Genomic DNA, 46035 nt, shown 5'->3' with positions numbered 1-46035 from the left:
ACCTGTCGAACGCGCGTAAGGCCATCACCCCGTACACCGCGGGCCGGGTGCCCTACATCTACACCACCTTCTACGAGGGCGGCGAGGACTCCGACAGCGGTGCCCGTGCCGAGCCGCCGGACGCGAACTCCCGGGGTCTGGCCTGCGACGGGTGGCTTTTCGGCGCGGCCGCGTCGCCGGTGCGCCGAGGTCGCCAGATGTCCGCGCCCGCCAATGTCCGATACGTCGTGGTCCGCGCCGTGCTCATGGCCCGCAGCGCCACATCGTGGGTGGCCAGCCGCTCCAGATACCGACACAATCCGCGCGAGATGCCCAGCGCGCGAACCGTTACCACCGCCAGGCTCAAATCCAGTACCGGCGGCATCTGCCACGCCCGCGCAATCAGCCACGCCGCCAGCGCCGCCAGCCCGAGCCCGCTGCCCAGGGCCAGCACACCCCACCCGATCGACACCGCCATCCGGGCCCGCGACAGCTCGAGCAGCTCCCGAATCCGCCGAAAATCAGCCAGTACCGCCCTCACAGCGCCGACACCTCCTCCGCCCCGGCCGCAGCCGCACCGGGATCGGTCCGACCGGTCTCGCCGCGCCCCCGACCACCGGGCGCCTCGCCGTCCGACCGAACCCCGGAACCGGCGCTCGGCACGGCCCCACCGCCGACCGTCTCGTGCCCGAGTTGAGAGGCGGCCCGCACCGCACCGGTCGAATTCGACGCGGCGACATCCGCGACCGACCGCGCATCCGACCTCGAAGCGCCGCCCGAATCCTGGGACGCGGGTCGCGGCCCGGGCCAACGGTCCGCGGCGCGGGCGGACCGGTCGAGTTGGCCGCAATCGCCTCCGCCTCCGCCCGCAACGGCGGATGCCGGCTCGGCCGAGGTGAAACTGGCGCGCACCTCGACGACGTGGTCGGCGATCGCCAGGACCGAGGGGCGGTGCGCGACTACGACGATGGTGGCTCCGGCGCGGGCGCGGGCAGCCAGGGCCGTGAGCACTGTTGCCTCGCTCTCGTCGTCGAGGTGGGCGGTGGGTTCGTCCAGGAGCAGGATCGAGCGCGGGGCCGCGAGGGCGCGGGTGAGCGCGAGGCGTTGGCGCTGTCCCAGGGACAGGCCGATGCCGCCCGCGCCGACGACGGTGTCCCAGCGGTCCGGGAGAGTGTCGAGGACGATGTCGAAACCGGTGGCGGCACAGGCGGTGTCGATCTGGTCGGGACCGGACGGCGGGCCGAGGAGTTCGAGGTTGGCGCGCAGGGTGCCGGGGATCAGGACGGGGCGCTGGGGCAGCCAGGCGATATGGGACCACCAGTGGTCGGCGTCGAGGTCGGGGACCGGGGTGTCGTCGACCAGGACTGTTCCGGCGGTGGGGGTCAGCAGGCCCAGGATTGCCTGGAGGGCAGTGGATTTGCCGCAGCCGTTCGGTCCGGTGAGGACGGTGACCGCGCCGGGGCGGAGGACTGCCGACAGGTCGTGGGGCGCCTGTCCGTCGCGGGCGGCGACGGTGAGACCGCGGATCTCGATTCGCCCGTGCAGATTTCGATGCGGTGCTGGGACGACGAGGTGCCGGTCCGCGGCCGCACCCTCGGGGGCCGCCGCTCGGGGCTCGCCGGCGGCGCTCAGGTCCGCGGGGCCGGGTTGCGGTTCGAGGATGGCGAAAGCTCGTTCGGCGGCGGCCATTCCGTCCTGGGCGGCGTGGAAACGCTCGCCGACGGCGCGCAGCGGCAGGTAGACCTCGGGGGCGAGGATCAGAGCCAGCAGGCCCGCGTACAGACCCATGTGGCCGAAGACCAGGCGCATGCCGATGGAGACGGCGACCAGGGCCACACACAGGGTGGCCAGCATCTCCAGCACCATCGAGGACAGGAAGGCCAGTCGCAACGCCGACATGGTCCGGTGGTGCAAGGCGTCGCCGAGCTCGCGCACCCGGCCCGCCATGCTGTGCGGTGGATCCCCGGGTCCGGCAGCATGATCCGCGCCCGCGCTGACAGCCTGGTCCGCTGCCGCGTCGGCGGCCGGGTCCGCACCCGCGCCGGCGGCGACAGCCCTCCCCGATGGGACCGGGCGACCGGTCTCGCGGCCGAGGGCGCGCAGGGTCGGCATGCCCGCGAAGAGGTCGAGCAGTTGGTCCGACAGTCGCGTGGTGGCGGCCAGGGTGTCGGCCGATTTCCCCTGGGTGAGCAGGCCGATGAGGATCATGAAGATCGGGATCAGGGGCAGGGTGACCGCGATGATCGCGCCGGACACCCAGTCGTGGACGGCGATGACGGTCAGCACCACCGGGGGCACGAGCGCGGCCAGGATCAGGGCGGGCAGATACCCCGCGAGATAGGCGCGCAGCCCGCTGAGCCCGGAGCCGACCACGACCGCGAGTTCGGTTCGGCGGCTCTCCAATTCACGCGGCGGGAGCTGGGCCCCGGCTTCCAGCGCGGCGGTCTCGAGTTCGGCCACGACCTGCGCCCCGGCCCGGTGCGCGAGCCGGGACTGCCACCAGGTGGCGGCCACCCGGCACAGCACGGCGACCGCGAACACCGCCAATTCGACCGTCCACGACCCGATCCGGCGCTGCCCCGGCTCGGTGATCACCCCCGCCAGTACCCGGGCCAGGGCGAGCGCCCCGATCACGATGCAGCCGGTGGTGATCAGTGACAGGCCCACGCTGAGTCCGAGATACCGGCGCGCGGAGCGGGCGTGCCGCCACAGTCGCGGGTCCACCGGTCGTGCCATGGTCGATCTCCTCTGCGAAACGGGCGCGCCGCCCGGCCGGCCGGGACCGGTCCGGGCGGCGCGCCCCGTCGTTCGGCTCTGCGCGGATTCCGGCGTCAGCTCTTCGTGGTTTGCACCATGGGCAGCCCGATCGGGGCCGGGATCTGCTCCATGGTGAGCCGTTTGCGGAACACCCAGTACGTCCAGGCCTGGTAGACCAGCACGACCGGGACCAGCGCCACCGCGACCCAGCTCATCACCACCAGCGTGTAGTGGGTGGAGGAGGCGGCCACGGTGCCGTCGCGGCCGTCGACGGTGAGGCTGAACGCGTCGTTGATGGTGGACGGCAGCACATTCGGGAACAGCGACCCGAACAGCAGCACGGTGGCGGCCGCGATGGTGATCGCGGTGCCGGTGAACGCCCACCCGTCGCGCCCCTGGCTCGCGGCGAAGCCCGCGATCAGCAGCCCGATCACGGCCAGCGCCAGTGGGATCCAGGTCCAGCCGTGCCCGTGGGCGAGCTGGGTCCAGACGCCGAAGGCGGCCACCACGACGGCGGTCGGCACGAACAGCACCCGGATGACGCGCTGCGCGTCGTCGCGGACCTCGTTGCCGGTCTTGAGGGCGATGAACATCGCGCCGTGCAGCATGAACAGCAGCAGGGTGGTGAGCCCGCCGAGCAGCGCGTACGGGTTGAGCAGGTCGAAGAAGTTGCCCTCGATCTGCTTGTGCTCGTTGAGTTTCACCCCGCGCACGATGTTCGCGAACGCCAGCCCCCAGGCCAGGGCGGGGATCCAGGAGCCGAGGCCGATGCCGATATCGCACCAGGTGCGCCAGCGCGGGTCGTGGATCTTGCCGCGCCATTCGATGGCGCAGGCCCGCGCGATCAGCCCGACCAGGATGAGCAGCAACGCCAGATAGAACCCGGAGAACAGGCTGGCGTACCACTCCGGGAAGGCGGCGAACATGGCGCCGCCGCCGGTGAGCAGCCACACCTCGTTGCCGTCCCACACCGGTCCGATGGTGTTGAGCACGGTGCGCTTCTTCTTCTCGTCACCGCGCCCGATGATCGGCATCAGCATGCCGACGCCGAAGTCGAAGCCCTCCAGCACGAAATAGCCGGTGAACAGGACCGCGATCAGCAGAAACCAGAATTCAGGGAGACTCATCCTCGGCTCCTAGTAGGCGAAGGAAAGCTTCTCGACGGGCTCCCCGGTCATCTTCGGGGTGTCCGGGGTGGATGCCTGTTCGGGTCCGGCGATCACGTACCGGCGCATCAGATAGAACCATCCGATGGCCAGCAGCCCGTAGAGCGCGGTGAACACGATCAGCGAGGTGAGGATGGTGCCGGCCGAGACCCCGGAGACGCCCTGCTGCACGGTCATCCGGATGTGCTGGTCGCCGGTCGGGTTGGGGGCGACCACCCAGGGCTGGCGGCCCATCTCGGTGAAGATCCAGCCGGAGATATTGCCCAGGAACGGCGTGGCGATCGCGATCAGCGACAGCCAGCTGAACCAGGTCTGGTCCGGGACGCGGCCGCGGCGGGTGACCCAGAATCCGGCCAGCGCCAACAGGATCGAGCCGGCCATCCAGGTGATCATGGCGCGGAAGGACCAGTAGGTGACGAACAGGTTGGGGCGGTAGTCGCCGATCCCGTACTTCTGGTTGTACTCGACCTGGAGGTCCTTGACGCCTTGCAGGGTGACGCCGGTGAATTCGCCGGTGGCCAGCCACGGCAGCACATACGGCACCTCGATGAGGTGGTCCACGCTGTCGCAGTTGTTGTGGGTGCCGACGGTGAGCACGGAGAAGTCCGGATCGGTCTCGGTGTGGCAGAGCGATTCGGCGGACGCCATTTTCATGGGCTGCTGCTTGAACATCAGCTTGCCCTGGATGTCACCGGTGAAGATGAGCGCCACCGCCGCGATGAGCACCACGTACAGGCCCATGCGCGCGCTCGGCCGCCACATGGTGCGGGCCTCCTCGAGCGGGGCCTCGGTGCCCTCGGCCTTGGCCTTGCGGGCGTTGCGCACCATCCACCAGCCCGCGATGCCGGCCACGAAAGTGCCTGCGGTGAGGAAGGATCCGGCCACCACGTGCGGGAAGGCGGCGAGGGTGGTGTTGTTGGTGAGCACCGCCCAGATGCTGTGCAGTTCGGCGCGGCCGGTGTCCGGGTTGAACTGCGCGCCGACCGGATGCTGCATGAACGAGTTGGCGGCGATGATGAAGTAGGCCGAGGCGTTGACGCCGATGGCGACCAGCCAGATGCACGCCAGGTGCACCTTTCGGGGCAGCCGGGTCCAGCCGAAGATCCACAGTCCCAGGAAGGTCGATTCCATGAAGAACGCGACCAGGGCCTCCATGGCCAGCGGGGCGCCGAACACGTCGCCGACGAAGCGGGAGTATTCGCTCCAGCCCATGCCGAACTGGAATTCCTGCACGATGCCGGTGGCGACGCCGAGGGCGAAGTTGATCAGGAACAGTTTGCCGAAAAACTTTGTGAGCCTGAGCCAGTGCTCCTTACCGGTGATCACCCACGCGGTCTGCATGCCCGCGACGAGCGGTGCGAGGCCGATGGTGAGTGGCACCAGGATGAAGTGATAGACGGTGGTAATTCCGAACTGCCAGCGCGCCAGATCTACGACGCTCATCCGACCTCCCTGCCGATCTACGACATGACGTAGTAACAGAGACTACGCGTCAGGAGGCTCGGATCAACGTATGCCTCGCCACAGCCAGCCCGAAATTTGCTGGAACGTGATCGGGACTACCAGTCGGCGAGACTCCCCGGCAGCGCGATGCCGCGGTTCACCATCTCCGCGATCTCGCCCGCGTTGTCCGGCGGCGACATGCGCAGTCCGTCCAGCGAATTGACCCGCGCGGCCACCGTGATCGAGGACAGCATCCACACGGCGTCGGCGGTGATCAGGTCGGCGGTGAACAGCGGCTCGTAGCGGCACTCCCAGCCCGCCTTCTCCGCCTGCGCGTACAGCGCTCGCTGAGTGGTGCCGGGCAGGACGCCGTTGCGGGCGGGCGGGGTGATGAGCTGGTTGTCGCGCTGCACCACCACCGTGGAACGCGGCCCCTCGAGCACGCGGTGCTCGGTGCTGGTGAAGATGACGTCGTCGGCGCCCATCCGCTGGGCGAAGCGCAGCGCGGACATATTCGTCGCGTAGGACAGGGTTTTCGCGCCCATCAGCAGCCAGGGCGCGTTCTGGGCCAGGTCGATCGAGATGCCCTTGGACAGGGTGATCACCGAAACGCCTTCGGTGCGCGCCTTTTCCACCCGCGCGGGCACCCCGACCACGAAAACGTAACCGGTGGTGGCGGGTTCGGCCCCGGCCAGCTCCCCACCTTTGTTTGCCGGACGTTCGCCAGCTCCGCCGTGATTGCTGTCACGTCCACGGGTCAGGACCATCCGCAGCGTGCCCTCGCGGTCCTTGCCCCACTCCTCGGCGGCCAGCTCGACCGCGAACCGCCACGCCTCCAGGTCCGGCGCGGGCAGTTCGAGCGCCTCCGCCGAGCGCCGTAGTCGCGCCAGATGCATTTCCAGCGCGCACGGCACGCCATCGCGCACCAGCACCGTCTCGAAGATGCCGTCGCCCCGCAACGCACCGATATCGTCCGCATACAACAACGGCGCGTCCGGATCCCGGATCGCGCCGTCGAGTGTCACCAGAACCCGTTCCACCATGCGATGAGCCTAGGGGAGCCGACGGGTCCCGGGTGCCATACTGTGCCACCCCGCTCGTCAAGCCGCCTGCCATGACCTGCTAGAAGCATGGCTCGCGTTTCAAACCTGCCCAAATGCGCCATCGGCGCGTCCCGGCGACGACATCGATCCGGGGTCCCGCTCCCGGGCCGTGCGCTCGGGGCCCGCCGCCGCGAGCCGCTAGGGTGGGAGTGTGTCCTCCTCGGTTGCCAGTCCGATCTTGCAGGTTCCAGGGGCTGTCGCGGGGCTGCCGGAGTCACCGGATGCCGCGGTCGCGTGGCATTACGGCGATCCCTTCGGGGAGCAGCGCGCGGCGGTGGAGCGGGTCGCGGTGGTGGATCGCTCCCACCGGTTCGTGCTCTCGATCACCGGCAAGGAACGGCTGAGCTGGCTGCACACCATCTCCAGTCAGGCCGTCGCCGATCTGGGTGACGGGGCGTCGGCGGAGGATCTGGATCTGGATCTCAACGGCCGGGTGCTGAATCACTTCGTGCTCACCGAACTCGACGGCACGGTCTGGATCGACACCGAGGGCCCGCGCGGACCCGAACTGCTGAGCTTCCTGCAGAAGATGGTGTTCTGGGCCGACGCCAAACCCGTCGACGCCAACGACCACGCGGTCCTGAGCCTGCTGGGCCCGGCCGCGGCCGAACTCGTCGAGGCCCTGGGCGTGCCCGCCCTGCCCGGCACCTACCGTGCTGTCCCGCTGCCCGGCGGCGGCTTCCTGCGCCGCATGCCCTGGCCCACCGCCGACTCCTTCGACCTGCTGGTCCCCCGCGACCAGCTCACCGCCTGGTGGACGAGACTGCGCGACGCGGGCGCGGCGGCCGCGGGCCTGTGGGCGTTCGAGGCGCTGCGGGTGGCCGCGCTGCGCCCCCGACTGGGCCTCGACACCGACGACCGCACCATCCCGCACGAGGTGAACTGGATCGGCGGCCCGGCCGAACATGGTGCGGTGCACCTGAACAAGGGCTGCTACCGCGGCCAGGAGACGGTCGCGCGGGTGCACAATCTGGGCAAGCCGCCCCGGCATCTGGTGCTGCTGCATCTGGACGGTTCCGCGGATTCCCGTCCGGCGCCCGGTGATCCGGTGACCGCGGGCGGCCGCGCGGTCGGCACGCTCGGCACGGTGATCGACCACTACGAGCTCGGCCCGATCGCGCTGGCCCTGATCAAACGCACCATCCCGGTGGACACCGAGCTGGTGGCGGGCCCGTGCGCGGCGGCCATCGACGCGGATTCGGTTCCGGCGCACGATGAACCGCAGGCCGGGCGGCTGGCCGTCGAGAAGCTGCGCGGCCGGTGACCGCCGTCTCCGCCGGCCGGGTGCTGGCCGTCTGCGTCGTGCACGCCGAACTCGAGGTGCCCGCCAAGTCCTCGAAGGTGGGCCGCACCGCCATCGACAAACGTCCGGTGCCGCACCGGGTTCCGGTGCGCGCGCTGGGCCTCGACGGCGACCATGTGTGCGACACCAAGCATCACGGCGGCACCCATCAGGCCGTCTACGCCTACGCCGAGGAGGACGCGCGGCGCTGGTCGGCCGAACTGGGCCGCGAACTCCCGGCGGGCTGGTTCGGGGAGAACCTGCGCATCGCCGGGCTCGCCGTCAGCGACGCGGTGATCGGTGCGCGCTGGGCCATCGGGGACACGCTGCTGGAGGTGTCCGCGCCGCGCGTCCCGTGTGCCACCTTCCAGTGGCACGCCGGTGAGCCGCAGTGGGTGAAACGCTTCACGGCACAGGCGAATACGGGCGCTTACCTGCGAGTTCTCGTCGAGGGCGAGATCGGCGCGGGCGACGAGGTGCGGGTGGTGCACGTACCCGAGCACGGGGTCACGGTGCGTGACCTGTTCACCGGCGCGGATCCCGAACGCCTGGATCTGCTGATCGCGACCGAGCCGACCGCCTCCGACGATGTCCGCATGCAGGTCGACCGTCACCGCCGCCGCCACGCCGCGGCGGCCCGATGACAGCGAAGGGGCACCGATGAGCGTCGATCTGGTCGAGGTGGTGCGGTCCGGTTTCCGCGAGTGCGTGCACCGCGGTTCCGCGGTGGTGCTGCGCCCCGACGGCGAGCCGCTGATCGAGGTGGGCGCGGTGCACGGCCCGATCTTCCCGCGCTCCACCAACAAGCCGCTGCAGGCACTGACCCTGCTGCGCAACGGTTTCGAACCGGTGGACGACGCCGAGCTGGCCATCGTCACCGCCTCGCATTTCGGTGAGCCGGAGCATGTGGAGCTGGTGCGGCGGTTGCTGGACCGTTTCGGCTTCACCGAGGACGACCTGGAGTGCCCCCCGGATCTGCCGTTCGAGGAGCAGGCCCGGGCCCGGGTGCTGGCCGGCGCCGACCGCGACAAGGCGGCTAGACGGATCTTCATGAACTGCTCCGGCAAACATGCCGCCATGCTCGCCACCTGCGTGATCAATGACTGGCCGACCCGCGGCTATCTCGAGGTCGGGCACCCGTTGCAGCAGGCGGTGCTGGAAACCGTGGCCGATGTGACCGGTGAGCCGGAGACCGATCTCGGCATCGACGGGTGCGGCCTGCCCATCGTGCCGGTGTCGCTGGTGAATCTGGCCCGCGCCTACGCGGGTTTCGCCACCGCGCCCGAGGGCGCGCCGGAACGTCGGGTCGCGGACGCGATCCGTACCCATCCGCGAGTGATTTCCGGCACGGACGGCCCCGATTTCCGCGTCATGTCCGCGACCCCCGGACTGGTGTGCAAGATCGGCGCGGACGGTGTGCACGCGGGTGCGCTGCCGGACGGTTCGGCCTTCGCGTACAAGATCGATGACGGCGCCGATCGCGCGCGGCTTCCGCTGACGCTGGCCATTCTCCAGCGTATGGGGGTCGAGTGGACCGATGCGCACGCTGAGCTGGCGACGCCCGCGGTGCTGGGCGGCGGAGCTCGCGTCGGCATCATTCGAGCGATTCCCGGCGTCCTGTAGTCGCCGGTCGGCAGGGTTTTCAGGATCGCCCGGTCGTCGCCGGTCCCGGCCCCGGGACGTTTATCCCCCACTCATGGAAGCGCGACCGCCTGACACACGCTAAAGTGTTCGTCAGGAAGAGTATTAATTCGAACGGGGCCGCCAAACCCACCCCAGGCCGCCCCGCAGTGACGCGAGGGGGTCAGCCATGGGCCGTGGCCGGGCTAAGGCAAAGCAGACCAAGGTTGCACGTGAGCTCAAGTACAGCTCACCGACGACCGACTTCACGAGCCTTCAGCGCGAGTTGTCGGGTTCCTCCGACTCGCAGCTGAGTGGTGCTGTGCTTTCCGACGAGCACGACGCGAAGGACTCGCGTGCGGGCTGGGACGAAGACGACTACGACGACTGGCGTCGCTGACCTCGGATTTTCGCCGTGTAAGGGGGAGGCCCACTATGGCCTTCCCCTTTAGCACGTCGATATGCCCCGAGGTCAGGGCCATTCGCTGAAGCATCCGCGGCGAAACATCTACTGCCGGTCCCCCTTCCTACCGGCGAAAAGACAAACGGCCCCGGCACTCTCGCGAGTGCCGGGGCCGTTCCGTGTCCAGTCGAGCCGAGACCCGGAGACCGGGTTGGCTCAGAAGCGCGGGTGATCGCCCACCAGCGCGACGCGGGCGGCGTCGGCGTCCTTGGCCTTCTTCACCGTGCCGAGGGTCCAGCAGTCGATGTGGCGGGCGGTGAGGACGGCCAGCGCGCGGTCGGCGTCCTCGGGCGCGACGACGGCGACCATGCCGACGCCCATGTTGAAGGTCTTCTCCATCTCCAGGCGCTCGACGCGGCCGCGCTGGGCGATCATCTTGAAGACGGGGGCCGGGTTCCAGGTGCCGCGATCGAGCTCGGCGACGAGTCCGGCGGGGAGCACGCGGGCCAGGTTCTGGGCCAGGCCGCCGCCTGTCACGTGGCAGAAGGTGCGCACGTCGGTCTCGGCGATCAGGGCCAGGCAGTCCTTGGCGTAGATCTTGGTCGGCTCGAGCAGTTCCTCGCCGAGGGTGCGGCCGAACTCCTCGACGTGCCCGGTGAGGGACATGCGGTCGATGTCGAGCAGCACCTTGCGGGCCAGCGAGTAGCCGTTGGAGTGCAGGCCGGAGGCGCCCATGCCGATCACCACGTCGCCGGGGCGGACGCGGTCGGGGCCGAGCACGGCGTCGGCTTCCACCACGCCGACACCGGTGCCGGAGATGTCGTAGTCGTCGGCGCCCATCAGGCCGGGGTGCTCGGCGGTCTCGCCACCGAGCAGCGCGCACCCGGCGATGACACAGCCCTCGGCGATACCGGACACGATCTGCGCCACCCGCTCGGGGACCACCTTGCCGACGGCGATGTAGTCCTGCAGGAACAGCGGTTCGGCGCCGCAGACCACCAGGTCGTCGACGACCATGGCGACCAGGTCGAGGCCGATGGTGTCGTGCTTGTCGAGCGCCTGCGCGACCGCGATCTTGGTGCCGACGCCGTCGGTGGAGGCGGCGAGCAGTGGCTCCTTGTAGCCGCCCTTCAGTGCGAACAGTCCTGCGAAGCCGCCGAGACCGCCCTGCACTTCGGGGCGGGAGGCCTTCTTGGCCAGGGGCGCGAACAGCTCGACTGCGCGGTCACCGGCTTCGATATCGACGCCGGCCGCCGCATACGAGGCACCGGCACCACTGGGGGTCTGTTCAGTCATTGTCGGGGAGAGCTCCAAGCCGAATCGGTCGGATAGATGCCTGCTCACGCTAGCATTCCCGCCAATCCCGACTTTCAGCGCTCCCATGAACCGCCCTGTTCCATTCGATGGCGGCGACGTTGTTCGGCGGGGTCGGGGACGGGGACGGCGGCCACCAAACGGCGGGTGTAGTCCTGGCTCGGGGTGCGCAGAATCTCGTCGTTCGAGCCCTGTTCGACGATGATCCCGTCGCGCAGGACCGCGATCCGGTCGGCGAGTTGGTCGACGACGGCGAGGTCGTGGCTGATGAACAGGCAGGCCCAGCCGAACTCGCGCTGGAGGGCCGCGAAGAGTTCGAGGACGCGGGCCTGGACGGAGACGTCGAGGGCACTGGTGGGTTCGTCGGCGACCAGCAGGTCCGGGTCGAGGACCAGCGCGCGGGCGAGGTTGACGCGCTGGCGCTGGCCGCCGGAGAGCTCGTGCGGGTACCGCTTCTCCACGCCGGCGGGGAGTTGGACGTCGTCGAGGAGGCGGCGAACCCGGTCGCGGACGGCGGGGCCCTTGGCCTGTCCGTGCACGAACAGGGGTTCGGCCACACAGTCGCCGATGGTGAGGCGCGGGTTGAGGGAGGTGGCGGGGTCCTGGAAGACGAAGCCGAAGCGGCGGCGCAGCGGCCGCAGCCGGCGTTCGGAGAGTCCGGCGATCTCGGTGCCCAGCACGCGCACACTGCCGGCGGTGGGGCGTTGCAGCCCGGCCACGCAGCGGCCGATGGTGGACTTTCCGGAGCCGGATTCGCCGACCAGGCCGAGGGTTTCGCCGCGGCGCAGGGTCAGGCTCACCTCGTCGACGGCACGGAAGGACTTGCGGCCGAGCGGGGCGGGGAATTCCACCACCAGGCCGGTGATGTCGAGTACCGATTCGGCGTCCGCCGGAATGGGTGCGCGGACCATGGTCTTCGTGAGCGCGGCGCCGGCGGCGGGCGCGGCATCGGTGTCCGCGTCGGCCTCCCAGTTGTCCGGCAGCACATGCAGTTTCGGTACCGCCGCCAGCAGCGCGCGGGTGTACTCGTGCCGCGGTTCGGCGAAGAGCCGGTCCACGGTGGCTGTTTCGACGATCCGCCCGTCACGCATCACCACCACGCGATCGGCCAGATCGGCGACGACGCCCATATTGTGGGTGATGAGGACGATGGCCGCGCCGATGCGGTCGCGCAGATCCCGCAGCAGCTGCAGGATTTCGGCCTGCACGGTGCAGTCCAGCGCGGTGGTGGGCTCGTCCGCGATGATCACCCGGGGTTCGCAGGCGATGGCGATGGCGATCACCACGCGCTGTTTCTGGCCGCCGGAGAGCTGGTGTGGGTAGTAGTCGACCCGGGCCGCGGCGTCGGGCAGGCCGACGGCGCGCAACAGCTCGATCGCCTTGGCGCGGGCCGCTTTCCGGGTCATCCGGGAGTGGGCGCGCAGCGCCTCGCCGATCTGGAAGCCGACGGTGAACAGCGGGTCCAGGGCCGCGCCGGGTTCCTGGAACACCATGGACACGGTCCCGCCGCGCAGCGCGGTGAGTTCCCTCTCGCTCATGGCGGTGACCGCCGCGGTTCCGAGCCGCACCTGCCCGCGCACGCCGGCGGTGGGCGGCAGCAGACCCATCGCGGTGCGGGAGCTGACGGATTTGCCGGAGCCGGATTCCCCGACCACGGCCAGCACCTCGCCCGGATACACCTGGAAGGAAACGTCATCGACGGCGGTGACCGAGCCCGCGTCGGTGGCGAAGGTGACGGTCAGGCCGTCGAAGGACAGCACGGGTTCAGGCATCACCGACCTCCCCGCCGGCGGCGCGACGGGTGCGCAAGAGCGGGTTGAGCACCTCGTTGAGGCTCTCGCCGACCAGGGTCATGCCGAGCACCACGGTCACGATGGCCAGCCCCGGGAACACGCCGGTCCACCAGATGCCGTTGGAGACGTCGGCGAGCGCCTTGTTCAGGTCGTATCCCCATTCGGCGGCCTGTGTGGGTTCGATGCCGAAGCCGAGGAATCCGAGCCCGGCGAGGGTGAGGATGGCTTCGGCGCCATTGAGGGTGATGAGCACCGGCAGCGACTGGGTCACGTTGGCGAGGATGTGCCGGAACAGGATTCGGGTGGTGGAGGCGCCGGTGACGCGGGCGGCGTCCACGTACGGTTCCTGCTTCACCGAGATGGTGGCGTTGCGGACCACTCGGAAGTACTGCGGCACGAAGATCACGGTGATGGCGACGGCCGCCGACAGGATGCCGCCGAGGCTGCTGGACTGCCCGCCCGACACCACGATCGACACCACGATGGCCAGCAGCAGCGACGGGAACGCGTACATGGCGTCCATGAACAGCACCAGCACCCGGTCCACCCACCGCCCGAGATAGCCGGACACCAGGCCCAGCGGCACGCCGGCGAGCAAGGACAGCACCAGCGACACCGCGATCACCGCCATCGCGGTCCGCGCCCCGAACAGCACCCGCGACAGCACGTCCTCGCCCCGCACCGAGGTGCCGAACCAGTGGGCCGCCGACGGCGCCTGCTGGCGCGCGAATTCGACGCCGCCGGACCCGTTCTGCGCGAAGCCGTAGGGCGCGAGCAGCGGCGCGAGCAGCGCGATCACGATGAAGCCCGCGATCAGCGCGACCCCGAGCAGCAGCGTGGCGCGCTGGAGTCCGGAGGTCATGCGCACCAGGGCCCCTCCGGGGATGCGCAGCCGGGATCGGCTGGGCGGTACCGGCGCGGAGACGCCGGGATCGATGACGGTCATTCAGAACCTCACCCTCGGGTCGATCAAGGCCACGATCAGGTCCACCAGGAAGCTCATGACGGCCACCATGACGGCGATGAACGCGACGATGCCCTGGACCGCCACGAAGTCGCGGGCCTGCAGGTAGCCGGCCAGCTGGTAGCCCAATCCCTTCCATTCGAAGGTGGTTTCGGTGAGGACCGCGCCGCCGAGCAGCATGGCTATCTGCATGCCCATGACGGTGACCACCGGGATCAGGGCGTTGCGGAAGGCGTGCCGTCCGGTGACCACGCGGTCGGACAGTCCACGGGCCCGCGCGGCCTCCACGTAGCCGGAGCGCAGGGTCTGGATCAGGTTGATCCGCACCAGCCGCAGGAATACGCCCGCGGTGAGCAGTCCGAGTGTGATGGCGGGCAGCACAGCGTGTTTCAGGACGTCGACGATATTGCCGGTGTCGCCGTAGAGGATGGCGTCGACGATCATGATGTTGGTTCGCGGCGAGACGTGTTGCAGCTGGAGTTCCACGGACGCGCCGGCTCGCCCCGCCACCGGCAGCCAGCCGAGCTTGACGGCGAAGACCAGTTTGAGCAGCAGCCCGACGAAGAACACCGGGGCCGCGTACACCAGGATCGCGAACAGCCGCAGTCCCGCGTCGGCGGCCGAGTCCCGTTTGGTGGCCGCGTATCTGCCGAGCGGCACCCCGATCGCGAAGGCCACCAGCAGCGACCAGAACACCAGTTCCAGGGTGGCCGCGCCGTAGGTGACGATGACGTCGCTGATCGCCCGATTGTCCTGGGAGCGGCCGAAATCCCCGCGCACCAGGCCGGACAGGTAATCCCCGTACTGGGTGAGCAGCGGCCGCGTGAGTCCGGCGGCCTCCTTGCGCCGCTGCAGTTCCTCCGGGGTGAGCCGCCCGCCCTGGGCGGCGGTGATGGGGTCGCCGATCACCCGCATCAGCAGGAACACCAGGGTGACCAGGATCCACGCGGTGGGAATGACGAGCAGCAGCCGGGTGGCGAGGTAACGCAGCAGCGCGCCGTAGCGGGTCTCGCCGCCGCGCGTACGCGGTCCCACCGGGCGGGCCGGGGTCGCCGGCCCGTCGGCGGGTTCGATGGCGGTCACCATCGGCCTACTTGCTCAGGACGCCGAAGCGGAACTTGGAGGACGGGTCCAGGGTGTCGTCCACGCCCTGGATGTTCTTGCCCGCGACCGCGATCTGGTTGCCGGTGAGCAGCGGCACGATGGGCAGGTAGTCGGCCATCAGATCGTGCTGGACGGTGGCCAGCGCGGCGGTGCGCTTCGCCGGATCCGTTTCGGTGAGTTCGGCGTTCAGCTCCGCGGTGATCTTGGGATCGCCGAAGTGGTTGCGCAGGAAGTTGTCCTCGGTGAAGAAGGGCCGCAGATAGTCGTCGGCGTCCGGATAGTCGGGGAACCAGCCGAATTGGAAGACCGGGTAGCCGTCGGTGGAGCGGGCCTTCTGGTAGGCGACCCATTCGGTGGATTGCAGGTTCACCTTGAACAGGCCGGTGGCTTCGAGCTGGCTCTTGATCGCCGCGTACTCCTCGGAGCTGACGGTGCCGTAATGCTCGGTGGTGTACTGCAGGTTCAGTTCGACCGGCGTGGCCACGCCCGCGTCGGCGAGGAACTTGGCGGCGGCGTCCTTGTTCGGTTTGGCCCCGTAGATGTCCTTGATCGGTTCGGTCGCGCCGGGAACGCCTTTGGGCACCGGCGAGTACAGCGGCGACCAGGTGCCCTTGAAGACATTGGCGGCCAGGGCTTCCCGGTCGACGGCGGTGGTGACGGCCTTGCGGACGGCCAGCTTCTGGGCGGGATTGCCGCCGGGCTGGGTGTTGAGGTTGAACACGATGTAGCGGGTGTCGCCGCCGGGGGCCTGGTGCACGGTCACCTTGTCGGAGCCGCGCAGCGATTCCAGGTCGGTGGGGGTCAGGGTGTGCCAGGCGACATCGATATTGCCTTGCTGCACATCGAGTTTCAGGTTGGCGGCCTCGGCGTAGTACTTGACCGTGACGGCGTCGGTCTTCGGGGCGCCGAACAGGCCGTGATAGCCGGGGTTGGCCTTGAACTCGACGAGCTTGTTCTTGTCGTAGCTGGTGATGGTGTACGGCCCGGAGAACGGTTTCGCCTTGACGATGTCCTCGTCGGGCAGCACCCGGTCGGCCGGGAACACCTTCTCGTCGACGATGGCGGCGGCCTGGGTGGGCAGGATGGCCGGGAAGGTCTGGTCGTTCGCCTTCTTCAGCGTGAACGCGACGGTCCGGTCGTCGGGGGCGTCGGTGTGATCGAGGTTGTCCAGCAGGGCTTTCGGGCCCTGCGGGTCGTCGATCTTGACCATGCGGTCGAAGGAGAATTTCACGCTGCGCGCGGTCAGGGGGTCACCGTTGCCGAAGGTCAGCCCCGGTTTCAGCGTGCAGGTGTAGACGGTCGGCGCGGTGAATTCGCATTTCTCGGCCGCGTCGGGGGTGGGGACCGCCGTACCGGCGGGGAAATTCAGCAGGAATTGATAGACCTGGGTTTCGGCCAGCAGGGAGCCGTTGTCGTAGGCCCGGGCCGGGTCCAGTGAGGTGACCTTGTCGGTGGTGCCGACCAGGATTCCGGCTCCCCCGCCCTCGGAGGTCTTCCCCGCTCCGCAGCCGGCCAAGGCCAGCACCGCCAAACCGGCGAACCCTACTGCCGCAGTTCTTCTCGCGCGCATACCGCCCCGCTTTCGAATCGCGGCGCGGCAGCCGGGTCGCGGACCCGCCGCGCCGCGGTGGACATCCTTTGGCTGGGCACAGTATCGACCCGGTTATAACCGGATTGTCGGGTTTCGGCGGAAGCGGGCGGGAAAAGCACAGATGCGACACAGCACGGAAAAGCACAGTGCCCGTCCGCGATTGCGCGGACGGGCACCGGAAACGCTTGCTACTACGGGCGACTCAGAGCCGAAGCGTTGGCGTTGTCGGCCAGCAGCTCGGTTTCGGTGGTGCCGGAGAGCATGCCCTCGAGCACGTTCTTGCCGATGGCCGTCTCGACCGGCAGCGCGATCGGGTACTCGCCGTCGAAGCAGGCGCAGCACAGTCGCGAGCGCGGCTGTTCGGTGGCGGCGACCATGCTTTCGAGGGAGATGTAGCCGAGGCTGTCCGCGCCGATGGAGCGGCGCACGCCCTCCACCATGTCGTCGAGGCTCTCGTTGCCCTCGGGGCCCGCGCCATTGGCGATCAGCTCCGCGCGCGAGGCGAAGTCGATGCCGTAGAAGCAGGGCCACTTGACCGGCGGGGAGGCGATCCGGACGTGGATCTCCAAGGCGCCGGCCTCGCGCAGCATGCGGATCAGGGCCCGCTGGGTGTTGCCGCGCACGATGGAGTCGTCGACCACGATGAGCCGCTTGCCGCGAATCACCTCGCGAAGCGGGTTCAGCTTCAACCGGATTCCGAGCTGGCGGATGGTCTGACTGGGCTGGATGAAGGTGCGGCCCACGTAGGCGTTCTTCATCAGGCCCTGGCCGTAGGGAACACCGGAGCCCTGCGCGTACCCGACGGCGGCGGGGGTGCCGGATTCGGGGACCGGGATGACCAGGTCGGCTTCGACGGGGTGTTCGGCGGCCAGGCGGCGGCCGATGTCGACGCGGGTGGCGTGCACCGAGCGGCCCGAGATGGTGGAGTCGGGGCGAGCCAGGTACACGAATTCGAAGACGCAGCCCTTGGGGGTCGGGTTGGCGAAGCGCAGGGAGCGCACGCCGTCGGCGTCGATGGCGAGCAGTTCGCCCGGCTCGATCTCACGGACGAACGAAGCGCCCACGATGTCGAGGGCGGCGGTCTCACTGGCGACCACCCAGCCACGGTCGAGGCGGCCCAGGCACAGCGGGCGCACCCCGTGCGGGTCGCGGGCGGCGTAGAGGGTGTGCTCGTCCATGAAGGTGAGGCAGAACGCGCCCTTCAGGGTCGGCAGCAGCTCCATGGCGGCCTGCTCGATGCTCTTGTCGGCGGCGGCGTGCGCGAGCAGCGCGGTCATCACGTCGGAGTCGGAGGTCGCGGCCATGCCGCCCGCCAGGCGGCCGGTGACCAGCCCGAGTTCCCGTGCGCGGGCGCTCAATTCGGCGGTGTTGACCAGGTTTCCGTTGTGGCCCAACGCGATTCCGGTACCGACCGCGGTGGTGCGGAAGATCGGCTGCGCGTTCTCCCAGGTCGTGGATCCGGTGGTGGAGTAGCGGCAGTGGCCGACGGCCACATGGCCGGGCATGGCCGCGAGAGTTTGTTCGTCGAAGACCTGGCTCACCAGGCCGAGATCCTTGAAGACCAGCACCTGCGAGCCGTCGGCGACCGCGATGCCCGCCGCCTCCTGACCGCGATGCTGCAATGCGTATAGTCCGTAGTACGTGAGCTTTGCCACATCTTCGCCCGGTGCCCAGACGCCGAACACACCACACTCTTCGCGCGGTTCGTTCTCGTCCTGGTCGGGGGTGGTGACAGCGGAGGGGAGAGACACCGTTTGCTCCCTGTTCGGCGGGCTGGGGGCGAAAGCCATTCTACGGGTAACCGCAAGGCAACCCGCCGTTGGGATAACCGGGATGGCACGGCGTTTGCTGTTAGCGTGCGACCGTGGCGAGCACCGACAGCACCGGCCGCGCGGAAACCGGTCCACGACGTAGGCATCTGAGCCCGATTCGGTGGGCGTTCCCGATCGTGGTGGTCACGCTGCTGGCCTCGCTCCTGGGCGTCATGTACCTCGACTACGTGGTCGATCCGGAGAAGAATCTGCACGACTTCTCGATCGCGCTGGTGAATCAGGACGTCGGCGACGATCTGAAGACCGGCGATCAGGTCCAGCACGTCAACTTCGGCGATCAGGTCGCGCAGGGCCTGCGACAGGCGGTGCCCGCCGACCAGATCGATCTGCGGGTGCTCGGCATCAACGAGGCGCAGCTGCAGATGCAGTCGGCGCGGGTGTACGGGACCATCATCATTCCGAGCGACTTCTCCAAGCGGCTCGGCATTCTCGGGGTCGGCAGTGTGGTGCCGGGCGAGATCACCAAGCCGGTGCTGACCTTGCAGACCAATCCGCGCACCGGCGCGTTCGCCACCGCGGTGGTGCAGAAGTTCGGCGAGCAGGCGCTCACGCAGGTCAACGATCAGGTCGGCAAGCAGCTGACCGATCAGGTGACCAAGCAGCTCACCCCGCCGCCCGGCGCGCCCCCGACCGAATTGTCCGCGGCCACCCGGCTGGTGCTGGCGCAACCGCTGAACATCGTGACCGAGCAGTTCCGGCCGCTGCCCGGCGGCTCCGGTGAGGGCCTGACCGCGTTCTTCTACAGCCTGCTGCTCCTGCTGGTCGGCATGGTCGGGGCGATGATCATCCACCAGCTCATCGACTCGGCGCTCGGTTTCCTGCCGACCGAATGGGGTCCCTGGTACGTGCACTTCCCGCGAGCCTCCATCTCCCGGCTGAGCACGCTGCTGCTCAAATGGTCGGCGATCGCGGTGATGGCGGTGGTGGTCTCGGCGGTGCTGGAGGGCATCGCGGCCCTGCTCGGCATGCCGATCGACCGGCCCCTGCTGCTGTTCCTCTACGGCGCGCTGGTGATCATCGCGGTCGGGTTCACCTGCGCCTCGACGCTGGCCGCGGTCGGCACCGCGGGCCTGATCATCAACCTGATCGTCTTCATCATCCTGGGCCTGCCGTCCTCGGGCGGCACCATCCCGATCGAGGCCACCCCCAAGTACTTCGGCTGGCTGGCGAAGTTCGAGCCCATGCACCAGGTCTTCCTCGGCACCCGCTCGATCCTCTACTTCTTCGGCGACGGCCAGGCGGGCCTGACCCGCGGTGTCTGGATGGCGATCCTGGGCCTGACCCTCGGTGTCGTGTTCGGTCTGTTCATCACCCGCTACTACGACCACAAGGGCTTGGAGCGCAAGCCCGCCGGCACGACTCCGGCCGCCACGGCGGACTGAGCCGGGCGGCTCACAACGGCACGACCGGCAGCCACCGCGCGACCTCGCCGGCCCGGCTGCCCGACGCGGTGAGCGCCGCGGAATCCACCGCGTCCTCGAAGCTCAGCAGCCCGGTGGCCAGCAACAGCCATGTCCGAGCATCCGTTTCGACAACATTGGGCGGATTGCCGCGCGTGTGCCGCGGTCCTTCGATGCATTGCACCGCCACGAACGGGGGCACCCGCACCTCCACCGAATGCCCCGGCGCGTCCGCGGCCAGCGCCCGGGCGGTCCCGCGCACCGCCGCCGCCAGCTCGGTCCGCGCGGGCGCGGGCGTGTTCTCGTCGCGCAGCCACTCCCCCACCGCGGCCACCGCCGCCCGCACCGCCGCCGGATCCACCGCACCTCGTCGCGCCATGCCGCGAGGCTACCGCCGCCACCCGACACCCTGGTCGGCGTCCACCGCCCGGAGCCCGCGGGTGTGGGTCCCGGCGGGATCAGGGCCGGTCGCGGAGCAGGGCGCGGGCGAGGACCGGGGCGAGCGCACCGCCGGCGTTGAGGGCCAGGTGCAGCAGGGCCGGGGCGGTGGAACTCCCGGCGGCGCCCCGGAGCCGGTCGAAGACCAGACCGGCGGCGGTGGTGACGGCCACGGTGGCGGGGACGGGATCGGCTGCGGCACAGGCGGGTTGGATGTGTGAGAGGCCGAAGGTCAACGCGCCGAGCCCGGTTCCCACGGGACCGGCGGCCTGTTCCAGCAGCGGGGTCAGTGTGGAACGGTAGACGAGTTCCTCGGTGAGGACGGTGCCGCCGGGGATGTGCAGGGCGGTCCATTCGGCGGTCGAGACGCCGGGGCCGCGGTCGGCGAGTCCGGCGAGATGGCGGCGGGTGGACGGAAAGGCCAGGGCCGCCGCGTAGCCGGCGAGCACCAGTCCGCCCGCGAGCGCGCCCGCACGCAGGCCCCGCCGGGACGCCCAGTTCGGGCGGCCGTGGAAGACAAGGGTGTACGCGGCGGCGAAGGCCGTGTTGGCGGCGGTGCGGCCGCGGATGTCCAGGTTCAGCGCCGGGAGCGCGCGGTTGCTCCACAGCAGCGGCAGCGCGATCGCGGCCAGGGGTTTCGGGCGGAGCAGCCCGGCGGGCACGCTATTTCACCGCGCGTTCGTAGGCCTCCGCCAATTCGATCTGGGTGCGGATGCGTTCGGCGAGTTCGGGATTCCAGTCCGCCGGGGCGGCGACGGCGGCCCAGCCGTCGAGGACCAGGGAGCCGTAGCGGTGGCCGTGGCCGTCGCTGACGCCCTGGGCGTTGGTGAGGTCGGCGACCACCTGCCAGAAGGTGACGAACGGCCACCAGCGCATCTGCGAGGACACGTCCGCGCCGCGCGGCTCGGACAGCCAGTCCGGTTGGGAGAAGATGAGATCCGAGGACCACCAGACGATCGGGTCGGACGGATGCTGCAGGTAGGCGATGCGCGGCTTGCGCCACTCGGGCGAGGGCTTGCCGAGATCGGCGGCGTCGGCGGCGAATCGGACCACCAGGCCGTCGGCGTAGATGGGATCCACCTCGCGGGTGCCGAGGTCGCGGCGTTGAACGAACTGCCGCCACAGGCGATTCGAATTCGGCGGCCCCACCCACAGCGCGCCGTCGACCTTGGAGCGCAGATCGGCCAGGCCGTCGAAGGCGGACTCGGAGCCCTGCGAGCCCAGGCTCTCGCCGTACACCAGCAGTTTGGGCCGGTGCTCGGGCGGCCGCTGCGACCAGGCCCGGTAGACCGCGTCGAACATCTTGCGGCCGTTGGTCGCGACCTTCTCGCGGTCCGCCAGGAACGACAGCACGCTGGGCAGATACGAGTACTGCGAGGCCACGATGGCGGTGTCGCCGCCGTACATGTACTCGAGGGCGGCCGCGGCCTCCCCGTTCACCCACCCGGTGCCGGTGGTGGTGGCCAGCACCAGCACCTGGCGATCGAAGGCTCCGGTGCGCTCGAGTTCGGCGACGGCCATGTCCTCCTCGGGCAGGTCCTGGGTCGCCGATTTCAGCCCGACGTAGACCCGAATCGGTTCGCGCGCGGGCTTTCCGGTGACGGCGCTGATCAACAGCGGATCGGGACCGTGTGAGACGAACCAGCGCCCTTCCGACCCCAGCGTTTCCCAGGTGGCCAGCGAGGCCGGGCTCCCGGAGCGCTCGGGCCGCAGCGGCTGCACCGCGAAGTCGCTCATCTTGTCGTTGCGCACACTGAACGCCGAGTTGGCGACCGCGAAGAAGGCGCGGGTGGCGACACCGTTGAACAATGTCACGATCAGCACGGTCAGCAGCAACGCCCCGATGGCGGGCGCGAGCGCGGGCGGCACCTTCACCCACCGGCTGAGCAGCCGGGCCAGGAACCGCACGGCCTCCCGCAAGGTGCGATAGACGGCGACGACGAGCGCGCCGACCGCCACGCTCAGCCCACCCGTGCGCAGATACGCGGCTCGGGTGGTGCCCTCCATGTTCATGAGGGTGGTGATCTCGCGCTGCCAGTCCGCGGACAGCACCAGCATGTAGGCCGCGACCAGCGCGCACGCCACCACCACGCCGACCTTCACCAGGTAGCGCACCCATTCGGGCGGGGTCTCGAGCGGGATGCGCGGCCGGACCCACCGCAGGAACGCCCATTGCAGGACACACCCGACGCCGTAGCCGATGGCGGCGTTGAGCCCGGAGATCAGGCCTTGGAACAACCAATCCCGCGGCACCAGCGAGGGTGTCACCGACCAGGCGAAGAAGATGGTCGCCACCACCAACCCGGTGTGATTGAGGTCGATGACGTCCTCCGCCCGCCGCGCGACCACGGCCGCGCGCGTGCGCAGCCGGGTCAGAGCGTGGGCGGAGTCCAGCACCCGTCAAGTATGGACGCAACCGGCCCGAATCCGGGGAGCCCCACGTGTGAGAGGGGCCATCAACCGGGCGTGTCGGATACGGCATCTACCGGGGTGGACTCGAGTAGATGTACTCGGTCGATTCGCCCCTGCGACAGTCACACTCGGAGCCATGAGCACTCCGAGCGCACAGACCAAGTCCACCACGGCGTTTCTGGCGCAGGCCGCGATCGCCTTCGGAATCAGCTTCTGCGCCTTGATCATCGGCATCGCCTACCTGCCCCTCGACATCTGGCAGCGCGGCTTCCTCCTGATGGCCATGCTGTTCCTGGTCAGCAGCAGCTTCACCCTCGCGAAAGTGATTCGCGATCAACACGAGTCCACCAAGGTCCACCACCGCATCGACGAGGCCCGCATGGAGAAGCTGATCGCCGAACACGATCCGTTCAAGATCAATTGACCCGGAACCGGCGAACGCTCTTGACCTTGCCCGCGAACGTTATTGACCTTGCCCGCAATTCGAGCAGAAGGCCGATCCCATCGGGATCTGATGCCCACAGCCGCGACAGCCCGTACGCAGGTCCAGAGCGGTGCCGCAGGCGCCGCAGAACCGGCCGCCGGTGGTGTTGGAACCGCAGGTCGGGCACAGGACGCGGGCGGGGGTCGAGATGTCGTGCTGCCGCGCCCAATCCTGACGCCGCGCCGCTTCCTGGATCTGTTCGCCGCGGGCGGCGGCCTGTGCCCGCGCGATCTCGTGCTGGACCAGGGGTGAGCAGCTCGTGCACTGCCCCACCTGCTCGTTCCAGCAGTTGCGCGCGCACATCCAGGAACCGCAGCCGCCGCACAGCCGGAAGTTGGGCCGCACTTCCTCGAGGGCGGCGGCGAAGGCCTTGTCCTTGGTGCTGGAGGACGAGCTCCCCCAGCTGTTGGAGTAGCTGTCGGCGGCCGAGGACGCCTTGTTCAGCATGCTGAAACGGTCACCGAACAGGTCCCGAAGCACGCGCAGCAGACCCCGGCCGCGCGAGAGGTAGTTCTGCTGGAACGCGGACTGGTAGACGGTTCTGCATCGATCGCAGTGGAAGTCCCACTGGAAGCCATCGTCGTTCGACATGTCGGAATAGTTGCTGGTGAAGACGACCGGCGCGGCCATGATGTGTTCGATTCCTTTGCAGCCGATGTACATGCGTCGAGGGCGCGCGGGAACCCCCGCGCACCAACAGGTCTGATATCGGCGAAAGATCGCAAAGCGCAACAGGGGTACCGGATGGCGAGAGCCCGCCCGGACGAACCGGGCGGGCTCTCGATCATTCCTACGGCTGTGCGGCCGTTTCGGTTCGGCGCCGCGGGCGACCGCTCAGTGGTCGGCGTTGCCGAACAGCGCGGGCAGGGTGCCCTCGTGGGCGGCACGGAGCTCGTCGAGGGTGGCCTTGAACAGACCCTGGACCTCGACGGAGTCGGAGCCGTCGTCGACCACGCCGATGCGGGCCCACGGGAGGCCGCGGGCATCGCACATCTTGGTGAAGCGGGTCTCCTCCGAGCGGGGGACGGCCACCAGGACGCGGCCCGCGGACTCGGAGAAGAGGGTGACGAACGGGTCGGCGCCCTCGGGAAGGATGATGCGGCAGGCGGTTTCGCCGGCCAGCGCGGCCTCGACGACGGTCTGGATCAGGCCGCCCTCGGAGATGTCGTGCGCCGCGGAGACCATGCCGTCGCGGGAACCGGAGACCAGGATCTCCGAGATCAGCTGCTCGCGAGCGAAATCCACCTTCGGGGGCAGGCCGCCGAGGTGGTCGTGCTCGACCTGCGCCCAGATGGAGCCGTCGAGCTCGTCGCGGGTCTCGCCGAGCAGGATCAGGGTCTCGCCGGGCTCGGTGCCCAGGCCGGTCGGGATGCGGCGGTGCACATCGTCGATGACGCCGAGCACGCCGACCACGGGGGTCGGCAGGATGGCGGTCTGGCCGGTCTGGTTGTAGAAGGACACATTGCCGCCGGTGACCGGAATGCCCAGCGCCGCACAGCCGTCCGCGAGACCGCGCACGGCCTGCTGGAACTGCCACATGACGCCCGGGTCCTCCGGCGAACCGAAGTTGAGGCAGTTGGTGACGGCCTTCGGGGTGGCGCCGGTGACGGCGACATTGCGGAAGGCCTCGGCCAGCGCCAGCTGCGCGCCGGTGTACGGGTCCAGCTTGGTGTAGCGGCCCGACGCGTCGGTGGCCAGGGCGATACCGCGGCCGGACTCCTCGTCGATGCGGACCACGCCGGCGTCGGCGTGCTCGGCGAGCACGGTGTTGCCGCGCACGTAGCGGTCGTACTGCTCGGTGATCCACTTGCGCGAGCACAGCTGCGGGCTGGCCAGCATCTTCATCAGGGTGGCGCGCAGTTCGTCGCCGGTCCGCGGGCGGTTCAGGCGGGCGGCCGAATCCGCGTTCAGCGCATCCTGATCCGCGGGCCGGGCGACCGGGCGCTCGTAGACCGGGCCCTGGTGGGCGACGGTGCGCGGCGGCACGTCGACGACGGTCTCGCCGTGCCAGGTGATGACCAGGCGGTCGCCGTCGGTGACCTCACCGATGACGTTGGCGTTGACGTCCCACTTCTTGCAGACCGCCATGAAGGCGTCCACGTTCTCGGGGGTGACGACCGCGCACATGCGCTCCTGCGATTCGCTCGACAGGATCTCGGCGGCGGTCATGCCGGCGGCGCGCAGCGGGACCTGGTCCAGGTCGACCAGCATGCCGCCGTCACCGGCCGCGGCCAGTTCGGAGGTGGCGCAGGACAGGCCCGCGCCGCCCAGGTCCTGGATGCCGACCACGAGGCCGGCGTGGTACAGCTCGAGACAGCACTCGATGAGCACCTTCTCGGCGAACGGGTCGCCGACCTGGACGCTGGGCAGCTTCTTCCGGCCGGAACCGGATTCGTCGCCGGAGAAGGTGTCCGAGGCCAGCACCGACACGCCGCCGATGCCGTCGAGGCCGGTGCGCGCGCCGAACAGGATGATCTTGTTGCCGGTGCCGGAGGCGAAGGCCAGGTGCAGGTCCTCGACCCGCATGACGCCCGCGCACAGCGCGTTGACGAGCGGGTTGCCCTGGTAGGACGGGTCGAACACGGTCTCGCCGCCCACGTTCGGCAGGCCCAGCGAGTTGCCGTAGCCACCGACGCCCCGGACGACGCCGTCGACCACGCGCCGGGTGTCGGGGTGGTCGGCCGCGCCGAAGCGCAGCTGGTCCATCACCGCGATCGGGCGCGCGCCCATGGCCATGATGTCGCGCACGATGCCGCCGACGCCGGTGGCCGCGCCCTGGTAGGGCTCCACGTACGAGGGGTGGTTGTGCGATTCGACCTTGAAGGTGACCGCCCAGCCGTCGCCGATGTCGACCACGCCGGCGTTCTCGCCGATGCCCGCGAGCATCGACTTCTTCATCTCCTCGGTGGTGGTCTCACCGAAGTAGCGCAGGTGCACCTTGGAGGACTTGTAGGAGCAGTGCTCCGACCACATCACCGAGTACATGGCGAGCTCGGCGTCGGTGGGACGGCGCCCGAGGATCTCCTTGATCCGGGCGTACTCGTCGTCCTTGAGGCCGAGTTCCTTGTAGGGCTGCGGGTGGTCCGAGGTGGCCGCGGCGTTGCTGACGGTATCGACGTGGCTGGTCACGGGAATACCAGAGTCCTTTCGGCCGGGCAGGTCGGAAGCGAATGCCCGCGTTGCTGGATGTCGGCGAGATACGCACCGAGTCTATTGCCTGCGTTTCCCGCGCTTTACGCCGCCCATCGCTGTGTCGGAGGCCACTACCGGCCCTGGACCAATGCCCGAGGCGGGAAGCCGGACCCGCTACTCTGTGGCGGTGAACGATCGATCCGGGGTCGCGGATCCGACCGAACAACCCGTGACCACGCCTGCGGGGCTGACTCGACGGCAGGGAGAGCTGCTCCTGGTCGCGGTCGCACTGTTCGCGGTGTCCGCTTTCATCAGCTATCAGGCCAAGCTCTGGCACGGATACATCGACCTGCAGGTCTACCGCAATGGGGCCCGGGCCTGGCTGGACGGCAAGGACCTGTACGGGCCGATGCCGCCGGTGTTCGGACTCGGTCTGCCGTTCACCTATCCCCCGCTGGCCGCGCTGTTCTTCGCGCCGCTGGCCCTGATGCCGCTGGCGATCGCGGAGTGGGCGGTGCTCGCGGTGTCGATCGCCTCGCTGGGTGTGACGCTGTGGGTGGTGCTGGACCGGATCCGGCCGACCCTGGCCTGGCAGACCCGCCTGGCCATCGTGATCGGCGCGGTCGCGCTGCTGCAGCTGCTGGAACCGATTCGCCAGACCTACGGGTTCGGCCAGATCAACCTGGTGTTGATGGCCGCGGTGGCGCTGGACTGCCTGGCGCGCAAGACCTTCTGGCCGCGCGGCATGCTGATCGGCATCGCGGTGTCGGTGAAGCTGACCCCCGGCGGCTATCTCCTCTACTTCCTGCTGCGCAAGGACTGGAAGGGCGCGATCACGCTCATCGTGTCCGCCATCGGCGCGGTCGCGGTCGGTTTCGTGCTGTTCCCGCACGATTCGCCGGAGTACTGGTTCCACACGCTGGCCGATACCGGCCGCATCGGCCCGCCCTGGTACGCGGGCAATCAGTCGATCAAGGGTTTCGTGTTCCGGCTCGGCTATTCGACCTCGATGTCCACGCTGATCTGGCTGGTGCTGTCGGTGGCCGCGGTGGCCCTGGCCGCGCTGTGGATGAAGCGGCTGCTGGACGCGGGCTCGAATGTGGCCGCGCTGATGGTGAACGCCGCGGCTGTACTGCTGGTGTCGCCGGTCTCCTGGTCGCATCACTGGGTGTGGATCGCGCCCGCCCTGATCGTGGCCGCCGACGCGATCGCCCGCGGCCGCCGCAATCCGTGGTTCCTGGGCGCGGTGGGCGCGGCCGTGGTGATGTTCGCGATCGGCCCGATGTGGCTGCTCCCGCACGATCATGACCGCGAGCTCACCTGGAACTGGTGGCAGCAGATCGTGGGCAACAGCTATGTGCTGTTCACCCTCGTCGTGTTCGTGGTGGCCGCACTGACGTATCACCCGAAGACCGCGGCGGCCGAGGCCGAACTGTCGAACGCCTAGACCCCGAAGCGAAGGGCCGCCCGCACGATCCGTGCGGGCGGCCCTTCGTCGTTCCGAACGCGGCTCAGCGCACGGCTTCCGGCGTCAGGAACGCCGCGAGCGCCGCCGCGTAGGCCGCGACGTCGGCCGCGCCCATCATTTCCCGCGCCGAGTGCATGGCCAGCTGGGCCGCGCCGACGTCCACGGTGGGCATGCCGGTGCGGGCCGCGGTCATCGGCCCGATGGTGGAGCCGCACGGCAGGTCGGCCCGGTGCACGTAGCGCTGCAACGGCACATCCGCCTGCGCGCAGGCGAGGGCGAAGGCGCCCGCGCCGGTGGCGTCGGTGGCGTAGCGCAGGTTCTGGTTGACCTTGAGCACCGGTCCGCCGTTCACCTCGATGCGATGCATGGGCTCGTGCCGGTCCGGGTAGTTGGGGTGGGTCGCGTGCGCCATGTCGCCGGACGCGCAGATCGAACCGGCCAGCGCCGCCAGGTATTCGGCGCGGCCGCCGCCACGGGTGAGCACGATGCGTTCGAGCACCGTGGGCAGCAGCTCGGATTGCGCGCCGCGGTCGGATTGGCTGCCGACCTCCTCGTGGTCGAACATGGCCAGCACCGGCACGGCCGCGCCGGGTTCGGCGATCGCGGCCAGGAAGGCGCGCAGGCCGGCGTAGCAGGTGCCCTGGTTGTCGAGCCGGGGCGCGCTCACCAGGTCCAGGTCGCGGCCGATCAGCTTGGACGGCACCAGATCATGGGTCATCAATTCCCAGCCGAGTACCGCGTCCGCCTCGACGCCGGCCCGCTCGGCGATGAACGCCAGGAACGATCGCGGTTCCCCGCCGATCCCCCACACCGCGTTCACGTGCCGCTGCGGGTCCAGCTGGACCCCGCGCCGGTCGTCGGAGAGGTGGATGGCCAGTTGCGGCACCCGCAGCAGCGGTTCGTCGATGCGAATCAGCCGCTCCCGCACCAGATTTCCATCGCGCACCGAGAGCCGTCCGGAGACGCCGAGGTCGCGGTCGAGCCAGGAGTTGAGCCAGGCCCCGCCGTAGGGTTCCAGCCCGACCAGCTGCCAGCCCGCGACGGCCAGGTCCGGATGCTGTTTGACACGGAGGTTGGGACTGTCGGTGTGCGCGCCGACCACGCGGAAGGGGGTGGCCTGCCCGGCCCGGAAGCCGGTGGGCGTGCCGGGTCCGCCGTCGGCCCAGGCGACCAGGGAGCCGCCGCGCACCACGTAGTAGCGGCCCGCGCTGCTGGAGGGCCAGGGCTCCGATTCGGAGAGCCGGGTGAAGCCGAGGTCGTCGAGTTCGGCTGCGACAGTGCGGCAGACGTGGAACGGCGACGGAGAGGCATCGATGAATTCACACAGGCCGGCGGCGGTCGCGGTGGTCTCGGCAACAGGCATGCCCAGATCCTAGGCATGCCCCACTCGAACCAGCTCCCGGACTGCCGGGGCGTCCCCTGAAACCCCTGGTCGTGTGCCTAGTCCGGCAGCGGGGCCTCGGCGACGCGGCCGAGCAGGCGGACCAGTTCGAGGTAGTCGTCGCTGCCGAGGCCGCGGCGCATCTCGGCTTCGGCGCGGGCTTCCTCGGCGCGCACCTCGGCGACGAGTTCCTCGCCGCGGCGGCTCAATCCGATGAGGATGCGGCGGCGGTCGTCGGCCGCGGCGACCCGGAAGATGAGTCCGCGCTCGGCGAGGTGGTCGGCGTGCCGGGTGGCCGAGGACGGGGCCAGCTGGGCCCGTGACGCCAGTTCACTCATGGTGATGCCGATGTCGGCGGAGAGGTTGGTGAGCATGCACCACTGGTCGGCGGTGAGCCGCCGCGCGCACAGCGCGGCGTCCAGCTGACGAAGCCAACTCCGCTCGGCCGCTCGGAGGGCTCCATGCAAGGTGGAAAATCCACCTAGAATTGTCGCCATATTTCCCGCCCGTCAGAAAAACCGCTTGAACGTGGGAAGGGTAACCGATGTCCCCGTTCCGCGGGAATCCTGAGAACACCTTCGAGATCATCAACATAGTTCCGCAGCAGGGTCCCGGCGGTATCTTCGGACCGTCCTGTGAGGCGGCCATTTCTCTGGCGTTGGAAGAAATCAACTCCGGTACCGGAATTCTGGGAAGAGAATTGCGGGTCACCCACATAGACGGTGGCCGGGACCCGCGCGTGATCGCCGCCGAGGTGTCGGCGCTGCTGGCCACCGGCATGGTGCACGCTGTCACGGGATGGCACACCTCGGCGGTGCGCCGCGCGGTGGAGCGGGTGACCGCCGGGCGGGTGCCGTATCTGTTCGCCACCGATCACGAGGGCCTGGACTCGGCGTCGGCCCCGGACGGGCTGTTCCTGATCGGCGCGGATCCCCAGCATCAGATCCTGCCCGCCCTGGACTGGCTGCACCGCGGATTCGATGCCCGGCGCTGGGCGATCATCGGCAACGACTACGTGTGGCCGCGGCGCACCGCGCAGGCGGTGCGGGCCACGCTGCGCGATCCGGAGCGAATCCCGCTGGAGGTGTTCGTGCCCATGAACACCCATGACTTCCGCGGCTTCCTCGAGGATCCGCGGCTGGATCTGGCCGACGGTGTCATCGTGCTGCTGGTGGGCGCGGATGTGGCCCGCTTCAATGTGCAGTTCACCCGGACCGGGCGTTCGGCGCAGCAGGTCCGGGTGAGCCCGGCGGTGGACGAGAACGTGCTGCTGGCCGCGGGCGGCGGCGCGAACCACAATCTGTTCGTACCGTCGGGCTTCTTCGTGAACGGGCCACACGACCGGGAGCGTCAGGACCGGTATCACCGACTACACGGGGGCTTCGCGCCCTCCCTGACGAACTTCAGCAATACCAGCTACGAGGCCATCCACACCTTGCACGGCATGGCGGAACTGGCCGGATCCGTGGATGTGCGGCGGATCCAGGCCGCGATCGCGGACCGTCCGATCATCGAAACCCCGTGGGGCGAGCTCGGATTCGAGGGCCGGCAAGCGATCCGCCCGACCTGGCTGGCCAGGGCGGGCGGCATCGACTTCGAGATCCTCGACGGAATCTGATTATTCGTTCGTTCTCGCGTGCTTACGCGGAGACCAGGCTGTCCAGCACCGACAGGAACAGGCCCAGGCCGTCGTCGCTGGGGCCGGTGAGCGGCTCGGTGGCGTGCTCCGGATGCGGCATCAGGCCGACGATGCGGCGGCTCGCGGAGGTGATGCCCGCGATGTCGCGCTGCGACCCGTTGGGGTTGCCGCCCGCGTAGCGGAAGACCACGCGGCCCTCGCCCTCGAGCTCGTCGAGCACCTCGGCGGAGGCCTGGTAGCGGCCCTCGGCGTTCTTGACGGGGATGAGGATCTGGGCGCCCGGCTCATAGCGGGTGGTCCAGGCGGTGTCGGTCTGCTCGACGGTAAGCCACTGGTCGCGGCAGACGAAGTGCAGGCCCTCGTTGCGGGTCAGCGCGCCCGGCAGCAGGCCCGCCTCGCATAGGATCTGGAAGCCGTTGCAGATGCCCAGGATCGGCATGCCCTGCTCGGCGGCCTTGATGACCTCGCCCATGACCGGGGCCATGGAGGCGATGGCGCCGGCGCGCAGGTAGTCGCCGTAGGAGAAGCCGCCGGGGACCACCACCGCGTCGACCTGCTTGAGGTCGGCATCGGCGTGCCACAGCGAAACGGGCTCGGAACCGGCCAGTTTCACCGCCCGGGCGGCGTCGACGTCGTCGAGCGTGCCCGGGAAGGTGATGACACCGATGCGGGCGCTCACAGCCGGACGACCTTCCAGTCCTCGATCACGACGTTGGCCAGCAGCGTTTCGGCGATCTGCTCGAGGTCGGCGTCGCTGACATCGTCGGCGACATCCAGCTCGAATCGCTTGCCCTGCCGCACATCCGAGATCCCGGGGTGCCCGAGACGCCCCAGCGCTCCGACAATGGCCTGTCCCTGCGGATCCAGGATCTCGGCCTTCGGCATCACCTCGACCACGACACGTGCCACGCGTTGCTCCTCAGCTGGTGGGGCGGGCTCGGTCCATTCATGCCAGGCCGAGCGGGGGGTATCGCTGATCAGCGTAGTTGGCGGGGACGACGCGGGCCGCGCCGGGGCCGACCGTCCGTGGCCTGGGCCACAGCGGGGCCCGCCGTGGCCCGGGGCCACTGACAACGCGTGCCGGCCCGGGGCGGGGCTACCGTTGTCTCATGCGCATAGCCCATTTCGGACATTCCTGCATTCTGGTGGAACTGAACGGCGCGAAGATCCTATTCGATCCGGGCAATTTCTCGCACGGATTCGAGGGCATCACCGGATTGGACGCGATCGCGGTCACCCATCAGCACCCCGATCACATCGACCCGAACCGGATCGGGGCCCTGATCGAGGCGAATCCGCAGGCCCGGCTGCTGTCGGACCCGCAGACCGCGCTGCAGCGGGGTGAGCCCTGGGAGGCGGTCCATGCCGGAAATGTACTGAAAGTCGGTGACGTCCAAATTACCGGCGGCGGTGGCCGGCACGCGGTCATCCATCCCGAGATCCCGGTAATAGACAACACTGTCTTCCAACTCGGGACCGCGGAAGATCCGTCCCAACTCGTCCACCCGGGTGATTCCCTGTGGGTTCCGCCGACACCGGTCGGCGTTCTCGCCATTCCCGCCGTCGCGCCGTGGATGCGTATCAGCGAGGCCGTGGATTACCTGCGGGCGGTAAATCCCCGCATCGCCTTCCCCATCCACTACGGGATCATCGAGCCCGCGGCGCAGGGCATCTATTTCGGTCGGCTGGCCGAAATGGGTCCGGCCAATACCGAATTCCGGGTCGTGGAACCCGAGGACAACGCCGAATTCTGATTCCGCACCGCCGGGCGGGAGCGGCCACCGCCCGGCGGCGCGAGTTCATGGAAACCACTGTGGCGGAGGCGGATTCAACCCGCGCTAACGATAGGACGCCAGGAAGAGCGCCTCGGCGAGGGCCATGTTCTCGATCTCCGTCGGATCGACGCTCTCGTTGGGCGCGTGGATCAGGCACTTGGGTTCCTCGACGCCCATGAGCATGATCTCGGCCTGCGGATAGGTGTCGGCGAAGACATTGCACAGCGGGATCGAGCCGCCCTGCCCCTCGGTGGTCGCGGGCCGGCCGTAGGCGGCCTCCAGGGCCGAGGCCATGGCCTGGCGCGCCGGGCCGTCGGTGCTGCCGACGAACGGCGAGCCGGTGGCCTCGGTCTCGACGGTCACCGTGGCGTGCCAGGGCGCGTGCGACTTCAGGTGCGCGGTCAGCGCCTTCAGCGCCTCGTCCGGCTTGGTGCCCGGCGGGATGCGCAGGTTCAGCCGGGCCCGGGTCCTGGGCTGGATGGCGGCCGAGGAACCGACCACGGCCGGGACGTCCATGCCGAGCACGGTCAGCGCCGGTCGCGCCCACAGCATGTCGGCCACCGTGCCATCGCCCACCAGGTCGACGCCGTCGAGAACGCCGGCGTCGGACCGGAATTGGGCCTCCGGGTAGTCGTGACCCTCCCACACCTGGTCGTTGCGCAGGCCGTCCACGGTGGTGTTGCCCTCCGCGTCGCGCAGCGTGCCCAGCAGGTGGATCATGGCCGCGAGCGCGTCGGGGGCGGGACCGCCGAACATGCCGGAATGCATGGGGCCGGAGAGGGTTTCGACAGTGACGACCACATTGACATTGCCGCGCAGGGTCTGGGTGAAGGTGGGGACGCCGACCGCGAAATTGCCGCAGTCGCAGATCAGCAGGGTGTCGGCGCGCAACAGGTCGGCATTGCCGGGCACGAACTCCTCCAGGCCGCCGGTGCCCTGTTCCTCGGAGCCCTCCGAGACCAGTACCAGCCCGACCGGGAAGTCGTCGCCGTACACCTTGCGCAGCGCCCGCAGCGCGGTCAGGTGCATGACGATATTGCCCTTGCAGTCGGCCGCGCCGCGCCCGTACCAGCGGCCGTCCTTCTCGGTGAGCTGCCAGACGGGGGTGTTCCAGGCGGCGTCGTCGAGCGGCGGCTGCACGTCGTAGTGGCAGTACAGCATGATGGTCGGCGCGCCCGCCGGGGCCTGGCTGCGGGCCACCACCGCGTGGCTGCCGTCGGGGGTCTGGTGCAGCCCCACCTCGGTGAGGCCCTCGGTCTTGAAGGCGTCGGCCACCCATCGGGCGGTCTTCTCGCATTCCTCGATCGGGAACTGCCGGGCGTCGTACACCGATGTGAACGAGACGAGCTGGGCGAGGTCGTCTTTCGCCCGCGGCATGAGTTCCTTGACGGCCGCGCGCAGGGCCGCCGTGGTCGAATCGTCCTCGGTTGCAACGGTACTGGTCATTGGCATCCTCCCGTGGTCAGTGGTGGTCGTCGGAATCGACCGTGTCACCAGTCTTCAGGTCGCCGACGCTCTTCAGGTAGGCGGCGAGCCGATCGGGGCAATAGGTGGTGATGGCCAGCGCGGTCGCCTTCAGCACCTCGTCGTCGGCGATGACCGGACGGCTTCCCGGTCCGGCCGCGCCATTGCTGATGGACGCCCGATAGCGGGCCTTGATCAACGGGGACGACGGGTCCTGGCACACCAGGCCGCCGTCCTTGCCGAGCGAATCGGCGATGGTCGTCGGGTCCGGGGCGGCCAGCCCGGCCGCCTCCAGCCGCGAACTCAGTTCGCGGGCCTTGGACATGGCGTCGTCGTCGCGGGTCCGGGTCTGCTGGAACATGATGACCCCGGCGACCGCGACGGCCACCAGCACCGCCGCGACCGCGATGTACACCAATCGGCGCGTCCGCTCCGGCGCGCCCTCGAAGCCGCCCAGTTCTTCGGTCATGCCAGCGCCTCCTGCGGAACCTCGGTCTTCCAGCCGGGCTTGCGGAATCGAAGGAACAGGTACGGGATGAGCAGTCCGACCACACCCATACCGCCGCCGATGAGCAGCACGTAGCTCAGGGCGTTGCCGCTGCCGTACTGCGAGGGCGGCACGAATCCGATCAGGAAGGCGGCGATGGAGGCCGCGGTGCCCAGGCCGCACAGGGCGATCAGGGCGGGGGCCCGGTAGCCGCGCGGATGGTCGGGCTGGTTGCGGCGCAGGCGGATCGCGGCCACGAACATGAGCACGTACATGATCAGGTACACCTGCGTGGTGATCACCGACAGGATCCAGTAGGCGCTCGAGACATCGGGGATGAACGCGTACAGCAGCGCCAGCAGGGTGGTCACGATGCCCTGGGCGACCAGCATGTTCTGTTGCACGCCGTGTTTGTTCACCCGGGTCAGGACGGGCGGCAGATAGCCTTCCTTGCGCCCGATCAGCAGCAGCCCCTTGGACGGCCCGGCCAGCCAGGTGAGCATGCCGCCCAACGCCGCCGCCACCAGCATGATGCCCAGGATCGGGGTCAGGAAGCCGATGTCGAAGTGGTTGAAGAACCCGTCGAAGGCCTGCATGACACCGGCGGTGAGGCTCAGGTTCTTCGACGGCACCACCCAGCTGATCACCACGGCGGGCACGATGAAGATGGTCAGCACCAGGCCGACCGCCAGCGCCATCGCCTTCGGGTATTCCTTGCCCGGATCCTTCAGCGAGGACACGTGCACGGCGTTCATCTCCATGCCCGCGTAGGACAGGAAGTTGTTGACGATGAGCACCAGGCTGGCCAGGCCGGTCCAGGCCGGGAAAAGATGGTGGGCGTCCATCGGGGCGGCGGACGGATTGCCCTGTCCGAGGAACACGAACCCGAGCACCACCAGCAGCGCGCCCGGGATCAGGGTGCCGATGATCAGCCCCATACTCGACAGTCCCGCAACGGTTTTGGTGCCCTGCGAGGACACGAACACCGCCACCCAGTAGATGGTGACGATGACGATGGCCACATACAACCCGTTGGAGGCCAGCGACGGATCGATGATGTACGCGAAAGTGCTTGCCACATAAGCCAGTAGGCTCGGATAGTAGAAGATCGTCATGGCGAACTGACACCACACCGCCAGGAACCCCAGCGGTTGCGAGAGCCCCTCCCCCACCCACTTGTACACGCCGCCGGTCCATCCGGACGCCAGCTCGGCGGCCACGAACGCGGTCGGCAGCAGGAACAGCAGCGCGGGCAACAGATAGAGGAACACGCAGGCCAAACCGTAGACCGCCATGGTGGGCGCGGCGCGGAGACTGGCCACCGAACTGGTCGTCATGAGCGCCAAGGTCACCCACGACATGTACTTGGTGGCCGTAGCCGCCTTGGTCACCGTGCCGGTCATCGCTGGTCCTTTCCAGGCAGAACACCGAACCCGTTCCCCGTCACAAGGCTGAATAGTAACCGTTCAGCAACTATCTCTCGATTACGAAACGGTAGCTTGCAGAACCAGTTTCGATGAGACGATCTGGCTACCATCGATGTGGCAAACCGTGGCGCGCGCGAGATCGGAGCCTCATGACCGGCATTCTGGAACCCGACGACGTCTTCGCGATGCCCGGTTTCAAGCGCGCCGCACCGCACGGCGGCTTTCCCGAACACGAGATCTTCCCGCAGGTCGCCTACCAGATCGTGCACGACGAACTGCTGCTCGACGGCGTCTCCCGGATGAATCTGGCCACCTTCTGCACCACCTGGGTCGACGACGAGGCGCGGCGGCTGATGAACGAGTGCCTCGACAAGAACATCGTCGACAAGGACGAGTACCCGCAGACCGCCGAGCTCGAGCAGCGCTGCGTGCACATGCTCGCCGACCTGTGGAACTCCCCCGACGCCCTGGGCACGCTCGGCACCTCCACCACCGGCTCCAGCGAGGCCGCCATGCTGGGCGGGCTGGCCGCGAAGTTCCGCTGGCGCAAGCGCGGCGGGCGCGGCATCCCCAACTTCGTGTGCGGACCGGTGCAGGTGTGCTGGGAGAAGTTCGCCCGCTACTTCGACGTGGAGATCCGCCAGATTCCGTTGCGCGGCGACCGCTACACCATGCACCCCGACGACATCGCCGCGTACTGCGACGAGAACACCATCATGGTGGTGCCGACCTTCGGCCAGACCTTCACCGGCCTGTTCGAGGACGTCGAGGGCATCAGCCGGGCCCTCGACGAACTCCAGGACCGGACCGGACTCGACATCCCGATCCACGTCGACGCGGCCAGCGGCGGCTTCCTCGCCCCCTTCTGCGCGCCCGAGATCCGCTGGGACTTCCGGCTCCCCCGGGTCAAGTCCATCAACGCCTCCGGCCACAAGACCGGCCTCGCCCCGCTGGGCGCGGGCTGGGCCATCTGGCGCACCAAGGCGGATCTACCCGAGGAACTCATCTTCAACGTCGACTATCTCGGCGGCGATATGCCCACCTTCAACCTGAACTTCTCCCGGCCCGGCGGGCAGGCCGTCACCCAGTACTACGACTTCATCCGGCTGGGCCGCACCGGCTACCGCAATGTGCAGACCGCGATCTACAGCGCCGGACAGCATCTGGCCGAGGGGCTCACCGCGGCCGGGCCGTTCGAGCTCATCCACGACTCCGATCCCCGGCACGGCATCACCGCGGTCTCCTGGAAGGTGTCCGCGACCTCGAAGCTCAGCCTCTACGACCTGTCCGACCGGCTGCGCACCCGCGGCTGGCTGATCGCGGCCTACCCGCTGCCCGCCGACCGCGGGGACGAGACCATCATGCGGGCCGTGCTGCGGCACGGATTCACCCACGACATGGCCGATCTGCTGCTCGACGACCTGACCCGCGGCATGAAGGTGCTCGACAAGCACCCGCTGACCACCTCGCTCACCCGCGAGGACGCGGGCGGCTTCACCCACAACGCCAACGCGGCGGTGCCGACCGCCGAACTCCAGGCGACGATCAAGGCCGAGCTCGAGGGGCACGCGAAGGCCGATGGCAGGCCGGCCACCGCCAAGCAGGCCAAGCCCGCCGCGGGTAAGGCCAAGTCGGCCACCGGTAAGAAGAAGCCCGCGGCGAGCAAGTCCAAGGCCCGAAAGAAGTGACGGCGGCCGAGGATTCGGCCGCCGTCGAGTGTGACTAGTTGTCCGCCGCCCCCGCGGTGTCGAGCACCCAGGCGAACTCGAAGGCGACTTCCTTCCACTTCTCGTAGCGGCCGCTCACACCGCCGTGGCCGGCGCTCATCTCGGTCTTGAGCAGCAGTTGCGAGTCACCGGTCTTGGTGGCGCGCAGCTTGGCCACCCACTTGGCGGGCTCGACGTAGAGCACGCGGGTGTCGTTGAGGCCGGTGATGGCGAGAATCGCCGGGTAGTCCTGGGCCGTGACGTTCTCGTACGGCGAGTAGGACTTCATGTACTCGTAGACCGCCTTGTCCTCCAACGGGTTTCCCCACTCGTCCCACTCGGTGACGGTGAGCGGCAGGGACGGGTCCAGGATGGAGGTCAGCGGGTCCACGAACGGCACGTTGGACAGGATGCCCGCGAACAGTTCGGGGGCGATATTGGCCACCGCGCCCATGAGCAGGCCGCCCGCGCTGCCGCCGTCGGCCACCATGCGGTCCGGCGCGGTCACCCCGGAATCCACCAGATGCCGTGCGACGGAGACGAAATCGGTGAAGGTGTTCTTCTTGGTGAGGGTCTTGCCGTGCTCGTACCACAACCGGCCCATCTCACCGCCGCCGCGCACGTGCGCCACCGCGAACACCATGCCGCGATCCAGCAGCGACAGCCGCGCCACCGAGAAGTACGGGTCGATGGCGGCCTCGTAGGAGCCGTAACCGTAGAGCAGCAACGGCTTCGGCTCGGCGACCGCGTCCTTCCGCATCACCAGCGAGATCGGCACCCGGGTGCCGTCCGCGGCGACCGCCCAATCCCGTTGCTGCACATACTCGTCGGCGTCGTAGCCGCCGAGCACCACCTGCTCCTTGCGCAGCAGCAGCTCACCGGTCTCCGGCACGTAGTCGAACACCTGGGTCGGAGTGATGAACGAGGTGAGCCCGATGCGCAGCATGGGCTGCTCCCACTCCGGGTTCGAGCTCAGCCCGGCCGAGAACAGGGCCAGGTCGAAGTCGATGTCCTTCAGCTCGCCGTAGCCGTCGGCGGTCAGCGGCCACACCGCCACCCGGGGCAGCGCCTCGCGGCGGTAGCTCAGCACCAGCTTGTCGGCGAACGCGTCGATGTCCTCGAGCCGCACGTCGTCGCGGTGCGGGATCAGGATCTTCAGGGCGGACGGATCGGCCAGCGGGGCCTCGGCCAGCACGAAGTTGACGGCCTTCACGCCGTCCACCACGTCGTTGTGCAGGATGAGCAGCTTGTCCTGCCCGCCGATGACGGCGTGCTCGGCCGAGTACTCCACCCCCTCGCGGCGCGGGATGAGCACCCGGAACTCGCCCTCGGGGTTGTCCGCCTCCAGGATCCAGTTCTCGGTGGTGATCTTGGAACCGGTCATGATGACCAGGAACCGCTCCGAGCGGGTGGCGCCGATGCTGACCCAGAAGCTCTCGTCCGGCTCGTGGAAGACCCGGACGTCGGCGGACTGCTCGGTGCCCAGCCGGTGCCGCCACACGCTGTCGGGCCGCCAGGAGTCGTCGAGGGTCTGATAGAAGACGTGGGTCCCGTCCAGCGACCAGGTCGCCCCCGGCGCGATGTTCGGGATCTCGTCGGCCAGCAGTTCACCGGTGCGCAGGTTCTTGATGCGCAGCGTGTACCGCTCGTTGCCGAGCGTGTCGGCCGAGTAGGCGAGCAGGTCGCCGGCGTGGCTCAGCGAGTACGCGCCGAGCGCGAAGAAGTCGTGGCCCTCGGCCAGCTCATTGGAGTCGAGCACGATCTCCTCGCCCGGGATCTCGACGTCGGCCTCCAGCTTGGGCGGGGTCCAGTCGTCCGGGTCGGCGATCGGGCAGCGGCAGTGCACGCCGTGCTGCTTGCCCTCGAAGGTGCGCGAGTAGTACCAGTAGTCGCCCATGCGGGTGGGCAGCGACAGGTCGGTCTCCTGGGTCCGCCCCTTGATCTCCTCGAAGATCTGCTCCCGGAGCGGGCCCAGCTTCGCGGTCTGCGCCTCGGTGTAGGCGTTCTCCGCCTCCAGATACGCGATGACCTCGGGATTCTCCTTGTCCCGCAGCCATTCGTACTCTTCGATGACGACGTCCCCGTGGTGCACGCGCTCCGTCGGCACCCGCTTGGCGATCGGCGCCACCACCGCGCCGCTGACTGACGTCGTGCTCCCACTGTCCAAAGCCATGGGACCAACTTAGTGGGGAACCCCCGCGGTGGGGGTCAACGGGCGCGGCGCTGCCTCGGCAGGGCAGTCAGGCGCTGCTCGTACAGGTAGAAGACGGCCGCCTTCCGGCGAGCGCATTGATCGGTGGGGCAACTTCGGTGGATCCGCAGGATGCTGTGGGCCAATTCCACCGTGAACCGCTCGGGAACCACCGCACAACTGTCGGAGACCGGGGCGGCGCGTTGCGGGGACCATGGCGTGCGCACCACATACCTCCTTCCGCTGACAGAAGATGGAATATCCGATCCGAACCCTTCACAAACACTGGCATGATGAGTGCGATCTACATCACCGACCAGTCCTGCTGGTCTGCGCACAGGGGAGGCGGCAGTGGAAGCGAAGAACCGCGTGATCGAAGCCGACGCGGTGTGGCGGCGCGGAGACGACAGCGCCGACGGCGTCGAGATCGCCTTTCTGGCCAGTGGAAACATCGGATTACGGGACTCCCGTACCCCGGACGGCCCGGTGCTGATCTTCACTCCCGGCGAGTGGGAGGCCTTCGTCGCTGGCGCCAAGGACGGCGAATTCAACCGGCCCGGAGCCTGATTCGGCCGAGCCCGGCTCGAATCGAGCCGGGCTCAACGCCGTTCGAGCCCGGGTGGCGAACATGTTCAGGCCCCTATCGCCCCGCTGATGGTCAGCCAGGAATTGTGCAGCGTGTCCTGCCAGTACGACCACGAATGCGTGCCCACCGGTGAATGCTCCACGCGCGCCGGAATGTTCAACGAGCGCAACCGCTGTTCGAACGCGGTGACACAGGCGTCCACCCCGAATTCGATGGGACCGCCGAAGAAGATGTTCTCCGGCAGCTGCGGCTTGATCTCCAGCTCGTGCGGCCCAGGCAGGCCGGTGCCGGTGGACAGGAAGATGGTCTTACCGCGCAACGCCTCGGTCAGCACCGCCGGATTGTGGTCAGCCCAGGCCGGATTGCCCGGCGCGCCCCACATGTTCAGCGGATTGCCGCCGCGATTGGCCACCGAGAACATCATGGCGCCCTGCGCGATGGTGGTGTCCGGGCAGGCGCTGTAACCCGCCACCGCCCGGTACATCTCCGGATGCCGCACCGCCAGCACGAACGCCGCGATCCCGCCCATGGACAGGCCGCCGATGGCGTTCACGCCGTTCCCCGCGAAATACCCGTCGATGATGGGCGGAAGTTCTTGCGTCAGAAAGGTTTCCCACCGATAGCGGCCGAAACGCGGATCGTCGGACACCCAGTCGGTGTAGTAGCTGGCCTGGCCGCCCATGGGCAGCACCACGTTCACGTTCTTGCCCTGGAAGAACGGCTCCGCGTCGGTGGCATTGGTCCAGGTGCTCTGGGCGGCGCCGGGATCGAGGCCGTCGAGCAGGTAGTAGGTGGGACGTTCGCCGCCGCCGGCGGGATGCAGCACCTGGACCTGGATGGTGCGACCCATGGCCGCGGAGTCGACGAACAGGGCCGAGCGGGTGGCGCTCAGCTCGTCGACCCGGACCACCTGGGCGGCGCCGGCGATCGCCGGCGGCGCGGCCACCGGATACAGCAAACCTGCAGCGATTGCCAAAACAGCTGCGGCAACGGCTCTCCTGCGCATTCCCCACCTCCATCAGCCCACCACAATCGCAATCCAACGTAACTCGAGAAACTCGCGCGATGTCGGGGAATGCGGTTTTGGCGCGTCCTTGGCAAACCAGACGGTTCGGATATGCTAATGCACGGCCGCTATGAATTCGCGGCGATTCGAGCCAGTGCCCCCTTGATAGATCCCGCCAGATAATCCAGGTCCGCCCGCGCCGGAGAAGTCGGGCGCGCCCGCAAACCGAAACCATCGCCCGGAGTGCGCGGAATCACGTGCAGATGCACATGGAACACCTCCTGGCCCGCCGTCACCCCGTCGGCCAGGAAGAAATTCACGCCATCGCAGCCCACCTCGGACTCCCGCAGCCCCGCCGCGATCCGCTGCCCCACCTGAAACAGCTTGCCACCCATGGCCGGATCCAGCTCCGCCAGACTCCGCGCCGCGACCTTGGGAACCACCAGCACATGCCCCGGCGTCACCGGCCGAATGTCCATGAACGCCAGGCAATCCTCGTCCTCGTACACCTTCGAGGACGGGGCCCGCCCGGCGACGATATCGGCGAAGATCGTATAAGGATTCATGCCCGCAGCTTAGGCCCGCACCACCCGCCGCCCGCCCGCCACCGCGACTCCACCGGCTTCCGGGCGAACCGATCCCGCACCCCACGCCGCCCGCCCGCCACCGCGACTCCACCGACCGCCAGGCGAACCGATCCGCAACACTCACCACATACTCCTTCGCCCCCGGCTCCGTTCAGGAGCCGGGGGCGAGATTCGAGAGTCGTTGCCTCCCTAGAGGATCGGCGACGGCGTGTAGCGGGCCGCCTCCGGGTCGGCGTCGACCAGCTTCTGCACCTGCGCGATCACCTCGGCGGTCTGCGCCTCGGCCGCGCCGATGAAGGCGGAGCGGTCGGCCAGCGCCGCGTCCAGGGCCGCCCGGTCCAGCGGCATCCGGTCGTCGGCGGCCAGGCGGTCCAGCAGATCGGGCTCGCGGCCCTGCTCGCGCATGGCCAGCGCCACCGCCACCGCGTGTTCCTTGATGACCTCGTGCGCGGTCTCGCGGCCCACGCCCGCGCGCACCGCCGCCATCAGGATGCGGGTGGTGGCCAGGAACGGCAGGTAGCGGTTGAGCTCGCGGTCCACCACGGCCGGGTAGGCGCCGAACTCGGCCAGCACGGTCAGGAAGGTCTCCATCATGCCGTCGATGGCGAAGAAGGCGTCCGGCAGCGCGACCCGGCGCACCACCGAGCAGAACACGTCGCCCTCGTTCCACTGCGCGCCCGCCAGTTCGGCGGCCATCGAGCCGTAACCGCGCAGCACCACCTGCAGGCCGTTGACGCGCTCGCAGGAGCGGGTGTTCATCTTGTGCGGCATGGCCGAGGAGCCGACCTGGCCGGGCTGGAAGCCCTCGGTGACCAGCTCGTGGCCCGCCATCAGGCGAATGGTGTGCGCGAACGAGGACGGGCCCGCGCCGACCTGCACCAGCGCGGAGATCACGTCGTGGTCCAGCGAGCGCGGGTAGATCTGGCCGACGCTGGTGAAGACGTTCGCGAAGCCCAGGTGCCGGGACACCTTCTGCTCCAGCTGCGCCAGCTTGGCCGGGTCGCCGCCGAGCAGGTCCAGCATGTCCTGGGCGGTGCCCATCGGGCCCTTGATGCCGCGCAACGGGTAGCGGTCGATCAGCTCCCGCAGCCGGGTCAGCGCGATGAGCAATTCGTCTGCGGCGGAAGCGAATCGCTTGCCGAGGGTGGTGGCCTGCGCGGCCACGTTGTGCGAGCGTCCCGCCATCACCAGGGTCTGGTACTGGGCCGCGCGCTCGGCGAGCCGCGCCGCGATGGCCACGCCGTGGCCGTACACGTGCTGCAGCGACAGCCGGATCTGCAGCTGCTCCACATTCTCGGTGAGGTCGCGGGAGGTCATGCCCTTGTGCACGTGCTCATGGCCCGCGAGCGCGTTGAACTCCTCGATCCGGGCCTTCACGTCGTGCCGCGTGACCCGCTCGCGCTCGGCGATGGACTTCAGATCGACCTGATCGATGACCCGCTCGTAGTCCTCGACGACACCGGCCGGAACATCGATCCCCAGCTCGGCCTGCGCGCGGAGAACCTCGAGCCACAGCCGCCGCTCGAGCACGATCTTGTTCTCGGGCGACCAGAGGTGAACCAGCTCAGGGCTGGCGTAACGGGTGGCGAGGACGTTCGGCACAAGACTCACGTTTGCGCAGTTTACCGGCTGTGTGCTGCGGGTTAAGCCGGTGGGGCGACGATGTCGATGATCTCCAAGAGCGCCCCGCGCGCCATGCGGCGGGGTTGAGGGTCGAACTCACCGAGCGCGGTCACCACCGCCCCATCGACTACCGCCACCAGACGGCGGGTCTGTTCCGGGCGAACCACCCGGTCGGACCGACGCAGGACATCGGTCAGCAGCTCGTCCAGCTGGGCGCGTAGTCGCAGCTGGACCTCTCGTAGTTCGGGGTGGCGGGCCGAGGCGACGGAGCGTTCGTAGCGGGCGATCAACTGGCCCCGCGCGTCCTCGTCCTGAATCTCGGGGCCCACCAACAGGTCCAGCACCAGTTCGACCGTCGCCTCCGCGCCGCGGCGCCGATGCGTCACCTCGCCGACCCGGCGGCGCATGGCCTCGAGTTCGGCGGTGCCGGAGAATTCGACCGCCCGCGCGATCAGATCCTCCAGCGATTCGAAGTAGTAGGTGGTCGACGCGAGCGGCAGATCCGCCCGGGTCGCCACCGAGCGGTGCCGGACCGCTTCGAAGCCACCCTCGAGCAGTAGCTCGGCGGCGGCACAAACCAGTGCATGGCGACGCCGTTCGCCTTTCGGAGTCGTCGCAGTGGTCACGGTGCAATCGTGCCAGTCATCAGCGGCGCTGTGTTCATTTTGCCCACCGCGCTCAATCCTCTTGGCAGATCAGGCCAAATACCGTTCCAACCGGTCCAGTGCCGCTTCGATGTCGGCGGCGGCTCCGGCGAACGAGAAGCGAACGGTGTGATGGCCGTGGCGGGTGTCGAAGTCGATGCCGGGGGCGAGCGCCACGCCGGTCGCGTCGAGCACTTCGGTGCACCAGCGCATCGAATCATCGGTCAGGTGCGCGATATCCGCGTAAACATAGAACGCGCCGTCGGCGGGGGCGAGGTCGGTGATGCCGAGCTTCGGCAGGCCCTGCAGCAGCAGCTGGCGATTTGCCGCATAGCGATTCACATGACCGTCCAGTTCGGCTTTGGCTTCCGGACCGAACGCGTGCACCGCGGCAAACTGAGAAATAGCCGGCGGGCACACCGTCATATTCGAGGCCAGCCGCTGCAGCGCCGGGCGCAGCGACCGCGGCACCAGCATCCAGCCCAGTCGCCAACCGGTCATCGAGAAGTACTTGGACACCGAGCCGATGACCACCGACTCGCGCGAGGTCTCCCACGCGGAGGACGTCGGTTCGGTGTCGTCGTAGACGATGCCGTGATAGATCTCGTCCGAGATGAGCAGTGTCCCGTGCTCGTCGCACCAGCGGGCCAGCGCCGCCAGCTCCTCCGGCGCGATCATGGTGCCGGTCGGATTGGCCGGGCTGGCCACGATCAAACCCGCGGGCGGCTGCGGCAGCGCCTCCAGCATGGCCACGGTCGGCTGGAACCGCGTCTCCGGCCCGCAGTCCAACTCCACCACGTCACAGCCCAGCGCGGTCAGCGTGTTCCGGTAGGCCGGATACCCCGGCCGCGCCACCACCACGGTGTCCCCGGCGTCGAACGCGGCCAGGAACAGCAGCGTGAACGCACCCGACGACCCGGTCGTGACCACGACATCATCCGCGTCCACCTCGACCCCGTAGGTGCTCCGGTGATGCTCGGCGATGGCCTCCCGCAACTCCAGAATCCCGAATGTCTCGGTATAACCCAGCAATTCGGAATCCATGGCCTGTCTGGTGGCCCGCAAAACCGCCTCCGGAGCGGGCGTGGAAGGCTGCCCCGCGGCCAGCACCAGCACGTCTCCGTGAGTCCGAGCCCGTTCAGCTGCTGCTTTCCAGACGTCCATCACGTAAAAAGGTGGAATGGTCGACCGGCGAGATTCGATACGCACCCGACAGACGGTAGAGCACCCGCTCCCCCGGCTGTCCGGGAACGGTCGTGCGAATGCCTGAGGAGGCCGCTGTGCAGGGGGGACCAGCAACCACCGGGAACACCCGGACCACCACCCCACCCCAGCCCACCTCACCCGCGCCGGACGAGTCCACGCCACCCCGCGGCCGTCGGCCGCTACGGGCCGGGGCCGCGATGCTCCGCATGCTCCGGCGCGCCGAGGCAACCCAGCCACGTGGATCCGAGACGGCGCCGGTCCGATCCGTATCGGTGCCGGGAGGATCGGCGACGGAGTCGGAGGCACCGGCGACGCTGCCGGAGACCGCGGCCACAACCGACTCGCGGCCCGCGGGCGATGCCGACAGCGGCGAGTCGCCGAACGCGGACACCGATCCGCGTCGGCAGCGCGGCCGCTTTCGGGCTACCGAGACCTACACACCCGGCCTGCGGTCGCTGCCGGAGGTCGAAGGGCCGTCGCCGGTCCGACAGGCTTCGCAGCGGGCCGGGCTGTGGGTGATCGGGCTGCTCGGGCAGGTGATCGCGGCTCTGCGGGCATCCGTGCCGATCGTGCGGGCGCGAGCGATCGAGGTGTGGTCGCGGCGGCCGCGGTCCCGGGCCGAGGCCGT

41 protein-coding genes and 1 pseudogene are annotated in these 46035 nt (G+C 69.0%); 12 read left to right on the top strand and 30 right to left on the bottom strand.

Going from position 1 to position 46035, the window contains the following annotated elements:
• Positions 1-181: 181 nt before the first annotated feature.
• The 5 genes and pseudogenes from ACWELJ_RS14555 to ACWELJ_RS14535 form a co-directional block, all read right to left on the bottom strand.
• Positions 182-457 (bottom strand): annotated as a pseudogene (locus ACWELJ_RS14555) (ABC transporter ATP-binding protein); the annotation flags it as partial.
• A 59-nt stretch (positions 458-516) separates the two neighbouring features.
• On the bottom strand, positions 517-2715 hold the full coding sequence (locus ACWELJ_RS14550; RefSeq protein ID WP_452366640.1) for an ABC transporter ATP-binding protein/permease: 2199 nt from the start codon (positions 2713-2715) through the stop codon (positions 517-519).
• 95 nt (positions 2716-2810) lie between these two features.
• Positions 2811-3863 carry a cytochrome d ubiquinol oxidase subunit II gene (gene cydB / locus ACWELJ_RS14545; RefSeq protein WP_452366639.1) on the bottom strand — a complete coding sequence of 351 codons (1053 nt, stop codon included), beginning with the start codon at positions 3861-3863 and terminating at the stop codon, positions 2811-2813.
• Between the two features lie 9 nt (positions 3864-3872).
• Positions 3873-5345, bottom strand: coding sequence for a cytochrome ubiquinol oxidase subunit I (locus ACWELJ_RS14540; protein WP_452366638.1), 1473 nt, complete (start codon positions 5343-5345; stop codon positions 3873-3875).
• Positions 5346-5461: 116 nt separating this feature from the next.
• Positions 5462-6388 carry an aminodeoxychorismate lyase gene (locus tag ACWELJ_RS14535; RefSeq protein ID WP_452366637.1) on the bottom strand — a complete coding sequence of 309 codons (927 nt, stop codon included), beginning with the start codon at positions 6386-6388 and terminating at the stop codon, positions 5462-5464.
• A 211-nt stretch (positions 6389-6599) separates the two neighbouring features.
• Here ACWELJ_RS14535 and ygfZ point away from each other — a divergent pair, with 211 nt between their 5' ends.
• The 4 genes from ygfZ to ACWELJ_RS14515 all read left to right on the top strand — a co-directional run bounded on the left by ygfZ (position 6600) and on the right by ACWELJ_RS14515 (position 9750).
• Positions 6600-7712 carry a CAF17-like 4Fe-4S cluster assembly/insertion protein YgfZ gene (gene ygfZ / locus ACWELJ_RS14530; RefSeq protein WP_452366636.1) on the top strand — a complete coding sequence of 371 codons (1113 nt, stop codon included), beginning with the start codon at positions 6600-6602 and terminating at the stop codon, positions 7710-7712.
• Positions 7709-8374: an MOSC domain-containing protein gene (locus ACWELJ_RS14525; RefSeq protein ID WP_452366635.1), complete on the top strand. Its 666-nt coding sequence runs from the start codon at positions 7709-7711 to the stop codon at positions 8372-8374. Before ygfZ ends, ACWELJ_RS14525 begins: the two co-directional genes overlap by 4 nt.
• A gap of 16 nt (positions 8375-8390) precedes the next feature.
• Positions 8391-9353, top strand: a complete 963-nt coding sequence (locus ACWELJ_RS14520) for an asparaginase (protein ID WP_452366634.1) — start codon at positions 8391-8393, stop codon at positions 9351-9353.
• Positions 9354-9540: 187 nt separating this feature from the next.
• On the top strand, positions 9541-9750 hold the full coding sequence (locus ACWELJ_RS14515; protein ID WP_452366633.1) for a DUF3073 domain-containing protein: 210 nt from the start codon (positions 9541-9543) through the stop codon (positions 9748-9750).
• Positions 9751-9969: 219 nt separating this feature from the next.
• Here ACWELJ_RS14515 and purM read toward each other — a convergent pair whose 3' ends face one another.
• The 6 genes from purM to purF form a co-directional block, all read right to left on the bottom strand.
• A complete protein-coding gene (purM, locus tag ACWELJ_RS14510) occupies positions 9970-11049 on the bottom strand; it encodes a phosphoribosylformylglycinamidine cyclo-ligase (RefSeq protein ID WP_357198442.1) in 1080 nt (359 codons plus the stop codon).
• A gap of 74 nt (positions 11050-11123) precedes the next feature.
• Positions 11124-12839 (bottom strand): ABC transporter ATP-binding protein, encoded by a 1716-nt coding sequence (locus tag ACWELJ_RS14505; RefSeq protein ID WP_452366632.1) that lies wholly within the window; start codon positions 12837-12839, stop codon positions 11124-11126.
• A complete protein-coding gene (locus ACWELJ_RS14500) occupies positions 12832-13806 on the bottom strand; it encodes an ABC transporter permease (RefSeq protein WP_452366631.1) in 975 nt (324 codons plus the stop codon). Before ACWELJ_RS14500 ends, ACWELJ_RS14505 begins: the two co-directional genes overlap by 8 nt.
• Positions 13807-14817 carry an ABC transporter permease gene (locus ACWELJ_RS14495; protein ID WP_452366641.1) on the bottom strand — a complete coding sequence of 337 codons (1011 nt, stop codon included), beginning with the start codon at positions 14815-14817 and terminating at the stop codon, positions 13807-13809.
• A gap of 97 nt (positions 14818-14914) precedes the next feature.
• Positions 14915-16498 (bottom strand): ABC transporter substrate-binding protein, encoded by a 1584-nt coding sequence (locus ACWELJ_RS14490; protein WP_452366630.1) that lies wholly within the window; start codon positions 16496-16498, stop codon positions 14915-14917.
• A gap of 212 nt (positions 16499-16710) precedes the next feature.
• Positions 16711-18270, bottom strand: coding sequence for an amidophosphoribosyltransferase (gene purF, locus ACWELJ_RS14485; protein WP_452366629.1), 1560 nt, complete (start codon positions 18268-18270; stop codon positions 16711-16713).
• A 113-nt stretch (positions 18271-18383) separates the two neighbouring features.
• Here purF and ACWELJ_RS14480 point away from each other — a divergent pair, with 113 nt between their 5' ends.
• Positions 18384-19733 (top strand): YhgE/Pip domain-containing protein, encoded by a 1350-nt coding sequence (locus ACWELJ_RS14480; RefSeq protein ID WP_452366628.1) that lies wholly within the window; start codon positions 18384-18386, stop codon positions 19731-19733.
• A 10-nt stretch (positions 19734-19743) separates the two neighbouring features.
• Here ACWELJ_RS14480 and ACWELJ_RS14475 read toward each other — a convergent pair whose 3' ends face one another.
• The 3 genes from ACWELJ_RS14475 to ACWELJ_RS14465 form a co-directional block, all read right to left on the bottom strand.
• The gene (locus ACWELJ_RS14475; protein ID WP_452366627.1) at positions 19744-20130 is read right to left on the bottom strand and encodes a sterol carrier family protein; all 387 of its coding nucleotides are present in this window, start codon (positions 20128-20130) and stop codon (positions 19744-19746) included.
• Positions 20131-20209: 79 nt separating this feature from the next.
• A complete protein-coding gene (locus tag ACWELJ_RS14470) occupies positions 20210-20851 on the bottom strand; it encodes a CPBP family glutamic-type intramembrane protease (RefSeq protein WP_452366626.1) in 642 nt (213 codons plus the stop codon).
• Between the two features lies 1 nt (position 20852).
• Complete coding sequence (locus tag ACWELJ_RS14465; RefSeq protein ID WP_452366625.1) at positions 20853-22586, bottom strand: alpha/beta hydrolase; 1734 nt, start codon at positions 22584-22586, stop codon at positions 20853-20855.
• Positions 22587-22737: 151 nt separating this feature from the next.
• On the opposite strand from ACWELJ_RS14465, the gene ACWELJ_RS14460 reads away from it, so the two are divergent.
• Complete coding sequence (locus ACWELJ_RS14460) at positions 22738-23025, top strand: YiaA/YiaB family inner membrane protein (protein WP_452366624.1); 288 nt, start codon at positions 22738-22740, stop codon at positions 23023-23025.
• 39 nt (positions 23026-23064) lie between these two features.
• Here the strand turns inward: ACWELJ_RS14460 and ACWELJ_RS14455 are convergent, their stop codons facing one another.
• Together ACWELJ_RS14455 and purL are read right to left on the bottom strand one after the other, a co-directional pair.
• Entirely contained in the window at positions 23065-23715 is a 651-nt protein-coding gene (locus tag ACWELJ_RS14455; protein ID WP_452366623.1) for a zinc ribbon domain-containing protein, read from the bottom strand.
• A 204-nt stretch (positions 23716-23919) separates the two neighbouring features.
• Positions 23920-26214 (bottom strand): phosphoribosylformylglycinamidine synthase subunit PurL, encoded by a 2295-nt coding sequence (purL, locus tag ACWELJ_RS14450; protein WP_452366622.1) that lies wholly within the window; start codon positions 26212-26214, stop codon positions 23920-23922.
• Between the two features lie 190 nt (positions 26215-26404).
• Between purL and ACWELJ_RS14445 the strand changes: the two genes are divergently transcribed.
• Positions 26405-27664 (top strand): glycosyltransferase 87 family protein, encoded by a 1260-nt coding sequence (locus ACWELJ_RS14445; RefSeq protein ID WP_452366621.1) that lies wholly within the window; start codon positions 26405-26407, stop codon positions 27662-27664.
• A 64-nt stretch (positions 27665-27728) separates the two neighbouring features.
• Here ACWELJ_RS14445 and ACWELJ_RS14440 read toward each other — a convergent pair whose 3' ends face one another.
• Entirely contained in the window at positions 27729-29048 is a 1320-nt protein-coding gene (locus tag ACWELJ_RS14440) for a M18 family aminopeptidase (protein ID WP_452366620.1), read from the bottom strand.
• 77 nt (positions 29049-29125) lie between these two features.
• A complete protein-coding gene (locus ACWELJ_RS14435) occupies positions 29126-29533 on the bottom strand; it encodes a MarR family winged helix-turn-helix transcriptional regulator (protein WP_452366619.1) in 408 nt (135 codons plus the stop codon).
• Positions 29534-29610: 77 nt separating this feature from the next.
• On the opposite strand from ACWELJ_RS14435, the gene ACWELJ_RS14430 reads away from it, so the two are divergent.
• The gene (locus ACWELJ_RS14430; RefSeq protein ID WP_452366618.1) at positions 29611-30684 is read left to right on the top strand and encodes a substrate-binding domain-containing protein; all 1074 of its coding nucleotides are present in this window, start codon (positions 29611-29613) and stop codon (positions 30682-30684) included.
• Positions 30685-30706: 22 nt separating this feature from the next.
• Here ACWELJ_RS14430 and purQ read toward each other — a convergent pair whose 3' ends face one another.
• Positions 30707-31384 (bottom strand): phosphoribosylformylglycinamidine synthase subunit PurQ, encoded by a 678-nt coding sequence (gene purQ, locus ACWELJ_RS14425; RefSeq protein ID WP_452366617.1) that lies wholly within the window; start codon positions 31382-31384, stop codon positions 30707-30709.
• A complete protein-coding gene (gene purS, locus ACWELJ_RS14420) occupies positions 31381-31614 on the bottom strand; it encodes a phosphoribosylformylglycinamidine synthase subunit PurS (RefSeq protein ID WP_357089657.1) in 234 nt (77 codons plus the stop codon). The genes purQ and purS overlap by 4 nt, the downstream gene beginning before the upstream one ends.
• A gap of 200 nt (positions 31615-31814) precedes the next feature.
• On the opposite strand from purS, the gene ACWELJ_RS14415 reads away from it, so the two are divergent.
• A complete protein-coding gene (locus tag ACWELJ_RS14415) occupies positions 31815-32459 on the top strand; it encodes an MBL fold metallo-hydrolase (RefSeq protein WP_452366616.1) in 645 nt (214 codons plus the stop codon).
• Between the two features lie 84 nt (positions 32460-32543).
• Here the strand turns inward: ACWELJ_RS14415 and ACWELJ_RS14410 are convergent, their stop codons facing one another.
• From ACWELJ_RS14410 to ACWELJ_RS14400, 3 genes are read right to left on the bottom strand one after another with little or no spacing between them, the layout of a single operon-like run.
• Positions 32544-33926 carry a M20/M25/M40 family metallo-hydrolase gene (locus ACWELJ_RS14410; protein ID WP_452366615.1) on the bottom strand — a complete coding sequence of 461 codons (1383 nt, stop codon included), beginning with the start codon at positions 33924-33926 and terminating at the stop codon, positions 32544-32546.
• A 16-nt stretch (positions 33927-33942) separates the two neighbouring features.
• Positions 33943-34413: a hypothetical protein gene (locus tag ACWELJ_RS14405; RefSeq protein WP_452366614.1), complete on the bottom strand. Its 471-nt coding sequence runs from the start codon at positions 34411-34413 to the stop codon at positions 33943-33945.
• Positions 34410-35834: an APC family permease gene (locus ACWELJ_RS14400; RefSeq protein ID WP_452366613.1), complete on the bottom strand. Its 1425-nt coding sequence runs from the start codon at positions 35832-35834 to the stop codon at positions 34410-34412. The genes ACWELJ_RS14405 and ACWELJ_RS14400 overlap by 4 nt, the downstream gene beginning before the upstream one ends.
• A gap of 173 nt (positions 35835-36007) precedes the next feature.
• On the opposite strand from ACWELJ_RS14400, the gene ACWELJ_RS14395 reads away from it, so the two are divergent.
• Entirely contained in the window at positions 36008-37546 is a 1539-nt protein-coding gene (locus ACWELJ_RS14395; protein WP_452366612.1) for a glutamate decarboxylase, read from the top strand.
• A 34-nt stretch (positions 37547-37580) separates the two neighbouring features.
• Here the strand turns inward: ACWELJ_RS14395 and ACWELJ_RS14390 are convergent, their stop codons facing one another.
• Both ACWELJ_RS14390 and ACWELJ_RS14385 read right to left on the bottom strand, forming a co-directional pair.
• Positions 37581-39737 carry a S9 family peptidase gene (locus tag ACWELJ_RS14390; protein ID WP_452366611.1) on the bottom strand — a complete coding sequence of 719 codons (2157 nt, stop codon included), beginning with the start codon at positions 39735-39737 and terminating at the stop codon, positions 37581-37583.
• 35 nt (positions 39738-39772) lie between these two features.
• The gene (locus tag ACWELJ_RS14385) at positions 39773-39982 is read right to left on the bottom strand and encodes a hypothetical protein (protein WP_452366610.1); all 210 of its coding nucleotides are present in this window, start codon (positions 39980-39982) and stop codon (positions 39773-39775) included.
• 124 nt (positions 39983-40106) lie between these two features.
• On the opposite strand from ACWELJ_RS14385, the gene ACWELJ_RS14380 reads away from it, so the two are divergent.
• Positions 40107-40322, top strand: coding sequence for a DUF397 domain-containing protein (locus tag ACWELJ_RS14380; RefSeq protein ID WP_452366609.1), 216 nt, complete (start codon positions 40107-40109; stop codon positions 40320-40322).
• Positions 40323-40387: 65 nt separating this feature from the next.
• On the opposite strand, the gene ACWELJ_RS14375 is transcribed toward ACWELJ_RS14380, so the two are convergent.
• From ACWELJ_RS14375 to ACWELJ_RS14355, 5 genes are all read right to left on the bottom strand, one after another.
• Positions 40388-41347, bottom strand: a complete 960-nt coding sequence (locus tag ACWELJ_RS14375; protein WP_452366608.1) for an alpha/beta hydrolase — start codon at positions 41345-41347, stop codon at positions 40388-40390.
• A gap of 128 nt (positions 41348-41475) precedes the next feature.
• On the bottom strand, positions 41476-41913 hold the full coding sequence (locus tag ACWELJ_RS14370) for an HIT family protein (protein WP_452366607.1): 438 nt from the start codon (positions 41911-41913) through the stop codon (positions 41476-41478).
• A 210-nt stretch (positions 41914-42123) separates the two neighbouring features.
• The gene (purB, locus tag ACWELJ_RS14365) at positions 42124-43545 is read right to left on the bottom strand and encodes an adenylosuccinate lyase (protein WP_452366606.1); all 1422 of its coding nucleotides are present in this window, start codon (positions 43543-43545) and stop codon (positions 42124-42126) included.
• 32 nt (positions 43546-43577) lie between these two features.
• A complete protein-coding gene (locus tag ACWELJ_RS14360) occupies positions 43578-44183 on the bottom strand; it encodes a TetR/AcrR family transcriptional regulator (protein ID WP_357089689.1) in 606 nt (201 codons plus the stop codon).
• Positions 44184-44252: 69 nt separating this feature from the next.
• Entirely contained in the window at positions 44253-45410 is a 1158-nt protein-coding gene (locus ACWELJ_RS14355; RefSeq protein WP_452366605.1) for a pyridoxal phosphate-dependent aminotransferase, read from the bottom strand.
• Between the two features lie 269 nt (positions 45411-45679).
• Between ACWELJ_RS14355 and ACWELJ_RS14350 the strand changes: the two genes are divergently transcribed.
• Positions 45680-46035, top strand: a 356-nt coding sequence (locus ACWELJ_RS14350) for a hypothetical protein (RefSeq protein WP_452366604.1), incomplete at its 3' end; no start/stop codon positions are given.

Source organism: Nocardia sp. NPDC004582 (assembly GCF_053602115.1).
Note: the sequence above shows the minus strand (reverse complement) of the source record. Positions and strands in the feature narration are given on the sequence as shown.

Coding starts and splice junctions, on each gene's coding strand:
- ACWELJ_RS14550 (WP_452366640.1), bottom strand. CDS start 2,715: ATGGCACGACCGGTGGACCCGCGACTGTGGCGGCACGCCCGCTCCGCG.
- cydB (WP_452366639.1), bottom strand. CDS start 3,863: ATGAGTCTCCCTGAATTCTGGTTTCTGCTGATCGCGGTCCTGTTCACC.
- ACWELJ_RS14540 (WP_452366638.1), bottom strand. CDS start 5,345: ATGAGCGTCGTAGATCTGGCGCGCTGGCAGTTCGGAATTACCACCGTC.
- ACWELJ_RS14535 (WP_452366637.1), bottom strand. CDS start 6,388: ATGGTGGAACGGGTTCTGGTGACACTCGACGGCGCGATCCGGGATCCG.
- ACWELJ_RS14520 (WP_452366634.1), top strand. CDS start 8,391: ATGAGCGTCGATCTGGTCGAGGTGGTGCGGTCCGGTTTCCGCGAGTGC.
- ACWELJ_RS14515 (WP_452366633.1), top strand. CDS start 9,541: ATGGGCCGTGGCCGGGCTAAGGCAAAGCAGACCAAGGTTGCACGTGAG.
- purM (WP_357198442.1), bottom strand. CDS start 11,049: ATGACTGAACAGACCCCCAGTGGTGCCGGTGCCTCGTATGCGGCGGCC.
- ACWELJ_RS14505 (WP_452366632.1), bottom strand. CDS start 12,839: ATGCCTGAACCCGTGCTGTCCTTCGACGGCCTGACCGTCACCTTCGCC.
- ACWELJ_RS14500 (WP_452366631.1), bottom strand. CDS start 13,806: ATGACCGTCATCGATCCCGGCGTCTCCGCGCCGGTACCGCCCAGCCGA.
- ACWELJ_RS14490 (WP_452366630.1), bottom strand. CDS start 16,498: ATGCGCGCGAGAAGAACTGCGGCAGTAGGGTTCGCCGGTTTGGCGGTG.
- ACWELJ_RS14475 (WP_452366627.1), bottom strand. CDS start 20,130: ATGGCGCGACGAGGTGCGGTGGATCCGGCGGCGGTGCGGGCGGCGGTG.
- ACWELJ_RS14460 (WP_452366624.1), top strand. CDS start 22,738: ATGAGCACTCCGAGCGCACAGACCAAGTCCACCACGGCGTTTCTGGCG.
- ACWELJ_RS14455 (WP_452366623.1), bottom strand. CDS start 23,715: ATGGCCGCGCCGGTCGTCTTCACCAGCAACTATTCCGACATGTCGAAC.
- ACWELJ_RS14440 (WP_452366620.1), bottom strand. CDS start 29,048: ATGCCTGTTGCCGAGACCACCGCGACCGCCGCCGGCCTGTGTGAATTC.
- ACWELJ_RS14430 (WP_452366618.1), top strand. CDS start 29,611: ATGTCCCCGTTCCGCGGGAATCCTGAGAACACCTTCGAGATCATCAAC.
- ACWELJ_RS14415 (WP_452366616.1), top strand. CDS start 31,815: ATGCGCATAGCCCATTTCGGACATTCCTGCATTCTGGTGGAACTGAAC.
- ACWELJ_RS14410 (WP_452366615.1), bottom strand. CDS start 33,926: ATGACCAGTACCGTTGCAACCGAGGACGATTCGACCACGGCGGCCCTG.
- ACWELJ_RS14405 (WP_452366614.1), bottom strand. CDS start 34,413: ATGACCGAAGAACTGGGCGGCTTCGAGGGCGCGCCGGAGCGGACGCGC.
- ACWELJ_RS14400 (WP_452366613.1), bottom strand. CDS start 35,834: ATGACCGGCACGGTGACCAAGGCGGCTACGGCCACCAAGTACATGTCG.
- ACWELJ_RS14395 (WP_452366612.1), top strand. CDS start 36,008: ATGACCGGCATTCTGGAACCCGACGACGTCTTCGCGATGCCCGGTTTC.
- ACWELJ_RS14390 (WP_452366611.1), bottom strand. CDS start 39,737: ATGGCTTTGGACAGTGGGAGCACGACGTCAGTCAGCGGCGCGGTGGTG.
- ACWELJ_RS14375 (WP_452366608.1), bottom strand. CDS start 41,347: ATGCGCAGGAGAGCCGTTGCCGCAGCTGTTTTGGCAATCGCTGCAGGT.
- ACWELJ_RS14370 (WP_452366607.1), bottom strand. CDS start 41,913: ATGAATCCTTATACGATCTTCGCCGATATCGTCGCCGGGCGGGCCCCG.